Here is a 54735-nt window from a genome sequence, read left to right as displayed (position 1 = left end):
GCCGGGCTTTTTTTTGCTCAAAATTTTATGCGCGGAAATGGAATGCAGGCGACGAAAGACCGTGTGTAGAATCGATTGTTGATGAGGCCAATAGTTCCTGCCTCCCCTTTGCGCCAATCGACATGGCGACCAATATCGATTGGCACACTTTGCCCATGACAGACTACCGCGACAACCGGGTCCCCGGCGGGACCTTTTTCTTCACGGTTCGCCTGCTGGACCGTGGCAGTTCCCTGTTAACGGACCACATCGCCGCCTTTGGCGACGCCATCCGCCAGGCACGCGTCCGTAAACCCTTCCATGTCGACGGCTGGGTGGTCTTGCCGGATCACGCCCATGCGATGTGGACCCTGCCGCCGGGCGATCATGATTGCTCGAGCCGCTGGCGCGCCGTGAAAATCGCCTTTTCCAAGGCCCTCCGTAAATCGCTCGCGGCGGCGCAGGCCGACGGCGCGATCTGGACCCGCCAGTACCAGGAATTCCGGGTCGCGGACGATGTGGAATATGCCTCGCTGATCGACTACATGCATACCAATCCCGTGCGCCATGGCCTGTGCGCCTGCGCCCACGACTGGCCCTGGTCCTCGGTCCACCGTTTTATCTCCGAAGGCCTGGCGGCACCACAGCTGGAGGCAGCACCTGTATTGCCGCCCTGGGCCATGCGCCGCGGCGGCGGCATAAGTGCGGTACCGGTCTGATGACTCGTGGGGTGGGGTATGCCAACACGATGCACGCGTCACGCGCGGGCATGCCCGCCCTACATCAGCAAAAGAAAAAGGGCCCGCAGGCCCTTTTTTCTTGTTACTTCAGCGCAGCAATTAGAACTGGTACTTGGCGCCGACGGTGAAGACGTCCGGCTTCGGACCGAAATCCTGCTTCTTGCCATAGCGCTCGTACTCGGTGAACACCGCGACTTGCGGGGTCACGTTGTACTGCATGCCGAGGGCACCGTAGCCGCCGTTGTCGCTGACCTTGCGGCTCACGCCGGGCGTGGCCGAATTCAACTCGTTACTGGTGTGAGCCACACCCAACTTGGCGTAGACCGAGGCCTTGTCGTTGAACGCATATTTTGCCTTGCCGGCGATATAGGCGCCGTAGCCTTCGGTCTCGGTGTTGACGTTGGCACCGTTCAGGACATAGTTGCCGCCGGCCTTGCGGAAGTCGGTATAGCCGGCTTCGACGCCGAAGGTGTCGTTGAGTTCCGCACCGCCGAAGATCTTGCCCGAGAACTTGTAGCCATCGTTATCGACCATGGTCGCGCCGTTGACGTTGTATTCGCGGTCGGCACCCGAGGCACCGATACCGACGTAAGGACGTGGGGTGATGGTGGTTTGGGCCTGAGCGGCGGTCATGGCGGCAGTACCTGCGAGCAGTGCAAAGATAAGCTTTTTCATACGTAAATCCTTTTCTTGAGTCTGTCTGGCTCGCCATTCATCGTGAATCGCGATGTGTCCAAGATAGCATCATGAAAAGCGAACGTGCATGCGAATCTGGTAAGAACTGTAAGCAAATGTAAGATAAATGACCTATAGTTCAGTTATTTTTACGTCGAAATGCCGCGTAAAGCGAGCAAATTAAACGATGTACCTGAAGGTTAGATTCACCCGTTCTCCGAGGGGGCGAGCCGACTTGTTGATGCCGTGAACCCAGTGCCTCTGCAGTGGACCACTCATCAATAACAGGCTGCCATCGTCCAGATCGAGTTTTATCGTCTGTTTGTTGCGTTTATGCCGCAAAATAAAGCTGCGCGTGCTGCCGAGACTGAGCGAGGCGATGGCCGGCTCGGGTCCCAGTTCCGGCTCGTCGTCGCTGTGCATGCCCATGCTGTCGCGCCCATTGCGGTAGCGGTTCAGCAGTACGCTGTTGAAGCGCCGTCTGCAGGCCGACTCGACCGCTGAGCGGATCGCAAGCAGCAGTTCCGTCCACGGCAAGGGTTCGAGGCGCAGGCCGGAATAGGTATAGCTGGCGTCTCCGTACCAGGCCGTCAGGCGCGGCTGCAGATGGCGCTTGCCGTAGACGACGATGCTTTCCTCGCGCCAGGGTGTCTCTTGCAGCAGGCGTGCGAAGACCTCGGCATTCGGCCAGGGCAGCGGCAATTGTTTCATCAGCGCCAGCGCGCCGTCTTCGATCGGAATCGGCACCAGGGTGGCGGGATTGTCGAACAGATCCATGGGACGTTTACGATGGCGGGATAACAAGAAGGAGAATTGTCGCATGAACAAACGTGAGTTCCTCGGCGCAGCCCTGGCGAGCGGCGCCCTGCCCAGCATGGCCGAGGCTGCTGCCGCCAAACCCGCCGGACCGGTCCTGCTGACCATCAGCGGCAACGTCAAGCGTCCGAACCGCGGTCCGCTCGACCCGGCGCTGGACCAGATGATGGCCAAACATAAGCTCGCGTTCACGCAGGCGCACGTGCTCGACTTCGCGGCGCTGGCACGCTTGCCCGTCCGTATCATCCGGCCCACGCTGGAATACGACGGCAAGCCGCACGCCTTACGCGGTCCGCTGCTGGCCGACGTGCTGGCCCAGGCCGGTGCGCCGGGCGGCATGGACACGCGTATCACCCTGCGCGCGGTCGACGGCTATGCCGCGGCGATCACGCTGCGCCAGGCGCAAGCCCAGGGTTTTATCGTTGCCACCCACCTCGACGGCCAGCCGATGCCCCTCGGGGGACTGGGGCCGCTGTGGGCGGTCTACGACGCGGACAAGATTGCGGAGATGGCTGCACAGCCGCTGGAGGCACGCTTCGGCGCCTGTCCGTGGGCGCTGTACCACATCGAGGTGCGGAGATAGGCGTACGCGCACGAGGCCAGGCAGGCCTCGTGCGTGCAACGCAAGGAATAAGCAAGAAAGCGGAGAAGCGGGGAAACTCAGGCGTAGGCTTCGGCCATGCTCATCACGCGGGTCGTGACGGTGACGCCGTGGCTGCCGAACAGGCTGTCGAGGGCGGCCAGGTTGGCGCTGCACTCTTCGGCCTTCCAGCCTTTGAACAGGTCGGTGCCGTCTTTCTCGAAATGCAGGTCGAGCACGCGGCCGCCGTCGCGGTGCGTGTAGTTCTTCTGGTACGTGCCTTTAAAACCGAGCTCGGCCAGTGCGGCGAGCACGGCTGCGGGCGGATTGTCGGGATCGGTCGCCAGATACACACCAAAGGTTTTACCCGGTGGCTTGGCGGCGACGTCGACTTCATAAATGCCCGGCGCCTTCATTGCCGCGGTGCTTTTCAAAAACAGCATGTTGCCTCCTACGCATCGAATCGGCCGGGCGCGACGCGCACCAGTCACCGACATGACGGATTCAACAGCAAAGCTTATTGCCGTTTGGGAACTTTGTCGATTCCTGAATGCAAAATTTTTGCTCTAGTGCATCATTAAGCCAACGGCCGTGCCGCCAATTAACAACGCACTTGCCACCATGCCAAGTACAAAGCCGATTTCGCGCTTGGCCGGATCACGGTAATAGCCGAGCGCGTAGGCGATGCGGCCGGCGCACCACAGCAAACCGCCGGCGGCAGCCCAAGCGTCGCCCAGGTAGAACGCACACAGCCACAGAGGCACGATCACGATCGGCAGCTGCTCGAGAGTATTCGTCTGCACCCGCTGCGCGCTCTGGAAGGCGGTGGGCCCATCCATCGAGGGCGCGGGCACCTTGTACTTGACGCGCGCATAGCCGGCCATGACGCCGGTCCAGAAGTACACCCCGAGAACGGCCAGCGTGGCCCAGGCGGTCAACAGCATGAATGGTCCTTGTTCGAAAACGAAAAGTCAGGTGGCGCCGCGGCGCTTGCGTTCGGCGAGCGTTTTGGTTGCCTCGACCAGGGCGGCGTACAACTCTCCGGTGGGCGCATCCCAGTCCTGCAGCGCCGCCTGCTGGCGCGCGACAGTCTCCATGTCGCCGCGTGCGACCGGCCCGCTCAGCGCCGCCGGGGCGCCGAGACGGAACACGTTCGCCAGGGTTTCGCTGGCCAGCGGACGCGCCAGCTCGCGCGCCACCTCGGGCGGCACGCCGGCGGCGGCATAGGCGCGCAACGCGGCGTCGAGCACCGTCACCAGGTAGTTGGCGGCGAACACCGAGGCAGCGTGGTACACCGTCTTGGCGGCGGGGTCGATCGTGACCAGGCGCGCCTTGATCCCTTCGAAGGCGGGCACGAGCGACGCCAGCGCCTCCTCGTCACCTTCGACGCCGCACCAGGTGCCCTCAAAAGCGGCAGCGACGGCAACAGGGTCGGCGAAGCTGCGCACCGGGTGCACGCTCGCCACCCGCGCGCCGGCCTGGCGTGCGGCTGCCAGTTCGCCGGACGCCTTGGCGCCGCTGCAATGGAACACGATCGCGCCCTTCAGCAGGCCGGTGGCCGCCAGCGCCGCGCAGGCGGGGCCGATCTGGTCGTCGCCGACGGCCAGCATCCAGACCGCGGCCGGGCGCAGCTCGGACACCTGCGCCAGCGCGCGACCGGCGCCAATGAAGGCGACGGCGTCCTCGGCGCTCACGTGCGAGCGGGTCAGCACATCCTGGATGGCGAACACCGCGTGCGCATGAAACAGGCGTCCGAGCGTGCGCCCGACGTGGCCGGCGCCGACGATGTTCAGCATCAGGGTCATCAGAATCCGGCCATCAGAAGCCGGCGCCGGGCTGGCTCAGGTAGTGCAGTTCGTCGGCGGTGGAGGCGCGGCCGAGGATGGGATTACGGTGCGGGAAGCGGCCGAAACGCGCGATCACGCCACGGTGGCGGTGTGCGTAGTCGAGCATGTCCGTAAAACCTTCGTGCTCGCTCGCCAGGCGCGCGAACAGGTCCACGGCGCATTGCTGCATGCGTGCGTCTTCCGCGTGCTCGTAGGGCATGTAAACAAAAGCGCGCTGGAAGGGCGGCAGTTCACGGTCGGCACCGCTGTCGACCAGGGACTGGGCGGCGCTCAGGGCCAGGATGTCGCCGCTAAAGGATTCCGGCGTGTCGCGGTAGGCGTTGCGGGTGAACTGGTCGAGCACCAGGATGCGCGCCAGCGTGCCTTGCGGCCCCAGCTCCAGGTCCCATTCGCGCAGGCCGCCGGCCACCGCCTGGGCAATCAGGCTGCCGAAGCGGGCGCGGATCTGCGCATCGAACACCGGATCCTTGCGAAACCATTCGGCGCGCGCCTGGCCGTAGCCGGGATCGGTTGGCGGCAGGAACCAGAAATCGAGAACATCTTGAGCATGCATTGAATTAACCCCAGTCTTGTTTTAATTCTCATTTTAATTGCGGGCGTGCGACAGTTGAAAACCTTCGACGCCTTCGGACGCCGCCAGTTCGGCGGCCAGTTCGGTGAGCGTGGCGCGGTTGTGGCGCGAGAGGGCCACGGCGACGAAGCGCCATTCCTGGCGGCCGTTGCTGCTCGAGATCGTCAGCGAGCTGCCGGCGATCTGGTAGCCGCGTTCGAGCGCCGCTTCGCGCAGCGCATCCTCGCGCGGCAGGAAGGCTTCGCGAAAGCGCAGCGTCACCGCCACCGCGCGCCGCGAGGGTAGAAACGCCTCGACGCGGTTCAAGTAAATCATGATCATGGCCGAGAAGAAGGCCAGGCCCATCGCCGCCAGATAAAAGCCGACGCCGACCAGGATGCCGATCACGGACGAGCTCCAGATCGAGGCCGCGGTGGTCAAGCCGCTGATATTAAAGCCTTCGCGCATGATGACGCCGGCACCGAGGAAACCGATGCCGGTCACCACGCCCTGCATCACGCGGGTCGGGTCGACCGTGCCGATGGCGCCGGTCTGGCCGCCGTACCACATTTCCGGATAGCCGCTGACGATGGTCAGCGCGCAAGACGCCATACAGACCAGGCCGTAGGTGCGCATGCCGGCCGCGCGGCCGTGGTAGGAACGTTCGTAGCCGACCAGCAGGCCGAGCAGCAGCGCGCCCGCCAGGTGCAGCAGGATCACCGCATTGGTCGCGATCTCGGTCGGCGACCAATACGGGGACAGGAAATCGACTTGCGTCATGGACGAGTGGCGGCAGCGCCGCTCAGGGCTTCTTGCGGACCAGCTGTTTTTCGAACGCGATGTCGTTCTTGGTCATGCGCTTGACTTCCTGCGGCCCCAGCCCGTTCACGAACTGGACGAAGTCGTCCAGTTCCAGCGGCTCGCACAGCGGCGGCGAACCCGGCATCTCCGACAGGTAGAAGCCGCCGCTGGCGGTACGGGCCATCGAATAGCCGGTATGGCCGGTGCGGCGTTTCAGGCGCTCGACGGCGGCGCTGGCGCGGGTGGAACGGGCGGAAACCATTTACAGGGCCCTCGTGCGCAGTTCCAGCCACTCGCGCGCGGTGCCCGACACATGCGGCGACAGGCGTGCGCGGACCTGGGCGTGGTAATCGTTGAGCCAGGCCTTCTCGTGCGGCTGCAGCAAGTCCAGATCGAGGCAGCGGGTGTCGATCGGGCACAGGGTCAGCGTCTCGAAGCGCAGGAACTCGCCGAACTCTCCCGCCCCGGCCGGCACGTTCAGCACCAGGTTCTCGATGCGAATGCCCCACCGACCCGGTTTATAGATGCCCGGCTCGATCGAGGTGATCATGCCCGGCTCCATCGCCGTATGTGGATCGGGGGCAGCGGACGGCGAAATCACCTGCGGGCCTTCGTGCACGTTCATGAAGTAGCCGACACCGTGTCCGGTGCCATGGCCGTAGTCGACACCGGCGGCCCAGATCGGCGCACGCGCGATCGCGTCCAGCATCGGGCCCTTGGTCCCGCGCGGGAACTGGGTGCTGGACAAGGCCATCATCCCCTTCAGCACCAGCGTGAAATCGCGGCGGTGGTCGGCCGTGATCTGCCCGACCGGGACCACGCGCGTGATGTCGGTGGTGCCGCCCAGGTACTGGCCGCCCGAATCGATCAGCAGCAGGCCGTCGCCTTCGATGACGGCGTGCGAGGCGGGGGTCGCGCGGTAATGCATGATCGCGCCGTTGGCATTGAAACCGGCAATGGTGCCGAAACTCGGGCTGACGAAGCCGGGGCGGCGCGCACGCGCGGCCGTGATCTGCTCGTCGATCGTCAGTTCCGTCAGCGGTGCGCGCTGCGGGTCGGCCAGGGTCGCCTCCAGCCAGGCGAAGAATTCGCACAGGGCCGCGCCATCCTGCTCCATGGTGGCGCGCACGTGCGCGGCCTCCGCGTCCGTCTTGCGCGACTTGGCAAAGGTGGTCGGGTTGATCGCCTCGACCACTTTTACGTTTTCGGCCACGGCCTGGCGCATGCCGGCCGTGACGCGGCGCGGGTCGAGCAGCAGGGTGCTGCCCGCAGGCAGGGCCGCCAGCGCGGCGGCGGCGTCATCGTAGGACGCCAGGCGCACGCCATCCTCGCGCAGGCGCGCCTGCAGTTCAGTAGAGGCCTTGCCTTCGGCGACGAACAGGGTCGCGCCATCCCCCTCCACCAGTGCGTGGGCAACGAACACCGGATTGAAAGGGACGTCGGCGCCGCGCAGGTTGAACAGGTAGGCGATGTCGTCCAGCGTCGAGAGAAAATGGCGTTCGGCGCCCAGCGCCTTCATCGCGGCGCGGGTCGCGGCCAGCTTGCCGGCGCGCGCCATGGTCGCGTGCGGGGCCACGTGTTCATACAAGGCGTCCGTCGGCAGGCCCGGGCGCTCGCTCCAGATCTCGTCCAGCAGGTCGAGGTCGGTACGGAGGGTGACGCCGCGCGCCGTCAAGGCATCGCGCAGGAGGCGCTCGACGGCCAGGCCAAGCACGCGGGCGTCGACCGCCACCGTCTGGCCGGGCCGCATCGTGGCGGCCAGCCAGTCGATGTGCAGCAGGCTGGCGCCCGACGGGATTTTCATCAGCGCGATCTCGCTGCCGGCCAGTTCGGTCTCGGCCTGCGTCCAGTAGCGGCCATCGGTCCAGACGCCGGCGAAATCGGCGGTGGCAATGAAGGTGCCGACCGAGCCGGTGAAACCGGACATCCATTCGCGGCCCTGCCAGCGGCGCGGCAGGTATTCGGACAGGTGGGGATCGCTCGACGGGACGATATAGGCATCGATGCCGTGGCGGGCCATGGCGGCGCGCAGCGCCTGCAGGCGGCCGGCGCGGGGGGAGGTATTGGTTGGAGTAGACATGGTTCCTATCATACCCCCAACGCTAGCGAAATCTAAACATCGAACGCGAGCCGGGAACGGTGACGTAGGGTGGGCATGCCCACGCGTACGTGCGGTTGAATACCTTAACGCTCGAGGAAATCCAACACGTGCACCGTAGTGCTCCGCATGAGGTTTCGATTCGCATGCGTGCGTACGCGTGGGCATGCCCACCCTACGGTACGCCGCCGATAGTAGTTCTGTTCACGCCTGAAATTCGCGTAGTCCCTCGACGTTCAATACCCGGATCCCGCCGTAATCGAGCCTCACCAGCCCCGCCTTCTCGAGCAGCTGCAGGGCGCCGTTCACGCGCTGGCGCGAGGCGCCCGACAAATAGCCGATCTCTTCCTGCGACAGCCCGACCAGCGGCTCCACGCCCGGATACAGGTGGGCATTGAACATCGCCGCAAGGCAGCGCGCGACGCGGGTGTCGACGTCGAGCATGCGGTCGGTCTCGACCTGGCCGATGAATTGCCCCAGACGCTCGTTGAGTTGCATGAGCAGGAAACGATTGAAGGGCAGGCTGCCCTCGAGCAGCCACTCGAAGGTGGCGCGCGGCATGCGGGCCACGCGGGTGTCGCGCAGCGCCATCACGTCGTATTTGCGGACCGCATCTTTTAACAGGGACCCTTCGCCGAACCAGCCGCCGGCGGTCACGCCCGTAAAGGTCACGCTCTTCCCGGACGGGGAGAAGTTGTTGATTTTGACCAGACCCTCGATGATGCCGACCCAGTTTTCCAGCGCTTCTCCCTTGCGGCAGACAAATCCGCCTTTCGGCACGAACTGCTCGAAACAGTCGGCCTCGACCCGCGCCATCTCTTCACGGCTCAGCACGCGTCCCCAGATGGTGGCGCGCAAGTGTTCCAGCAGGGTCTGTGTCGGCATGGTGAATTGTGCAACGCGTCATCGAAAGTCGGCCAATTGTCATTCAGATGACAACTTATTAGGCGAACGCCAAGTACTATCTTCACATAAAACTCGCCGGCAACAAACTTTGACCGAGCAGTACCAAAATCAGGAGACAGCGATGGAGACATCGGAGAGCTTGCCTTTGCAGACTTTTCCGCGGCGCCTGCTCGCCCACGGCCGCGAGCGCGGAGCGCGCCCGGCCTTTCGCGAAAAATACCTCGGCATCTGGCAGACCTGGTCGTGGTCGCAGACGAACGACGAGGTGCGCGCCCTCGCCTGCGGTCTCGCCGCGCTCGGTTTCAAGCGCGGCATGAACCTGGCCATCATCGGCGATAATCGCCCGCGCCTGTACTGGGCCATGCTGGCGGCGCAATGCCTGGGCGGCGTGCCGGTGCCGCTCTACCAGGATGCACCGGCCGCCGACATGGCCCACGTCCTGAACGACGCCGAGATCGAATTCGCCGTGGTCGAAGACCAGGAGCAGGTGGATAAACTGCTGGAACTGCAGGTCCTGTGCCCGCGCGTGCGCCACATCGTTTATGAGGACGAGCGCGGCATGCGCCATTACCGGCATGCCGGCCTGCTCGCCTTCGCTGCCCTGCAGGAGACGGGACGCGCCTGGGACCGCGAGCATCCGGGCGTCTTCGACGAAGCGATCCAGCGCGGCCAGGGCAGCGATACCGCCATCATCCTCTACACCTCCGGCACCACCGGCAAACCGAAAGGCGTGATGCAGTCGCACGCGGCCCTGATCGCCGCCGGCGAAGGCGGCGTCGGCTTCGACAAACTCACCGACCACGACGACGTGCTGTCCTACCTGCCGATGGCCTGGGTCGGCGACTGCCTGTTCTCGCTGGCGCAGGCGATGGTCGCCGGTTTTACCGTGAACTGCCCGGAATCGAGCGACACCGTGCTGACGGATTTACGCGAGATCGGCCCCACCTATTACTTTGCGCCGCCGCGCATCTTCGAGAACATGCTCACCACCGTCATGATCCGGATGGAAGACGCGAGCCGCATCAAGCGCCGCATGTTCGACCATTTCATGGCCGTGGCACGCCGCAGCGGCGCCGATATCCTGGACGGCAAGCCGGTCGGCGCCCTGGAACGCTTTCAATACGCGCTGGGCCGCGTGTTCGTCTACGAACCATTGAAAAACGTGCTCGGCCTGTCGCGCGTGCGCGTGGCCTACACGGCCGGCGCCGCCATCGGCCCGGACCTGTTCCGCTTCTACCGCTCGATCGGGGTCAATTTAAAACAGCTGTATGGCTCGACCGAGACCTGCGCCTACGTCTGCCTGCAGCCGGATGGGAACATCAAGTTCGACAGTGTCGGCGTGCCGGCCCCCGGGGTCGAAGTGCGCCTCGCCGAGAACGGCGAAGTCCTGGTAAAAGGCGTGTCGAACATGGATGGCTATTTCAAGCGCCCTGACGCCACCGCCGAAGTGATCGACAGCGAGGGCTATTTTCACACCGGCGACGCCGGCATGTTCGACAGCGACGGGCATTTGAAGATCATCGACCGCGCGGCGGATGTGGGCAAGATGAACAACGGCGCCATCTTCGCGCCCAACTACATCGAAAACAAGCTGAAGTTCTTCCCCTTCATCAAGGAGGCGGTCGCCTTCGGGAATGGCCGAGACAAGGTCTGCGCCTTCCTGAACATCGACATGGAAGCGGTCGGCAACTGGGCCGAGCGCCGCAATCTCGCCTATTCCGGTTACACGGACCTGGCCGCCAACCCGCAGGTGCTGGAACTGATGCGCGATTGCGTGCAAAAGGTGAATGCCGACCTGGCCAACGAAGCGCTGATGAGCCAGACCCAGATCCACCGCTTCCTCGTGCTGCACAAGGAGCTCGACCCCGACGACGACGAGCTGACCCGCACCCGCAAGGTGCGCCGCAAGTTCGTCGCCGAAAAATATGCGGTGCTGATCGACGCGCTGTATGCGGGTAAAGCCTCGCAGTTCATCAGCACGCAGGTGAAGTTCGAAGATGGCCGCAGCGGTACCGTCAGCGCCGACCTGCGCATCGTCGATGCCGCCACCTACCCCGTGCTGCAGGAGGCCGCGTGATGGAAATGACCCAGCCACCAGGCCAGCCCGAGGCGCAGCGCCGCATCGGCGAGGTGATCCTCGATTTGAAAAACATCTCGCTGTCGTTTGGCGGCGTGAAGGCGCTGACCGACATCTCCTTCAACGTGCGCCAGCACGAGATCCGCGCCATCATCGGCCCGAACGGCGCCGGCAAAAGCTCGATGCTGAACGTAATCAACGGCGTGTACCGCCCGCAGCAGGGAGAGATCGTGCTGCGCGGGCAAAGCCGCACCAACATGGACTGTTACGGCGCGGCGAAAGCCGGCATCGCCCGCACCTTTCAAAATATCGCCTTGTTCAAGGGGATGACGGTCCTGGACAACATCATGACCGGCCGCAATCTCAAGATGAAGACGAATTTCCTGCAGCAGGCTTTTTACCTGGGCGCGGCACGCAGGGAAGAAATCGCGCACCGCGCGAAAGCGGAAGAAATCATCGACTTCCTCGAGATCCAGGCGATCCGCAAGACGCCGGTCGGACGCCTGCCCTACGGCCTGCAGAAGCGGGTCGAGCTGGGCCGCGCGCTGGCGGCCGAACCCGAGATCCTGCTGCTGGACGAACCGATGGCCGGCATGAACGTCGAGGAAAAGCAGGACATGTGCCGCTTCATCCTCGACGTGAACGACCAGTTCGGCACCACCATCGTCCTGATCGAGCATGACATGGGCGTGGTGATGGACATCTCGGACCGCGTCGTCGTGCTCGACTACGGCAAGAAGATCGGCGACGGCACGCCCGACGAGGTACGCAGCAACGAGAACGTGATCAAGGCCTACCTGGGCCAGGCGCATGGGGAGGCGCAAGCATGAGCTTTTTCATCGAAGTGCTGCTCGGCGGCCTGCTGTCGGGCGTGATGTACGCGCTGGTCGCGATCGGGTTCGTGTTGATCTATAAAGCCTCGGGCGTGTTCAATTTTGCGCAAGGAGCGATGGTCTTCTTTGCCGCGCTGACCTGCGTCGGCATCATCGACAAGTTCGGCGTCTCGCTGTGGATCGCCATCCCGCTGACCATCCTGGTGATGATCGCGCTGGCATTCGCCATCGAGCGCGTCGTACTGCGGCCCCTGGTCAACCAGCCGGAGATCACGCTGTTCATGGCCACGATCGGTCTCGCCTTCTTCATCGAGGGCCTGGCGCAGCTGGTCTGGGGTTCGCAGGTCCGCAAGCTCGACCTGCCGATCGAGGACGTGCCCAACGAATACCTGATGGAGCATTTCAATATCCTCGTCTCGCAGTTCGACATGACGGCGGCGATCGTCTGCGCGCTGCTGGTGATCGCGCTGGCCCTGCTGTTCACCAAGACCCGGGTCGGCCGCGCGCTGCGCGCCGTGGCCGACGACCACCAGGCGGCGCTGGCCGTCGGCATCCCGCTGCAGAGAATCTGGGTCGTGGTGTGGTCGGTCGCCGGGCTGGTGGCGCTGGTGGCAGGCCTACTCTGGGGCGCCCGCAATGGCGTGCAGTTCGCGCTGACCTTCATCGCTTTAAAAGCGCTGCCGGTGCTGATCCTGGGCGGATTCACCTCGATCCCGGGCGCGATCGTCGGTGGCCTGATCATCGGCGCGAGCGAAAAGCTGGCCGAGGTCTACATCGGGCCGATGGTCGGCGGCGGCATCGAAGGCTGGTTCCCCTACGTGCTGGCCCTGCTCTTCCTGCTGGTGCGGCCCGAGGGCCTGTTCGGCGAAAAAATCATCCGGAGGATTTAAACCATGCTCTACCGCGAAGCCGGACAATTCAAGACCAGCTATGTGGCCGACGGCCAGATCCTGCCGATCCGCCAGGACCGTATCGCCTTGCTGACCCTGCTGGCCATCGCGCTGGTCGCGGTGCCGCTGCTGGCCTCGCCCTACCTGCTGTCGGCGATCCTGATTCCCTTCCTGATTTTTTCGCTGGCCGCGTTGGGGCTGAACATCCTGACCGGTTACGCCGGCCAGCTGTCATTGGGCACCGCCGCCTTCATGGCGGTCGGCGCATACGCTTCGTTTAATTTTGTCGCCCGTATTCCCGGCATCCCGCTGCTGCTGGCGTTTACTCTGGGCGGCCTGAGTGCGGCGCTTGTCGGTATCGCCTTCGGTTTGCCCTCGCTGCGCATCCGCGGCTTTTACCTGGCGGCGGCGACCTTGGCGACCCAGTTCTTCGTGATCTGGTGTCTTACCAAGATCCCGTATCTGACCAACTACAGCGCCAGCGGCGTGGTCACCGTGCAGACCATGCAGATGTTCGGCTACCAGTTCGTCACGCCGCAAGCCAAATACCTGCTGGTCCTTTGCATCGTGGCCCTGATGGCGCTGCTCGCGAAAAACATGATCCGCTCGAACGTGGGCCGCTCCTGGATGGCGATCCGCGACATGGACATGGCGGCCGAGGTGATCGGTTTCCGGCCGCTGCGCACCAAGCTGCTGGCCTTCGCCGTCAGCTCCTTCTACTGCGGCGTGGCCGGCGCCCTGTATGCCTTTGCCTACCTCGGCACGGTGGAGCCGGAAGCCTACAGCCTCGACCTGTCGTTCCGCATCCTGTTCATGGTGATCATCGGCGGCGTCGGTTCCATACTCGGCTCCTTCCTCGGTGCCGCCTTCATCGTGCTGCTGCCGATCTTCCTGAACATGCTGGCCCACTCGCTGGGACTGGCGACCAACTATGCCTCGAACCTGGAACTGATGGTGTTCGGAGGTTTGATTATCTTCTTCCTGATCGTCGAACCGCACGGGCTGGCGCGCCTGTGGCAAATCGGTAAAGAGAAGCTGCGCCTGTGGCCGTTCCCCCATTGATCCGCTCGTATTCGCTCACATTCAATTAATAACTAAGCGCCGTTAATAACAAGGAGACACCATGAAAGTCATCAAATCCATCGTGCTTGCCGCCGCCCTGATGGGCGCCGGCGGGCAGGTCCTCGCCGCCGACCAGTTCGTCGCCCTGCCCTCCTACCGTGTCGGTCCCTATGGCGCCGGCGGTTCCGGCTTCTACGGCGGCATGATCGACTACTTCAACCTGGTCAACGCGAATGGCGGCATCAACGGCGTCAAGATGACCTGGGAAGAGTGCGAGACCGAATACAACGCTTCGCGCGGCGTCGAGTGCTACGAGCGCATGAAGACGAAAAACGGCGGCGCCACCCTGGTCGACCCGCTCTCGACCGGCATCGCCTACGGCATCGTCGACCGTGTCGCCACCGATAAAATCCCGATGACCATGCTCGGCTACGGCCGTTCGGACGCCGCCAACGGCAAGGTCTTCCCGTATGTCTTCCCCCTGATTACCAGCTACTGGAACCAGGCCGCAGCGATGATCAAGTACCTGGCCGACAAGAACGGCGGCTACCCGAAGCTGAAGGGTAAAAAAATCGTCTACCTGTACCACGACTCGGCCTTCGGCAAGGAAGCGATGCCGGTGCTGGATGCGCAGGCCCAGCAATATGGTTTCGAGCTGGTCAAGATCGCCGTGGCGCCGCCGGGCAGCGAGCAGCAGTCGCAATGGCTGCAAATCCGCCAGGCGCGCCCGGACCACGTGATCCTGTGGGGCTGGGGTGTGATGAACTCGGTGGCCATCAAGACCGCGCAACGTAACGGCTTCCCGCGCGAGAAAATCCTCGGCGTCTGGTGGGCCGGTTCGGAAGAAGACACGATCCCGTCGGGCGAAGCGGCCAAGGGCTATACCTCGATGACGTTTAACACCCCGGGCAACTATCCGCTGATCGACGAGATCAAAAAGAAGGTGTATGCAGCCGGCAAGGGCAACCTGGCCGACCAGAGCCGCATCGGCTCCGTGTATCACATGCGCGGCGTGACCCTGGGCGTGCTGTGGGTCGAGGCGATCCGCACGGCGCAGGAAAAGTTCGGCAAGGGGAAGACCATGACCGGCGAGCAGGTGCGCTGGGGCCTGGAAAACCTGAACGTCGACGCGGCGCGCCAAAAGGCGATCGGCGCCTTCGGCATGTTCCCGACCGTCAAAACGAGCTGCGAGGACCACGAGGGCTCCGGCGCGGTAAAAGTGCAGCAGTGGGACGGCAAGAAGTGGGTTGCGATCACGCCGAACTGGGTGGTCGGCGACAAGGCGCTGACGCGCAGGCTGCTGGAAGAGTCTTCGCTGGCCTATGCCAAGGAAAAGAACATCACGCCTGCCTGCATGCAGTAATCACTCGCTATGAACCGCCCCTGCCGCCTGGTGGGGGCGTTTTCGGAAGAATAAAACCATGACCAGCGCGCCCTACCTGTCCGTCAACAACATCGAAGTCATCTACGACCACGTGATCCTGGTTTTAAAGGGCGTGTCGCTGCAGGTCCCGAAAGGAAAGATCGTGGCCCTGCTGGGCGCGAACGGCGCCGGCAAGTCGACGACATTAAAAACGATCTCGACCCTGCTGCGCGGCGAACGCGGCGACGTGACCAAGGGAGAAGTGCGCTTCCAGGGCGAGCGCATCGACCAGCTGACGCCGAACGAACTGGTGCGGCGCGGCCTGTCGCAGGTGATGGAGGGACGCCACTGCTTCGGCCACCTGACCATCGAAGAGAATTTGCTGACCGGCGCCTACACCCGCAACATCGGGCGCGGCGAACTCAAAACGGCGCTGGAATCGGTGTACCACTACTTCCCGCGTTTGAAAGAGCGTAGAAACAGCCAGGCCGGCTACACCTCGGGCGGCGAGCAGCAGATGTGCGCGATCGGGCGCGCGCTGATGGCGAACCCGTCGATGATCCTGCTCGACGAACCCTCGATGGGCATCGCGCCGCAGATCGTCGACGAGATCTTCGGCATCGTGAAGGACTTGAATGACAAGGAAGGTGTCTCCTTCCTGCTGGCCGAGCAGAACACCAACGTCGCCCTGCGCTATGCCGACTTCGGCTACATCCTCGAGAACGGCCGCGTCGTGATGGAAGGGGCAGCGAACGACCTGGCCAACAACGAGGACGTCAAGGAGTTTTATCTGGGCGTCTCGGGCGCGGGCCGTAAATCGTTCAGGGACATGAAGTTTTATCGGCGCCGCAAACGCTGGCTCGCGTAACTCACTCTGGAGAAGCAGCATGACAAGCATCCCTTTCGATGCGCTGGAAACCCGTGCGCCCGAAGAACGCGAACGTGACCTGCTGGCGCGCCTGCCCGGCCTGATCGCACGGGCCAAAGCGGCGCCGGGCTGGGCGCGCATCCTGGACGGCGTCGACCCGGCCACCATTACCAGCCGCGCGGCGCTGGCGGCGCTGCCGGTGACGCGCAAATCGGATCTGAAAGCCCTGCAGGCCGAGCTGCCACCCTTCGGCGGCCTGAATGCGACGCCGGTCAAGGCACTGGCCCACGTCTTCATGTCGCCCGGCCCGATCTTCGATCCGGAAGGGCGCGGCGCGGACTGGTGGCGCTTCGCACGCCCCCTGTATGCGGCCGGCGTGCGCGCCGGCGGCCTACTGCAGAACTGCTTCAGTTATCACTTCACGCCGGCCGCCTTCATGGTCGAAAGCGGGGCTTCTCGCATCGGCTGCGGCGTGATCCCGGCCGGGACCGGGCAAACGGAGATGCAGGTCGAGGCGATGGCGGCATTGAGGCCGGACACCTATGTCGGCACGCCCTCCTTCCTGCGCATCATCATCGACAAGGCGAAAGAGACGGGCGCCGACATCTCGAGCCTGCGCAACGCCATGCTCGGCGCCGAGGCGCTGCCGGAATCGCTGCGTACTTGGTTTCGCCAGAACGGCGTAGCGAACGTGATCCAGACCTATGCCTCGGCCGACATCGGCAGCATTGCCTACGAGACGGCCAACAATGGCGTGCTCGATCCGGGCATGGTGCTCGACGAGGAGGTGTTATTGGAGATCGTGCGGCCCGGCAGTGGCGAGCCAGTAGCGCCGGGCGATATCGGCGAAGTCGTCGTCACCCTGTTCAATGCCGACTATCCGCTGATCCGTTTTGCGACAGGCGACTTGTCGGCGCTGCTGCTCGATCCCGTGTCCGGTCCGCGCACCAACAGCCGCATCAAAGGCTGGCTGGGGCGCGCCGACCAGACGACTAAAGTGCGCGCCATGTTCGTGCATCCGTCGCAGGTGCAGAACATCGTGCGCCGGCATCCGGAAATCGGTAAAGCGCGCCTGGTCGTGTCGGGGCAGATGGCGAACGACCTGATGACGCTGCACTGCGAAGTGCAGGATACGCCGGACCCGGCGCTGGCCGCGGCGATCGGCGCGTCGATCCGCGAGGTGACCAAGCTGCGCGGCGAAGTGGCCTTCGTTGCGCCAGGAACCCTGCTTGATGACGGCAAGCTGATCGAGGATGCGCGTGACTACAGCTGAGGGAGCGAACATGCTGGATCCCGATACCGCGGACCGGGTGCGCGCCAGCTTCGCGCGCCAGAACGCCATGCGCCTGATCGGCGCGAGCCTGGAGCGGGTGGCACACGGCCGCACCGAAATCCATCTGCCGCATGCGTCCGCGCTCGAACAGCAGCACGGTTTCATTCACGGCGGCGTGGTCGGCATGATCGCCGACTCGGCCGCCGGCTACGCAGCCATGAGCGTGGCGCCGCCGGGCTCGTCCGTGCTGACCGTCGAATACAAGATGAATTTGCTGGCGCCGGCCGATGGGGAACGCCTGATTGCGCGCGGGCGCGTGGTGCGGCCCGGGCGTACGCTGATCGTCACCCAGGCCGAGGTGTTCGCGCTCGAGGGTGATAAGGAAACGCTGTGTGCGCTGATGCAGCAGACCATCATGGTCATGCATGGCAAGGAAGAAAAATAGCGCCGGCACGGCCCGGTGCCAAATGTCCGCCCGTCATTGGAAATATTCGCGATAATTGGCGCATTGCTCTTTCACGTCAATACCCATGCAAGATTTTCATGTTACGCGCGCCCAGGCTTTGCTGGAACATGCGCACGAGATCGTTACTCCGGAACAGGTGCAGGATGCGGTGCGCAAGGTTGCCGATGTCCTGAACGAACGTTTCCAGGCGCCGGGCGCCGGCTTTCCGCTGGTACTGGGCGTGATGGGCGGCGCCGTCGTCTTCACCGGCACCCTGCTGCCCCAGCTCGCCTTCCCTCTCGAATTCGACTACATCCACGTCAGCCGTTATGGCGACGATGACCGCGGCGGCCAGGTCGTGTGGAAAGTCATTCCCCGTCAGAACGTAGCCGGCCGCACGATCGTCGTGCTCGACGACATCCTCGACGAGGGAGAAACCCTGGCCCACGTGAAGCAGCGCCTGCTCGACATGGGTGCGGCCGAGGTGATTATCGCCGTGTTCGCGGACAAGGATATCGGGCGCAGCAAGCCGATCGTGGCCGACATCACGGGCCTGACGCTGCCGAACGCCTTCGTGGTCGGCTTCGGCATGGACGTGTACGGCTACTGGCGCAACCTGCCGGGTCTGTGGTCGATCAGTCCGCAAGACCTGACGCCAATGGATGCGGAACCGGAGTATCCGATTCCGGATGCAAAACCCTCCTGAAACGGAGTGCACTACGAATAAGAAAGGCCTCCAACAGGAGGCCTTTTTGGTTTTGTAGGATGGGCACTCCGTGCCCACGCGGTCGAACCGTTGAATGCCATTAGCTCTGGCGAACAATCCTTTACATAAGCCAACTGGCTATACGACGCATTTCGAAATGCATACGTTGTACCGCGTGGGCACGGAGTGCCCACCCTACGAAAATCGCAACTCAGCGCAGGGAAAGGCGAGCCCGCGCCGCCTCGTATTCGCGCTTCAGGCGCTCGACCATCTCGGCGGTCGTCGGCACGTCGTCCATCAGGCCCACGCCCTGGCCGGCGCCCCAGATGTCGCGCCAGGCCTTGGCTTTCGAGCTGCCGTCGCCAAAGCTCATCTTGCTCTTGTCCGATTCCGGCAGCGCGTCCGGATCGAGGCCGGCATTCACGATCGACTTTTTCAGGTAGTTGCCGTGCACGCCCGTAAACAGGTTCGTGTAGACCACGTCGGCCGCGCTCGACTCGACGATGGCGTCGCGGTAATCGTCGCTGACGTTCGACTCTTTCGTCGCCAGCCAGCGCGAGCCGATGTAGGCGAAGTCTGCGCCCATCGCCTGCGCCGCCAGGATGGCGTCGCCGGTAGCGATCGAGCCGGACAGGGCGATCGGGCCGCTGAAGAATTTGCGCACTTCGCCGACCAGCGCAAATGGCGACAGCGCACCGGCATGGCCGCCGGCGCCGGCCGCGACCAGGATCAGGCCGTCGACGCCGGCTTCCAGCGCCTTCTGCGCGTGGCGGATCGAGACCACGTCGTGCAGCACAATGCCGCCATAGCTATGCACGGCGTCCAGCATCTCCTTCGGCGGCGCGCGCAGCGAGGAGATGATGATCGGCACCTGGTGCTTGACGCAGACTTCGACGTCGTGCTCGAGACGCGCATTCGAGGCGTGCACGATCTGGTTGACGGCGATCGGGCCGACCTTGGCATCCGGGTTGGCGGCCTGGTAGTCGGCCAGCTCCTTTTGCAGATCGGTCAGCCAGGTGTCGAGCAGCTCGGCCGGACGGGCATTCAGGGCCGGGAAGGATCCGACAATCCCCGCCTTGCACTGCGCCGCAACCAGGGCCGGACCGCTGGCGATGAACATCGGCGAAGCGATGACGGGTAAGTAAAGGTTTTGCAGTACGGTAGGCAGCGTCATGGGCAGCTTTCGAGCTTGGAGGTTAGTCGGACTGGCTGTCAGATTATAGAGTCAAAAAAGCACGATCGTGCTAGATCTGCGGCTCTAATTCATTGGTCGAGCAGGAAATTGCCGTCGAGGCGGGCGGCCTGGGCGCGGATCAGGGAGGCGATGGCCCAGTTGGCCACAGTCGTGTAGGCGGTGTCGATGGGTAGCGCGGCGACATCCATCTGCCCCATCGCACTGCGCACGACCGGAATCCCCGCAAGCAGTCCCGGCAGCTCCACCAGCGCAATCCGCTGCCGCTCGAGCAGCAGGAATTTCACCAGCACCTTGATCGCATTCTCCGCATTGCGCTGCGGCGCGGCCGACAGGTAGTCGAGCCGCGAATACGCGCGCTGCAGGGCGCCCGCGACGTCCGTGAACAGGCGGCCATGGCCGGGAATCACGACGCGCGCATCGAGCATACCGATCAAATCGAGCGTGGCGCGGGTTTCATCGAAACCGGACTCGCCCTCCAATTCCGGAAAAATCACGCCAAACCCGTTTTCCCATAGCGCGTCGCCCGCAATCAGGATGCCCTCGCCCGGACAGAACAACAGCACCGCATGCGGATCATGGCCGGGCGCGCCCAGCACTTCCCAGGGAATGCCGCCCAGCTCGATTTGCTGTCCCGGCGCCAGCAACGCGTTAAACCTGAACCGCGCGCATTGCTGCCCGGTGGCCCGATAGCTCAGGGCTGCTTCGTCCCAGGCGGCGACCTTGGCCGCTTCGGCTTGCGGAATGGCCGTGTGGCAGCTGTAGGTCGCCTGCAGTGCGGCATTGCCGCCGCAATGGTCCGAGTGCAAATGGGTGTTCAGCAGGCGCTGCAAGGGGCGCCCGTCGAGCGCGTGGCGTACCAGCGCCAGCGTTTGCGGCGCGTGGGTGAGATAGCCGCTGTCGACCAGGGCCGTTTCCTCTCCCGTGAACAAGACATTGTTCGCTGACAGCCAGCCGCGCTCGAAAAAGCGCATCGATGGCGGCAGGAGGGATGTCATCTCAGCCAAAATCCAGATCCGCTTCGCGCCGGCGGATTTCCGCCCAGACTGCGCGTTTGGTGGCGTCGCTGGCACTGCCCCAGGCAATGATCTCGTCGATCGTGCGCAGGCAGCCGCGGCACAGACCAGTTTTCTGGTCCATCTCGCACAGGCTGATGCAGGGAGATGGGACCGGCGTCTGCAGTTCGGGGGCCGATAGCGCGCTCATGCGGATGCCTCGCCATGCGCAGCAAGCTTTTTTGCCACACGTGCATTGAACCTGACCGGATCGATGACGCAACGCTCGTGCGTGCCCTCGCAGATGCGCTCCTGCTCGTCCCAGGCTTGCACCTTGAAACGCACGCGCTGGCCGTCGATTTCCAGCACTTCACCCTCGATGCGCAGGGTCATGCCGGGCGGCGTCGGCGCCACATGCTGAAAGCTGACCATGGTGCCGAGGCTTTGTTCACGCGGCCAATCGAGGAAAGGCATCATCCCGTGCACGCAGGCCAGCTCCATCATGCCGACCATGTAGCCGGTGGCGAGCACGTCGGGCATGTCGAGGCAGAACGGGGTGTCGTGGTAGAGCTGCGGCACGGTTGCGCGTGGCGGTACCGTGTACTGCCATGCGAAGCGCAGGCCGGGTTGTAATTCTGGACTCATGAAGAAAGAGATTACCCGATTCAATCGAATCGCGCTTGACCTCAGGGCTCAGGGGCGTAGACTTGCACCCAGATTTCACCATCCAGATGGATGGTGACAGGATGGTAACAGAACATCGTACATAAGGAAGGTGTAAGAAATGCGGAGCGAAATGATGACGACGAATGAACCGAAACCAAAGGTTGCGGATTCGGAAAAGATCACGATCAACCTCGGCATGATCGACCTGGGCCAGATCGATTTGCTGGTGAGCGAAGGTTTTTATAGCAACCGCACCGACCTGATCCGCACAGCCATCCGTAACCAGTTGAACACGCACGCCGACGTGGTGCGGCAAACGGTGGCGCGCCGCAGCCTGGTGCTCGGCATGCACCATTATTCGCGCGCCGACCTGGAAGCGGCGCAGCAGGCCGGGGTCCGCTTGCAGATCCAGGTGCTCGGCATGGCCAGCATCGCCGCCGACGTCCCGGTCGAACTGGCGCTGGCCACTATCGAATCGATTTCGGTGCTGGGCGCCCTTCATGCCAGCAGCGCCATCAAGGCTGCGCTGGCCGAGCGCATCCAGTAGCGCTCAACGGAAAACGGAAAGAACAACATGAAACTCATGAACAATAAACTCATTGCGCAAATGCGCGCAGCCACCCGCAACCTGCTGCACAAGCCGCACCTGGACACCAATAAAGTGATCCAGGATGCGCTGAAAAACGCCTCGGCCATGACCCAGGCCGCGCAGGCGCAACTGCAGGGCTTGTCTCAGGCGAACGGCAACGCCCACCTGCGCACGCCGGCCGACGTGCCCGACATGCTGGCCGAACTGGGCCGGACCTTCGGCCAGGGCGGCGCCGCCGCCAACGAACCGGCCGAGACTTTACCTGGCACCTTCAGCGAAGGCAGCTATACGAATGCGGCCGGCACCCGCAGTTATAAACTGTACGTGCCCAGCACTTACCAGGCCGCGGACACCGGCAAGGGCGCGGCCCTGGTCGTGATGCTGCACGGCTGCACCCAGGACCCGGACGACTTCGCGCTCGGCACGCAAATGAACGTGCTGGCCGAAGAGACCGGCTGCCTGGTCGTGTATCCGGCCCAATCGCGCCAGGCGAACGCCTCGCGCTGCTGGAACTGGTTCAACGACGTCGACCAGCAGCGCGGCCGCGGCGAGCCCTCGATCATCGCCGGCATCACCCGTAAAATCATGGGCAGCTACCGCATCGACCCCGGCCAGGTGTACGTGGCCGGCCTCTCCGCCGGCGGCGCCATGGCCACCATCATGGGCACCCTGTACCCGGACCTGTATGCGGCCGTCGGCGTGCACTCCGGCCTGCCCTTCGCCGCCGCCAGCGATCTGCCGTCGGCACTGGCCGCCATGAAAGGCCAGCTGCAGCGCCAGCGTGCGGACGAGACCCAACCCGGCCGCGCGATCCCCATCATCGTCTTCCACGGCGACCAGGATCACACCGTGCACCCGACCAATGGGGACGAGCTGATGGTGCACGCGCGCGATGCCGCGCACGCCATGGCGGTCGAACCGGGCCGCGTGCCTAGCGGCCACGCTTTTACGCGTACCCTGCACAAGGGCGCCGACGGCAAGGTGCACGGCGAACACTGGGTGATCCATGGCGCCGGCCACGCCTGGTCGGGCGGCAGTGCGCGCGGCACGTATACGGACGGCAAAGGGCCGGACGCCAGCCGCGAAATGCTGCGCTTTTTTGCTACCCACCGTTGAATGATCCCGCGTGCCCACCGCGTCCTGCGGCCCGACAATGGCGTCTCACGTCAACGGCGCGACAGGTCAATCATGCGCGCTCATGCGCCGCTGCCTACCGCAACGGCTCAATCGTCGCGTCGGAACCTTTTCTCGAGCGCCGCATCGGAGGCAGCCGAGGCAATGTGCGCACGCAGGCAGGCCGGGCACCAGCAGCCGGCCTCCACGCCGGGTACCGGCACCACCGGCGGCAGTTCGGTACACCAGCAAGGGGCGTCGCCGCCGTCGGCCATGGCACAGCCGAACGGGACGCCGCAGCGGGTACATAGACTCATGGCGCAGCCTCGCGCCAGCAATTATTCGTCATGTGTAATATCGTAGAAGCATTCATCGGCAGCGATCCTCACCCGGTCACACGATAAAATACAACAATCACGCCATAGAATGCCCACAAGGGCGCCCGTGTTGCCTGTAAAATCTCCGCCACATTTATTTCGGACTCCCCATGAACGCTCAGCTGACCAGCCTGAAGACCGAGGAACAATCGAGTGACCTGACCGCGGTCTCCCCGCAGATCAAGGCACAGATCCTGGCCGAGGCGCTTCCCTACATCCGCAACTTCCATGGCAAGACCATTGTCATCAAGTACGGCGGCAATGCCATGACCGACGAACGCCTGAAGCACGGCTTCGCGCGCGACGTCATCCTGCTGAAACTGGTGGGCATGAACCCGGTCGTGGTGCACGGCGGCGGTCCGCAGATCGACAACGCCCTCAAGAAAATCGGCAAGCAAGGCACCTTCGTGCAAGGCATGCGCATCACCGACGAAGAAACCATGGAAGTGGTCGAGTGGGTGCTGGGCGGCGAAGTGCAGCAGGACATCGTCATGCTGATCAACCACTACGGCGGCCAGGCAGTGGGCCTGACCGGCAAGGATGGCGGACTCATCCGCGCACGCAAGATGGCGATGCCCGACCGCGACAAGCCGGGCGAGTTCCTCGACATCGGTTTTGTCGGCGAAATCGAGGCGATCAATCCGGCCGTCGTGAAGGCGCTGCAGGACGACGCTTTCATTCCGATCATCTCGCCGATCGGTTTCGGCCAGGACGGCCAGGCCTATAACATCAATGCCGATGTCGTCGCCGGCAAGATCGCGGAAATTTTAAAGGCCGAAAAGCTGATCATGATGACCAACATCGCGGGCGTGCAGGATAAGGCCGGCAAGCTGGTGACCGACCTGTCGGCACGCGAGATCGACGAGATGTTCGCGGACGGCACGATCTCGGGCGGCATGCTGCCGAAGATCTCGTCGGCGCTGGACGCGGCCAAGTCGGGCGTGAACACCGTACACATCATCGATGGCCGCATCGAGCACTCTTTGTTGCTGGAAGTCTTGACCGAACAGGCTTTTGGCACTATGATCCGGTCGCACTAAAAAAATCTGATGGCGGCGTCCATGCCGCCATTTGACTATCTGCCCGCCCTTGTAGCTCAGTGGTAGAGCACTCCCTTGGTAAGGGAGAGGCCACGTGTTCAATCCACGTCAAGGGCACCACTCCCCCTCAGTACACCCGTTCCACCTGCAAGCCACGCTGGCGCAGCAGTTCCGGTACACCCTGTTTTCCCAGCAAGTGCATGAGCCCGACCGCGGCCACCGCGTTGTTTTCGCGCGCCAGCAGCGCCGCCAGCTTGTCGGCCATCGGGCCGTTGCGTTCGAATAGCACCACCTCGCGCATGAACTTGCCGCTCACGCTGTCGTCGGCCTCGACGCGGCGGGCGATGGCGTCGAAGGCCTTGCGGTCGGCCCGCTCGTAGGCGTCGAACAGCTCACGCCCCTCGCGCAACTGGCGCCCCGAAGCCATGTTGTCCAGCGTTTCTTCCAGCAATCTCCACTGGATGTCGATCGGCAGCCGGTTCATCAGCGCCGCCTGGTACTGCACCGACTCCAGCTCGACGATGCGCGATTTGCCGCGCGCGAGGCTGGCAAGGTGGAGGTCGACGCCCAGCGCCGGATCGACACCGAGTTTGACCATGTCCCCGACCGCGAGCATCGTTGCCAGTACCCAGGGTTTGAGTTGCGCCACGCCGGCCGGATCGATGCCCTGGCGCTTCATGGCGGCCTCCAGGCGCTTGCGGCGCTCGGCCGGCAGGCCGGCATAGCCCGGTCTGCCGGCCGGGAACAGGCCGTGCTCGCGGAAGGCCGCCGCTACGGCATCCGGATTGCTTGCCGTGTCGACTTCCAGCACCAGCGTGGGCGCGGCTGCGACCGCCTGGCCGATGCGCGGCTCGAGCGGATAGTAATCCGGCTTGCCCGCATGGATGGTGCCGTACAGGTACAGCGTGTGCTGGGCGTTCGTCACCTTGAACAGCGCGCCGCGTTCGGCAGCCAGGGCCTGATACGCCATCAGGAACAGGCTGAGGAAGACCACTATAATCGAACGTCGCATTCACCACTCCTGTCATCGCTAAAGTGCCGAATCATACCCCCGCCGCTCCCGTCTGGTTATTCGACCTGGACAATACTTTGCACGACGCCTCGCACGCGATCTTCCCGGCGATCAGCGCCAACATGAACACCTATATCGCGCGCGTGCTGCACGACGGCGTCACGCCGGTGACCCAGGCCCGCGTCGATGCCGCGCGCCTGGGCTACTGGAAGCGCTATGGCGCCACCCTGCTCGGCATGATGCGACACCACGGCGTCAGCGCCGCCCATTTTCTGAGCGAGACCCACGATTTACACGACTTGCGCGCCATGATGCGCTCGGAGACGGGCCTCGGGCGCCTGCTGCAAAAACTCCCGGGCCGCAAGATCCTGCTGACGAACGCGCCGCTCGATTATTCGACGCAGGTCATGCGCCACCTGAAACTGGGACGCCACTTCGCCCACCACATCGCGATCGAGCAGATGCACGTGCACGGCCAACTGCGCCCCAAGCCCTCGAAGCTGATGCTGGCGCGCCTGTTACGAAAACATGGCGTGGCGGCGCGCGACTGCATCCTGGTCGAAGACACGCTGGCGAACCTGAAAAGCGCGCGCCAGCTTGGCCTGGGCACGGTCTGGGTCACCCAGTACCTGCGCGCCAACGAACGCAGCACACTTGCGCAAATGCGTCCGCGGCGCTTGATTCGCCCAAATTATGTCGATGTCAAAGTAAAATCCGTGCGGCAGCTGCCGAAGCAGTTGCGGCGGCTCCGTCCTTTTACTTAACCTCTCTTTCGGAATCCCATGGCAAGTACCAAGCCAGGCCAGCGTAAACTGCAAATCCTCCAGGCCCTGGCGGCCATGCTCGAACAGCCCAAGGGAGAAAAAATCACCACCGCGGCCCTGGCGGCGCGCCTGGACGTGTCGGAAGCGGCGCTATACCGCCATTTCGCCAGCAAGGCGCAGATGTTCGAGGGTTTGATCGACTTCATCGAATCGAGCGTCTTCGGCGTCATCAACCAGATCACCGAGAAGGAAGAACGCGGCGTCGACCAGGCCTATGCGATCCTCACCATGCTATTGTCCTTCGCCGCCAACAATCCGGGCATGACGCGGGTGCTGATCGGCGACGCGCTGGTGAACGAGGACGAGCGCCTGCAACTGCGCATGAACCAGTTTTACGACCGCGTCGAGCTGGCCTGCAAGGGCGCGCTGCGCCTGGCGGCGAGCCAGGGCCATGGCGTCGAGGACGACGTCGCCGCGCGCGCCAGCCTGCTGGTCAGCTATGTCACCGGACGCTGGCACCGCTACGCCAAGAGCGGCTTCCGCCAGAATCCGGCCGAGGGGACGAGCGTACAATTATCGCTCCTGCTGGCAGCCTGACGACCTTGACCATGGACACGGTCTTTGCACTGCTCGACGATGCGAGCGCGGAGGGGCATGCACAGGCACGCTCGCGCCTGTACACGGGCCACGTCGGCACCCTGGCCTGTGCGGACGCCACCGGCTGGAACGAGGTGCTCGACGAGCTGCAGGCGGCGTTACAACGCGGCCTGTACGCCGTGCCCCTGCTCAGCTACGAGCTGGGCGCGCACCTGCTCGGTATCCCTTGCAAACCGCTCTCTGGGCCGCTGGCCCAGGTGCTGCTGTTCGAACGCTGCGACCACTTGAGCGCGACTGAAGCGCAAGCCTGGATCACCACCCGCGCGCATACCGAGACGCCTGCCGGCGTGGCCGGCATCGAGGCGAACGTCGACGAGGCGCAGTTCACCCAGGCGATCGACGCGATCCGCGCCTACATCGCCGCCGGCGACACCTACCAGGTGAACTACACCTACCGCCTGCGCTTCGACGCCTTCGGCTCCATCTACGCGTTGTACCAGCGCCTGCGCGCGCGCCAGCCGGTGCCCTATGGCGCCCTGGTCGGCCTGCCCGACGGCGGCGCCCTGCTGTCCTTCTCGCCCGAGCTGTTCGTGCGCTGCCTGGATGGCACCCTGCTTGCGCGGCCGATGAAGGGCACGGCGCCGGCCAGCGACGACGCGGCCGTCGATGCCGAGCGCGCCGCCGCGCTTGCATTGGATCCGAAGAACCGCGCCGAAAACCTGATGATCGTCGACCTGCTGCGCAACGACCTGGGACGCGTGGCGCAGACCGGCAGCGTGGCGGTCCCCAAACTGTTCGAGGTGACGCGCTTCGGCGCCGTACTGCAGATGACCTCCACCGTGCAGGCGAGATTGCGCCCTGACGTGCGGCTGGCCGAGGTGTTCGCGGCTTTGTACCCCTGTGGCTCGATCACGGGCGCGCCCAAGCGGCGCACGATGGAGATCATCGACGAACTCGAACCCGACCCGCGCGGCATTTATACGGGCGCGATCGGCTGGTTCGACCCGCCCGGCGACGGCCGCGCATTCGGCGATTTTTGTTTATCGGTGCCGATCCGCACGCTGGCCTTGGGGGCGGGCGAGGGTCTGCGGCGCGGAGAACTGGGCGTCGGCGCCGGCATCGTGCACGACAGCGACCCGCAAGCGGAGTTTGCCGAATGCCGGCTCAAGGCGCGCTTTTTGACCGGGCTGCCGAACGAATTCGAGCTGTTCGAGACCATCAAAGCCTCGTGGCAGGACGGACCGCGTCACCTCGACCTGCACCTGGCCAGGATCGGCGCATCGAGCGCCTATTTCGGCCTGCCTTTCGATGCCGTCGCGGCCGATACGCTGGTGCGCGACGCCTGCCTCGGCCTGCCGCCCGAAGGCGGCCTATACCGCCTGCGCCTGGCGCTGGCGGCGAACGGAGAGCTGACGGTGACGTCGGCGCCGCTGGCGCCGCTGGCGGAGCCGGTGCGCGTCGTGCTGGCCGACACGCCGACCCACTCGGGCGACGTCTTCCTGCGCCACAAAACCTCGGTACGCAACCGCTACGATGCCGCCTGGCGCGCCGCCGAGGCGCACGGCGCCTTCGACGCCCTGTTCTTCAACGAGCGTGGAGAGTTGACGGAAGGAGGACGCAGCAATGTGTTCGTGCGCCTGGACGGCCACTGGTGGACGCCGCCGCTGTCTTGCGGCCTGCTGCCCGGCGTGATGCGCCAGGTGGTGCTGGGTGCGCCCGCATGGGATGCGCGCGAGCGCGTGATCACGCGCGCCATGTTCGACAAGGCGGACGGCATCATGGTCTGCAATGCCTTGCGCGGCCCCATGCTGGCCGCGCTGGTCGACGCCTGATTACAACGCCGCTTCGATCCGCTTGAGCAGCTCCGGGTCTTCCGGCGTCACCTTGCTCGGGTAATACTCGATGACGTTACCGTCACGCCCGATCAGGTATTTCGTGAAATTCCATTTCGGCTCTTTTCCCGTCTGCTTGGCCAGCGCCGCATGCAGCGGATTGGCGTTGGCGCCGGTCACCACGGTCGGGGCGAACATCGGGAATTTCACGCCATAGGTGTTGTAGCAGAGGTCGGCGATTTCCTTGGTGCTGGCCGCTTCCTGTTTGAAATCGTTGGAAGGGAAGCCGAGGACCACCAGGCCGCGCGGGCTGTACTTGGCATACAGCTTTTCCAGGCCCTCGTACTGCTTGGTGTAGCCGCAATAGCTGGCCGTGTTCACGACCAGCACGACTTTGCCGGCGTACTGGCACAGGTCCTGCGGCGCTTCGTCCTGCAGGCGTTTAAAGCTTTGCTTCAGCAAAGCCGGGCAGCTGGCTGGCGCCGGCGTGGCGGCGACCAGTGGGCGCGGATTGACGACGCCGGTGGTCTGGGCGCTGCTCGATGCCGCTGCGGCCAGTAGTGCGAGGGAGAGGAGAAGTTTGGACATGGTCGTTCAGGCGTTGAGCTTGCGGTGTTCGATTTTCAGGCAGTGGTTCATGACCACGTCGAGGCCGGCGGCGCGCGCCAGGTCGGCGGCGGCCTGGTTCTCGATCTCGAGCTGCATCCACAGGCAGCCGGCGCGGATCGCGATCGCGTCGCGCGCCAGCGGCGGGATATCTTCCGACTTGCGGAAGCAGTCGACGATGTCGATCCGGGTGCCGTTGGGGGCCATCGCGTCGGCCGCTTCCTGCAGGCTGGCATACACCTTCTCGCCGAGGATCTCGTCGCCCACATACGCGGGATTTACAGGCAGGATGCGGTAGCCCTGCTCCTGCAGGTATTCGGCGACGCCGAAGCTGGCGCGGTCGGGTTTATTCGACAGGCCGACGATGGCGATGGTCTTGCTGTCCTTGAGGATTTGGGGGATCGTGCGCATGGTCATGATGAATAGTCGGGAGTCGCTGCTAGCTTAACAGGTTTGCATCGTTTACTCCGTGTTTGCACGCGCCTGGCGGCTGTGGAAAGATGGCGGCTTCCCGTTTCCGGACTCATCCATGAAAACCCGTCCCATCCTTGCCACCCTCCTCCTTGCGCTGGCCGTATCCGGCTGTGCCGTGAAACCGCCTGTCCAGGATCCGGCCGTCGTCGCCGTGGCCGACTGGGGCGGCACGCCGGCCGATCCATCAAAAGCACGCCGCCACACCATCACCCACATCACCCTGCACCACCAAGGCGAGCCTTTTAAAGCCGGCACCGATCCGCGCCAATACCTGCGCAACCTGCAGACCTGGTCGAGGAATACGAAAGGTTGGCTCGACATTCCCTACCACTACATCATCGACCTCGACGGCCGCGTGTATGAAGGACGGGATATTGCGTATGCGGGCGACACCAATACGGAATACGACCCGAGCGGGCATGCGCTGATCGAGGTCGTCGGCAATTTCGAAGAGGTAGAACCGAACCAGGCTCAGCTGGATGCGGTAGTAAAAGTGATGGCGATGCTGGCGAAAAAATACCAGGTGCCGGTCGAGCACATCGCCAGCCACCGCGACTATTCGAACAACACGGTGTGTCCGGGGGCGAACCTGTACCGCTACGTGCAGAGCGGCTATTTCAAGGAACAGGTGGCGCTGCGGCTGAAAGCGCAATAAAAAAAGGCAGCCCTGAGGCTGCCTTTCTTGTTACGGCTTGAAGAATCAACGACCGCGCGAACGCAGGCGCTGGATCGCTGCCAGCTGGGCGATAGCCGACGCCAGTTCGGCTTGCGCTTTCGCGTAGTCGATCTGCGCGTCCTGCGACTGCATCAGCTCTTCGGCCGCCTGCTTGGCCTGCTGCGCCTTTGCTTCGTCCAGGTCGGCACCGCGGATCGCGGTGTCGGCCAGCACGGTCACGCCGTTCGGCTGCACTTCAAGGATGCCGCCGGCGACGAAGACGAACTCTTCGCCACCACCGGCCACCTCGATGCGCACCGCGCCCGGGCGGATCCGCGTGATCAGCGGGGTGTGCTTCGGGTAGATACCCAGCTCGCCCGCTTCACCCGGCAACGCGACGAAGGTCGCCTCGCCGCTGAAGATCTGCGCTTCGGCCGAGACCACGTCAACGTGAATTGTGTTTGCCATGTGTGTCCTTCAGTTGAAGAGCCGACTTAGGCAGCCAGTTTCTTGGCTTTTTCGATCGCTTCTTCGATGGTGCCGACCATGTAGAACGCCTGTTCCGGCAGGTGGTCCAGTTCGCCCGATGCGATCATCTTGAAGCCCTTGATCGTGTCTTTCAGCGAAACGTACTTGCCTGGCGAACCGGTGAACACTTCAGCGACGTGGAACGGCTGCGACAGGAAACGCTGCATTTTACGAGCGCGTGCCACGACCAGCTTGTCTTCCGGTGCCAGTTCGTCCATGCCCAGAATCGCGATGATGTCGCGCAGTTCCTTGTAGCGCTGCAGGGTACCCTGGACCGCGCGGGCCGTCTCGTAGTGTTCCTGGCCGACGACCAGCGGGTCCAGCTGGCGCGAGGTCGAGTCGAGCGGGTCGACTGCAGGGTAGATACCCAGCGAGGCGATGTCACGCGACAGAACGACGGTCGAGTCCAGGTGGGCGAAGGTGGTAGCAGGCGACGGGTCGGTCAAGTCATCCGCAGGGACGTAGACGGCCTGGATCGAGGTGATCGAACCGGTCTTGGTCGAGGTGATGCGCTCTTGCAGACGGCCCATTTCTTCGGCCAGGGTCGGCTGGTAGCCCACCGCCGATGGCATACGGCCCAGCAGTGCCGAGACTTCGGTACCGGCCAGGGTGTAGCGGTAGATGTTGTCAACGAAGAACAGAACGTCTTTACCCTCGTCACGGAAGGCTTCGGCCATGGTCAGGCCGGTCAGCGCGACGCGCAGACGGTTGCCTGGTGGTTCGTTCATCTGGCCATAGACCATCGCGACCTTCGAGTTGGTCGGGTTTTCCAGGTCGACGACCTTGGCATCCGCCATCTCGTGGTAGAAGTCGTTACCTTCACGGGTACGCTCACCGACGCCGGCGAACACGGACAGACCCGAGTGCGCTTTTGCGATGTTGTTGATCAGTTCCATCATGTTGACGGTCTTGCCCACGCCGGCGCCGCCGAACAGGCCGACTTTACCGCCCTTGGCGAACGGGCACACCAGGTCGATGACCTTGATGCCGGTTTCCAGCAGGTCTTGCGATGGCGACAGTTCGTCGTAGACAGGTGCCGAGCGGTGGATCGATGCCATGCGCTCGTTGCTGACCGGACCGCATTCGTCGATCGGGTTACCCAGCACGTCCATGATGCGACCCAGGGTGGCGACGCCAACCGGGACCATGATCGGGTTGCCGGTGTTCTGGATGGTCATGCCGCGACGCAGGCCTTCCGAGCTGCCCAGTGCAATGGTACGGACGATGCCGTCACCCAGCTGCTGCTGCACTTCCAGGGTCAGTGCGGAGCCTTCCATTTTCAGTGCGTCGAAAACTTTCGGCATGGCGTTACGTGGGAATTCCACGTCGACCACTGCGCCGATACACTGAACGATTTTGCCATCAGCCATGTTCGTTCCTTCAGATATAGTTAAATTCTTGTCGTTTAGACCGCTGCCGCACCGGCGACGATCTCGGAGAGTTCTTTGGTAATCGCTGCCTGGCGGGTCTTGTTGTAGACCAGCTTCAGTTCACCGATGACGCTGCCTGCGTTGTCGCTTGCCGCTTTCATTGCCACCATGCGTGCCGACTGCTCGGACGCCAGGTTTTCAGCGACGGCCTGGTACACCAGGGCCTCGACGTAGCGCACCAGCAGTTCGTCGATGACGACTTGCGCTTCCGGCTCGTAGATGTAATCCCACGAGATCGCGCCCTTGTCCGCTTCCAGGTGTTTTGCCGGCAGCGGGAGCAGCTGCTCGACGACCGGTTCCTGCTTCATCGTGTTGACGAACTTGGTGTAGCACAGGTAAACCGCGTCCAGCTGGCCGTCCTGGTATGCGTCGAGCATGACCTTGATCGGGCCGATCAGCTTTTCCAGGTGCGGGGTGTCGCCGATCTGCGTCACGTGCGACACGATCGGCACGCCGACACGGTTCAGGAAGCCCAGGCCCTTGTTGCCGATGGCAACCGCCTCGACGCGGTTGCCCGCCGCTTCCAGTTCCTTCGACTTCAGCGTCACCTGGCGCAGGATGTTGGTGTTCATGCCGCCGCACAGACCCTTGTCGGTCGTGACGACGATGAAGCCGACAGCTTTTGCCTGCACGTGCTTGGCTTGCGCCATGAAGACGTGCGTGTACTCCGGGTTTGCGCCGGCAAGATTGGCGGTGATGTTACGAACCTTCTCACTGTAGGGACGGGCGGCGCGCATGCGATCCTGCGCCTTGCGCATTTTCGATGCGGCGACCATTTCCATCGCCTTGGTGATCTTCTTCGTATTTTCTACGCTCTTGATCTTGCCACGAATCTCTTTGCCTACTGCCATGAGTCCTTACTCCTTCCGGTCACCGGCGCCGCTCGCAAGCGACGCCGGACCATCCATTAAAATGCGCCGGATTTTTTGAAATCAGCAATGGCGGCCGCGAGTGCTGCTTCGGCATCTTTATCCAGTTGCTTGGTTTCTTCGATCTTCGACAGGAGCGCAGCCTGCTTGGTCTTCAGGTAGCCGTGCAGGCCGTTCTCGAAGGCCAGCACTTGCTTGACTTCGATGTCGTCGAAGTAGCCCTTGTTGACGGCGAACAGCGATGCGGCCATCAGCGAGATCGGCAGCGGCGAGTACTGCGGCTGCTTCAGCAGCTCGGTCACGCGCGCGCCACGGTCCAGCTGCTTGCGGGTCGATTCGTCCAGGTCCGATGCGAACTGCGCGAACGCAGCCAGTTCACGGTACTGCGCCAGGTCGGTACGGATACCGCCCGACAGGCCCTTGATGACCTTGGTCTGGGCAGCGCCACCAACGCGCGAGACCGAGATACCGGCGTTAATCGCAGGACGGATACCGGCGTTGAACAGCGAGGTCTCCAGGAAGATCTGGCCGTCGGTAATCGAAATCACGTTGGTCGGAACGAAGGCCGAGACGTCGCCTGCCTGGGTTTCGATGATCGGCAGTGCGGTCAGCGAACCGGTTTTACCGGTGACTTCGCCGTTGGTGAAAGCGGACACGTAGTCGGCGTTCACGCGGGCTGCGCGCTCGAGCAGACGGCTGTGCAGGTAGAACACGTCGCCTGGGTAGGCTTCGCGGCCTGGTGGGCGGCGCAGCAGCAGCGAAATTTGACGATAAGCCACGGCCTGCTTCGACAGGTCATCATAGACGATCAGCGCATCTTGACCGCGGTCGCGGAAGTATTCGCCCATCGCGCAGCCGGAGTAGGCCGAGATGTACTGCATGGCGGCCGATTCCGACGCCGATGCTGCCACGACAATGGTGTACTCCATCGCGCCGTGCTGCTCGAGCGAGCGCACGATGTTCTTGATGGTCGATGCTTTCTGGCCGATCGCAACGTACACGCAGGTCATGTTCTGACCCTTCTGGTTGATGATCGCGTCGACTGCGACAGCCGATTTACCGGTCTGGCGGTCGCCAATGATCAGCTCACGCTGGCCACGGCCGATCGGCACCATCGCGTCGATCGATTTAATACCAGTCTGCATCGGCTGCGAGACCGATTCACGGGCGATGACGCCTGGGGCGATCTTTTCGATCGGGGCGGTCAGCGCGGTGTTGATCGGACCCTTGCCGTCGATCGGCTGGCCCAGGGCGTTGACGACGCGGCCACGCAGTTCAGGACCGATCGGCACTTCCAGGATGCGGCCGGTGGTCTTGACGGTGTCGCCTTCGGAGATGTGCTCGTAAGCACCCAGGATGACGGCGCCGACCGAGTCGCGCTCGAGGTTCATCGCCAGACCGAAGGTGTTGCCAGGGAATTCCAGCATCTCGCCCTGCATCACGTCCGACAGACCGTGAATACGGCAGATACCGTCGGCGACGGAGATCACCGTGCCTTGATTGCGAACGTCAGCGGACGCTTCCAGGCCCTGGATCCGGCTCTTGATCAGTTCGCTGATTTCAGATGAATTAAGTTGCATGAGTGCTAACTCCTAATAGTTTCTTGATGCGTAGGGCAAGGACGTGAGATGCGGTGATGTGTGCGAAGTTCCGCTTACGCGACCAGCGCAGCATGCATCTGCTGCAGCTTGGCGCGTACCGAGGTATCGAGCACTTCATCACCGACCAGCACGCGCACACCACCGATCAGCGACGGGTCCACCGTAACGGTTGGGTTGAGCTTGCGGCCAAATTTCTTTTCCAGCACGATGACCAGTTCTGCCACTTGGGCGTCGCTCAGCGCGAAGGCGCTGGCAATGTCCGCGTCGGCAGCGCCGGCCTGGGCATTCTTGAGCACCTGGAACTGCGCACCGATTTCCGGCAGCAGCACGATGCGGCCGTTTTCGGCCAGCATCGTCAGGAAGTTCTGGGCTTCCGGGGTGACCGGCGCCTTGACCAGCGAGGTCAGGGTGGCGACCAGGTCCGCGGTGCTCAGTTTCGGGTTGGCGGCAAACGCCTGCACATCAGGGTTGGCGCCGACTTGTGCCAGTTGCGACACCAGTTCGGACCAGGCTGCCATGTCGCCGGTTTGGGCGACACGGAACAGCGCTTCGGCGTAGGGACGGGCGACGGTTGCGAGTTCGGCCATGATTACAGCTCGGTCGACAGTTGCGACAGCAGGGCGGCGTGCGCTTCTGCGTTCACTTCACGCTTGAGGATCTGCTCGGCGCCTTGCACCGCCAGGGCAGCGACCTGGCCACGCAGTTCTTCGCGCACGCGGGTCACTTGCTGCTCGGCTTCGGCGCGGGCGGTAGCGACGATACGGGCGGCTTCTTCAGCGGCGGTCTTCTTGGCGTCTTCGATGATCATCGCGGCGCGCTTTTCGGCGTCGGCGATGCGCGACTGGCCTTCGTCACGGGCGCTGGCCAGTTCGGCCTGCACGCGCTTTTCGGCGGCAGCCAGGTCAGCCTTGCCACGGTCAGCAGCGGCCAGCCCATTGGCGATGCGCTCGGCGCGCTCGTCGAGTGCCTTCATCAGCGGCGGCCACACGAATTTCATCGTGAAGAGCGCCAGGACGAGGAAGACGGCGAGCTGTGCAAACAGAGTTGCGTTGAGGTTCACGGTTTTTCCCTTCTCACAAAAACGGATGCCGAACCGCGATGGTTCGGCCCTTCAAAACCAAACTTCCCGGTGATTTAGGTCGGGGTGAACGGATTTGCGAAAGCGAACAGCATGGCGATACCAACGCCGATCAGGAATGCCGCGTCGATCAGACCAGCCAGCAGGAACATCTTGGTCTGCAGGGTGTTCATCAGTTCAGGCTGACGTGCCGAAGCTTCGAGGTATTTACCGCCCATGATAGCGATACCGATACATGCGCCGATAGCGCCGAGGCCGATGATCAAACCGCAAGCCAGTGCAACAAAAGAAACGTCAGTCATGATTACTCCAAAAAGTTAATTTAAAAACTAGATTAAAAACTACAACTTCGTTACAACCACTATCTTGTTCGATGCTTGCGGCGCCGATCAGTGGCCTTCGTGGGCCTGACCGAGATACACCAGCGTCAGCATCATGAAGATGAATGCTTGCAGGAACACGATCAGGATGTGGAAGATCGCCCAGATCGAGCCGGCAATCACCTGGCCTGCGAAACCAAACACGGTTGCGGTCGAGCCAAGCAAAGCGATCAAGAGGAACAGCAGCTCACCGGCAAACATGTTGCCGAACAGTCGCATACCGAGCGACACCATTTTTGCTGCGTATTCGATGATGTTCAGCAGCAGGTTGAACGGCGCCATGTAGATGCCGAACGGTGCTGCGAACAATTCGTGGAGCCAGCCGCCCAGGCCCTTGATCTTGATGCCGTAGTACAGCATCAGGATCAGCACGCCCAGCGAAATGCCGATGGTGCCGTTCAGGTCGGCGGTCGGGACGACGCGGTGGTGCGGTTCGCCCAGGCCGAGTGCGCGGAAGGTTGCCGCGAACAGGTCGACCGGCAGGAAGTCCAGCGAGTTCATCAGGGCGACCCAGACGAACACGGTCAGTGCGGCAGGGGCGATGAAGCTGCGGTCGCCGTGGACGATGGTCTTCGACTGGTTCTCGACCATTTCGACCAGCATCTCGACGGCAGCCTGGAAGCGGCCCGGCACGCCGGCGGTCGCCTTGCGCGCGGCCATCCACATGATCAGGCAGCCGATCACGCCCATGGTGATCGACCAGAACAGGGTGTCGTAGTGGATGACGTTGAAGTCAACCGGACCGTGCTGGTGCACGTTCGAGAGGTGGCCGAGGTGGTGCCGGATGTACTCTGATGCGGTGGGCGCGTGGGTCGCTGCGCCTTCTACAGTTGTCGTCGCCATTTTCAGTGCCTAAATAATAAGAATATGTAACTTTTCAGTGCCACGATGAACCCGGCGAGAAGCGCCAGCCAGTTCAGGTCACGGTACAAGTACGCAGTTGCACCCAGCAGCGCAAGCGTTAAACCGATCTTTATAAATTCCCAGAAGAAGAACGTGAGGGGGTTGGCCCCACCCGTCTTCGTTGATGCGAACAAGCGTAGTGCCATGATTCCGTTGGGCACGACGCAGCAGAGTCCGCCAAGCACCGCCGAAAACATCGCAGGCCATCCCCCCAACAGTGCAGCGAGGACGCCGGCGACCATTGTTGCGATCAATTGCAGGGAGACCAGGCGTAACATTTTTATTCTTTGCCTTGGCCGTTTGAACCGAGTTACGGTGTGGTAATTACATGAATCAGCGGGATTATATGATCGTTAGTGCATCTGAGTCAAACGATTCCCGTTGTGCTCGTTCCTGTTAAACGGAGCGAAAATGTCACACAAATATTGCTTGATTCAGGGGTTTTCGCAGCAGTTAGGCGCGGGAAATACAGATGTGTAGGCAGATTTTAGGCGGAGGGATAGCTGGCTTACCGTAGTTTTGCGGTAGCGCGAGGTGTTGTCATGTGGTAACGATAAGCCGCTGTATTGACGACCACGTGACGGGATATCGAGGTGCACTGTGCTGGTGCGCGCGCTGTGCGGCGACGGGTCTGCAAATTGTTCAATGGCTGTGCACAAGCTGCAAACACACTTGTGTACAGGCTTATCCACAACCCGGCTTTGGTTGTCGTAGGGTGGGCATTCCATGCCCACGCGGTCGGACGCGTTCATACCGCAACGCCGGAGCTGGTACGAGCAGCTGCGAGTTTATCCCCTCGCTATCCACCGGTTCCTCACCATGTTTCCACACCCCTGTACACCCTTGTTCACGCGCTTGTCGACAGGCTTATCCACAAGCGCGTTTGACTGACTCAGGCACGCAAGCGCGCCAGCACCCCTTCCAGAATGTCGAGGTCGGCGAAATCGATGATCATCTGCCCCCTGCCCTTCGGCCCCATCTTGAACACGACCGGGGTCGCCAGCTTGTCCGACAGCTCTTCTTCCAGGCGCACGATATCTCCCGACTTTTCCTTCTGGCGCGGCGCCGGATTGTCATTGGCCTGCTCTTCCAGTGCGCGCGCGACCAGCTTTTCGGTTTCGCGCACCGACAGGCGTTTCGCCACCACGTGGCTCGCCAGTGCGATCTGGCTGGCATTGTCCACCGACAGCAGGGCGCGTGCGTGACCCATGTCGATGTCTCCCGCCATCAGCATGGTCTGCACCGGTTGTGCCAGGTTCACCAGGCGCAGCAGGTTCGACACCGCGCTGCGCGAACGGCCGACGGCGCTTGCCGCCTGCTCGTGCGTGAAATCGAAGTCCGAGATCAGGCGCGCGATGCCCTGCGCTTCTTCCAGCGGGTTCAGGTCCTCGCGCTGGATGTTCTCGATCAGGGCCATCGCCGCCGCCGCCTGGTCGTCGACCTCGCGCACCAGCACCGGGATGTCCTCGAGTCCGGCCAGCTGGGCCGCGCGGAAGCGGCGCTCGCCGGCGATGATCTCGTAGCGTCCGCCATCGACAGGACGCACCAGCACCGGCTGCATGATCCCCTGGGTTTTGATCGACGCTGCCAGCTCGTTCAGCGCGCCCTCGTCCATCCGGGTGCGTGGCTGATATTTGCCGGCCTGCAGCTGGGAGACCGGAAGCGAAGACGGCGCGCCGGCGGGTGCGGGCGTCGCATCCATGTCTCCGCCCAGCAGCGCATCCAGACCGCGGCCGAGGCCCTTGAGTTTTTTGGTTGCCATTGTGGATAACTCTCTTCTTTACATTGTCTTGATGCGCTCGACCATTTCGGCCCCGAACGCGATATAGGCCTGGGCCCCCTTCGAGGACGGATCGAAGACGACGCCGGGCACGCCATACGAGGGCGCCTCGGCCAGGCGCACGTTGCGCGGGATGATGGTTTTAAAGACCTTGCCGCCGAAGTGCTGCTCGAGCTGGGCCGAGACTTGCTGCGACAAGGTCATGCGCGGATCGAACATCACACGCAGCAGCCCGATGATTTTCAAATCCGTGTTCAGGTTCGCATGCACCTTCTTGATGGTGTTCACCAGATCCGACAATCCCTCCAGCGCGTAGTACTCGCACTGCATCGGGATGATCACGCCATGTGCGGCGCACAGGCCGTTCAGGGTCAGCATCGACAGTGCGGGCGGGCAGTCGACCAGAATAAAATCGTAGTCGGCGTCGACTTTCGCCAGTGCGTGCTTTAAACGCCGCTCGCGGTTGTCGAGCTCCACCATCTCGACTTCGGCGCCGGCCAGCTCGCGGTTCGCGGGCAGGACGTCGAAGCGCCCTGCTTCCGAGCGCTGGCGCGCATCATTCACCTCGGCTTCGCCCAGCAGCACCTGGTAAGTCGAGGCGTTCAGGCTGGCCTTGTTGATGCCGGCGCCCATGGTCGCATTGCCCTGCGGGTCGAGGTCGACCAGCAGCACGCGCTGCTCGAGCTTGGCGAGGCCTGCCGCCAGGTTGACGCTGGTGGTCGTCTTGCCGACGCCGCCCTTTTGGTTTGCAACACAAAATATCTTTGCCATCTGTTCTTTCGGACGAGATACTCCAGTTCATACCGTTCATACTCAATAAACCGTTCATTCGGTTTATACGATATAAACGGTATAAACGATTTATATTGTTAGCTGGTGTGCGTTGCTTTTTCGATGAAAACCAGGTGCCGCTCCGCTTCCAGTTTCGCCACCTTGATCGGCCGCAGTTCTTTCACTTTCCATTCGTCTGGCAGCCTTTCCTGCTCCTCCGGTGGCGCCGTGCCTTTCAAGGCGATGAATTGGCCGCCCTCGGCCAGCAAGTGTCCCGACCAGTTGACGAAATCCGAGAGGTCGGCAAAAGCACGTGAGGTGATCGTGTCGAAGGGTCCGGCCTTCAAATCCTGCACCTTCATCGTGTACACGGTCACGTTGCCCAGGCCCAGTTCCGCCTTCACTTGCGTCAGGAATGCCGTTTTCTTGTGGACCGTGTCGATCAGGGATACCTTGATGTCCGGCCGCGCGATCGCGAGCACGATGCCGGGCAATCCTCCCCCTGCCCCGACGTCGAGGACGTTTTTTGCGTCCGCAAACGCCGGTACGGCAGCCAGCGAATCGAGCAAGTGGTGGGTCACCATCTGCAGCGGATCGCGCAGCGAGGTCAGGTTGTAGACGCCATTCCACTTGGCCATCAGCGCCAGGTAATCCATCAGCTGTTCGCGCTGGGCCGCCCACAGCGGCAAGTCCATCTCATCGATGCCGTCGCTTAGGATTTGGAACAATTTTTCGCGGTCAAAACCCCTCACTGTGCGGCCTCCTCGTTCGTTGCCGGGACGCTAGTAAAGCCCTTGGCACCGCGCTTTTTCAGATGTACCAGCAGCAGCGAGATCGCCGCCGGCGTCACGCCGGAAATGCGCGAGGCCTGGCCCAGGGTTTCCGGACGCTGTTTATCGAGCTTCTGGCGTACCTCGATCGACAGCGCCGCGATCTCCAGGTAGTCCAGGTTCTCCGGCAGTTTCAGGTTTTCGTAGTGGTCGTGACGCTCGACCTCTCTCGCCTGGCGGTCGATGTAACCGGCGTATTTCAGCTGGATTTCGACCTGCTCCTTGACCGCCGGATCTTCGACGCCCGGGCCTGCCAGCGGCTGGCCTTCAACGCCGGTCATCGTCATCAGGGTCTCATACTCGACGCCCGGACGGCGCAGCAGGTCGGCCAGGTTGTATTCGCGTTCCAGTGCCTGGCCCACGACGCGTTCCGATTCGGCCGCTGCGAGGATGCGCGGGTTGACCCAGGTCGAACGCAGGCGCTCCAGTTCGCGTGCGACGGATTCGCGTTTGGTTTCGAACGCAGCCCACTGCGCGTCGCCGACGACGCCGAGTTTGCGGCCGATTTCGGTCAATCGCATGTCGGCGTTATCTTCGCGCAGCGACAGGCGATACTCGGCGCGGCTGGTGAACATGCGATAGGGTTCGGCCACGCCCTGAGTGGTCAAATCGTCGACCAGCACGCCGAGATAGGCTTCGGAACGGCCCGGCGTCCAGGCCTCTTGCCCCTTGGTTTGCAGGGCTGCGTTCAGGCCAGCCAATAGACCTTGCGCCGCTGCTTCCTCGTAGCCGGTGGTGCCATTGATCTGGCCGGCGAAGAACAGGCCGCGGATGGCCTTGGTTTCCAGCGAGGATTTCAAGCCGCGCGGATCGTAATAGTCGTATTCGATGGCGTAGCCGGGACGCAAAATAAAGGCGTTTTCCATGCCTTTCATCGAGCGCACCAGGTTCAGCTGCACGTCGAACGGCAGGCTAGTCGAGATCCCGTTCGGGTAGATCTCGTGTGTGGTGAGGCCTTCCGGCTCGAGGAAGATCTGGTGCGATTCCTTCGATGCGAAGCGGTGGATCTTGTCTTCGATCGACGGGCAGTAGCGGGGACCGACGCCTTCGATCACGCCTGTGTACATGGGGCTGCGATCAAGACCGGCGCGGATGATGTCGTGCGTTTGCGCATTCGTATGCGTGACCCAGCACGGCACCTGCTTCGGGTGCATGGCGGCATTGCCCATGTACGAGAATACGGGGACCGGATCGAGATCGCCCGGCTGTTCGGCGAGCACCGAGTAGTCGATGCTGCGGCCGTCGATGCGTGGCGGCGTGCCCGTTTTCAGGCGCCCTTGCGGCAACTGCAGCTCCTTCAAACGGCTCGACAGCGAGACGGCCGCCGGGTCGCCGGCGCGGCCGGCCGTGTAGTTTTGCAGGCCGACGTGGATTTTGCCGTCCAGGAAAGTGCCGGCGGTCAGCACCACGGCGCGGGCGCGGAACTGCAGGCCGATCTGGGTGACGGCGCCAACGACGCGGTCACCTTCGACCATCAGGTCGTCGACGGCTTGCTGGAACAGCCACAGGTTCGGCTGGTTTTCCAGGCGCGAGCGGATCGCCGCTTTATACAGGATGCGGTCGGCCTGGGCGCGGGTAGCGCGCACGGCCGGGCCTTTTGAGGAGTTCAGGATGCGGAACTGGATACCGGCTTCGTCGGTGGCGATTGCCATCGCGCCGCCCAGGGCGTCCACTTCCTTGACCAGGTGCCCCTTGCCGATGCCGCCGATCGACGGATTGCAGGACATCTGGCCCAGGGTTTCGATGTTGTGGGTGAGGAGCAGGGTCTTCTGCCCCATGCGTGCAGACGCGAGCGCGGCCTCGGTACCGGCATGGCCGCCGCCGACGACGATCACGTCGAATTCAGTTGGAAATAGCATGATGGAGGTGTGAGGCGAGGAATCTAATAGGCGATTATAGAAGCATTTGCGTCCGCAAACTCAGCGCCGCGGGAAAACGGCGACGATTTTGTTTCACGTGGAACACAGCAGATAGCGTTTTTCGCGCTGTTTCACGTGAAACAATGGGGACGAAAAGGCGAAAAAAAAGCCGGGTCAGCGTACGCTGCCCGGCTTTGTTCCACGTGAAACAGTCAACTCGCCAACCTCACCACCGCATCGAATGCCGTTTTCACGATCAAGGTCGACACCACGACCAGGAACAACTTACGCACGAATGCACTGCCGTGCTTGATCGCCAGCCGGGTGCCGACCAGCGAACCGCCGATCTGGCAGACCGCCATCAATAGGCCTAGCTGCCACAGCAGGTGGCCGCTGTAGCCGAACCACAGCAGGGCCGACAGGTTGCAGGCGACGTTCACGATCTTGGCGGCAGTCGAGGCGCTGAGGAAATCGAAACCGAAAAAGCGCACGAACAGGAAGATCAGGAAGCTGCCCGTGCCGGGACCGAAGAAGCCGTCATAGAAGCCGATGGCAGCGCCAATGCCGACCGCCCACCAGCGCTCGGCGACACCGCTGTGCACCGGCGCATGCACGGCGCCCAGGTCCTTCTTGCGGAAGGTGTAGATTGCCACCGCGAGCAAGATGAAGGGCAGCAGGCTGCGCACGAAGTCGCCCGGCACCCGGGTGACGGTCCAGGCGCCGACAAACGATAGCGCGAATGCGGCCAGCGCCGCCGGCGCCGCCGCGCTCCATGCCACCTTCACGCGGCGCGCATAGTTGACCGCCGCCGCGCTGGTGCCGCAGATGCTGGCCAGTTTATTGGTACCGAGGAGGGTTGCCGGCGCTTCTTTCGGCAGGAAGGAAAAAATGGCGGGCACCTGGATCAGGCCGCCCCCACCGACGACGGCATCCACCAGCCCGGCGAGAAAGGCGGCGCCGCCGAGCCATACGAAGTCAATCATGACCTGCTTTCGCTTGCAAAATTCAAAGGGGGAAATTGTACGGCAACTGGGGCAGGCCCTGCCCTTCTACCGTTCAGTTTCTGGTGTAAGCTAATCGGATAACAACCACAGGGGACCGACCATGACCGCCTTCGCTTTCCACACCGTTGCCAGCATCGTTTCGGAACCAGGCGCCGCCGCCCGCCTCGGCCAGCTCGCCGCCGAACGTTTTACGAGCGTGCGCCGCGCGCTGATCGTGACCGACGCCGGCTTTTTGCGCACCGGCCTGCTCGAGCCGGCCCGCGCCAGCCTGGTGGAGCAAGGCGTGGCGGTACAGGTGTTCTCGAACGTGGTCGCCGACCCGCCCGAACAGATCGTCCACGAAGCCGTCGATGTCGCACGCGCGCACGAGACCGACCTGGTGATCGGCTTCGGCGGCGGCAGCTCGATGGACGTGGCGAAACTGGTGGCGGTGCTCGCCGGCAGCGACCAGCCGCTGAGCCAGATCTACGGCATCGGCAACGTCAAGGGCCAACGTTTGCCCCTGATTCAGGTGCCGACCACGGCCGGCACCGGCTCGGAGGTCACGAACATCGCCATCGTCACCACCGGAGAGACGACCAAGATGGGCGTCGTCTCACCCCAGCTGTATGCCGACGTCGCCCTGTTGGATGCCGAACTGACCCTGGGCTTGCCGCCCCTCGTCACCGCCGCGACCGGCATCGATGCGATGGTGCATGCGATCGAAGCGTATACGAGCAAGCACAAGAAGAACCCGCTGTCCGACAACCTGGCGCGCCAGGCGCTCGCCCTGCTGTCTCAAAACATCCTGACTGCCGTCGAGAACGGCAGCAACCTGGAAGCGCGCCAGGCCATGCTGCTCGGCGCCTGCCTCGCCGGCCAGGCCTTTTCGAATGCACCGGTGGCCGCCGTGCACGCCCTTGCGTATCCAATCGGCGGCATTTTTCATGTACCGCACGGACTGTCGAATTCGCTTGTTTTGCCCCACGTGTTGCGCTTCAATGCCTCGCACGCGGCGCCCTTGTACGCCGAATTGGCGGACATCGTCGTGCCCGGGACGAGCGGCAGTGCCGAGGAAAAGACCGAAGCTTTGATTGCTGCGATGCAGCAGATCGCCCAGCGCAGCGGGATCCAGACCGGGCTGATCGAGATGGGCATCGGCGAAACCGACCTCGACCGGCTGGCGGACGATGCCATGCTGCAGACGCGCCTGCTCGGCAACAACCCGCGCGAGCTCACCCGTGCGGACGCACGTGCGATCTACGCCGCGGCTTTATAGGATCAGAGGGAAGACGCAGCGCCGCGTGGCGCTGCAAAGAAATCGAGCAGCAAGGCATTCACGCGCTCGCTGGCCGTGACCTGCAGCCAGTGATCGGCACCATCGATGCGCTCGTAGCGGAAGTAGTCGGCGACATACGCCGTCGAGTCGCGCATTTGCGCTTCACCCAGCGCCGGATCCGCGCTGCTCCAGACGCCCATCACCGGCACCCGCACCGGTTCGGTCTTGTTGCCGAAGACGAAGCCGCGCGGCACATTCGCGCGGTAATAGTTCAGGGCCGCCGTCAGGCGGCCTGGTTCCCGTAGATTTTTCTTCCAGTGCCCGACCTGGGCGCGGTCGGACGTAAAACGGTTCAGCACATAAAAATCGCCGGCCTTGAGCGTGTTCTCAGCCAGGCCCGGCACCATGAACCACATCATGTAGCTCATGCGCAGGGTCTGCATCAGGCCGGCGCGCGCGACGGCGGCCGGGTGGCCGGCCGACAGCGCCACATATTGTTCGATGCGCTCCGGCGCTCCCATGCACAGCAGCCAGCCGACCAGGGCGCCCCAATCGTGGCCGACGACGCGGGCGCGCGCAATGCCGAGCTGGTCGAGCATGGCGAGCACGTCGGCGGCGATCTCTTCGACCCGGTAGGCGGAGACGGTGTGGGGCGCATCGCTGCCCCCATAGCCGCGCAGGTCAGGCGCCAGCACCCGGTAGCCGGCCTTCATCAAGGGAGCGATCTGCTTGCGCCAGACGACGTGGGTGTCCGGGAAGCCGTGCAGCAGCACGACGACAGGACCCTCCCCCGCGCTCTGGACCTGCATGCGCAGGCCGTTCACGGTAAGGAAGAGGGTCTCCTGTTTCATGCGGTCTCCTAGACGGTTTCGCGGTCGGTGGCGGGAGCAACGCGGCTGGCCGGCGCCTGGGGCTTGCGTCCCATGCGCTCGAGCAGCGCGCCGATTTCCCCGACAATACCACGGCGGAACAGCAGGACGCACACGATGAAGATCAGGCCGGTCACCATGCCGACCGACTCGCCCAGGCTCGAGAACCAGCTGATGCCCGTGCTCTCGGCCAGGAAATTGCCCAGTTCTCCCAGCTTGTTTTCCAGGGCGACAATGATGAAGGCGCCGATGATCGGACCGGCCATCGTGCCCATGCCGCCGACCAGGGTCATCAGCACAACCAAGCCCGACATGGTCCAGTGCACATCGGTCAGGGTCTCGAAGCCCAGCACCAGCGTTTTAGTCGCCCCTGCAAGGCCTGTAAGGGCCGCTGAGAGCACGAACGCGAGCAGCTTGTACTTGTCCGCGTCATAGCCCAAAGAAACGGCCCTGGGCTCGTTTTCCTTGATCGCCTTCAACACCTGGCCGAAGGGCGAGTGCACGGTGCGCACGATCAGGGCAAACCCGGCCACGGCGATGGCCAGCACGACGTAGTACAGGGTCAGGTCGTTGCCGAGGTCGATCACGCCGAACAGTTTCCCGCGCGGCACGCCCTGCAGGCCATCCTCGCCGTGGGTGAATGGGCTGCGCAGGGCGGCAAAATAGACCATCTGCGCCAGTGCCAGAGTGATCATCGAAAAATAGATGCCCTGGCGGCGGATCGCCAGCGAACCGATGACCAGGCCGAGCACGGCGCTGGCGGCGACGCCGGCCAGGATGCCGAGCTCGGTCGGCAGCCCGACGCTGGCCAGCAGGTAACCCGTCACGTAGCCCGCGCTGCCGAAGAAGGCGGCGTGGCCAAAGGAGAGCAAGCCCGTAAAGCCGATCAAGAGATTGAAGGCGCAGGCGAACAGCGCGAAGCACAGCAGCTTCATCAGGAACACGGGGTAGCCGACAAAGGGCGCGGCCAGGGCGACGACCAGCGCCAGAGAATAGGCAATTTTCTTGTTCATGGTTTATTTCTCCTTACCAAACAGACCGGCCGGGCGCAGCAGCAGCACGATGACCATGACCACGAACACGACGACTTCCGAACCTTCCGGATAGAAGACCCGGGTCAGGCCCTCGATCACCCCCAGCAGCAGGCCGGTGATGATGGAGCCGAGAATCGAACCCATGCCGCCGATGACGACGACGGCGAACACGACGATGATGAGGTTGGAACCCATCAGCGGGGTGACGTTGATCACCGGGGCCGCCAGCACCCCGGCCAGGCCGGCCAGGGCGACGCCGAAACCATAGGTGAGCGTCACCATGCGCGGCACGTTGATGCCGAAGGCTTCGACCAGCTTCGGGTTTTCAGTACCGGCGCGCAGGTAGGCGCCGAGCCTCGTCTTTTCGATCACGAACCAGGTGCCGAGGCAGACGACCAATGAGGAGACGACCACCCAGGCGCGGTAGTTCGGCAGCATCATGAAGCCGAGGTCGGTGGCGCCCTGCAGCTGCTCCGGCACGTCCAGGGTCTGGCCGGACACGCCGAAGAAGGAGCGGAACACGCCCTCCAACAGCAGCGTGATGCCGAAGGTCAGCAGCAGACCATATAAATGATCGAGCTTGTAGAGCCAGCGCAGCATCGACTTCTCGACGGCGATACCGAAGGCGCCCACGATCAGCGGCGCCAGCACCAGCATCATCCAGTAGTTCAGCTCATACGTGGTGACGCCGATGTAGGCCAGGAAGGCGCCCATCATGTACAGCGCACCGTGGGAAAAATTGATGACGTTCAGAAGGCCGAAAATCACGGCCAGGCCGAGCGAGAGCATCGCGTAGAAGGAACCATTCACTAAGCCCAGCAGCAGCTGGCTCATCATGGCTTGCAGGGGGACGCCGAAGATTTCCATAGATACCCAAAGCAAAAAGTCGGAATGGCGGTCAGTCAGAGCGGCGGGACCAGCCAAGGGGGAGCAGCATCAAAAACGTAGGGCGACGCGGTAATGCCGACGGTCGTTGAACGCGTGGGCGGGGAACCCGCCCACCCTACGCAGGCTCGCGGAACACCTGCTGGAACCGGAGGGATGTAGGGTGGGCGGGTTCTCCCGCCCACGCGTTCAAATCACGTCTGCGTTGCCGCAGAGCGCACTTACTTCAAATTACTTCCAGGCGGCGCACTTCGTTTCGGACTTCTTGGTGTACGCCTGGTCGCCCGGGATGGTGGCGACGACCTTGTAGTAATCCCATGGATACTTCGACTCGGCCTTCGTCTTCACCTGCATCAGGTACATGTCGTGCACCATGCGGCCGTCTTCGCGGATCACGCCGTTCTTGGCGAACATGTCGTTGATCTTGGTCGCCTTCAGCTGGGCCATGACCTTGGTCGAGTCGTCGGTGCCGATCTTTTTCACGGCGTTCAGGTAGTTCACCGTCGCCGAGTAGTCGGCCGCCTGCAGCATCGACGGCTCTTTCTTCATCTTGGCAAAATATCGCTTCGACCAGGCGCGGGTGTCGGCGTTCATGTCCCAGTACCAGCCGTCGGTCAGGTACATGCCCTGGGTCGCATCCAGGCCGAGGGTGTGGACGTCGTTGATGAACACCAGCAGGCCGGCGATCTTCATGTTCTTGGTGATGCCGAATTCCTTGGCCGCCTTGATCGAGTTGATCGTGTCGCCGCCGGCGTTGGCCAGGCCCAGCACCTGCGCCTTCGACGATTGCGCCTGCAGCAGGAAGGACGAGAAGTCCGAGGCCGACAGCGGATGCTTGACGCTGCCCAGCACCTGGCCGCCATTCGCCTTCAGGACATCGGTCGTGTCCTTTTCCAGCGACTGGCCGAAGGCATAGTCGGCGGTCAGGAAGTACCAGCTCTTGCCGCCCTGCTTGAGCATGGCCGAACCGGTGCCGCGCGCCAGCGCCACGGTGTCGTAGGCGTAGTGCACGGTGTACGGCGAGCACTGTTCGTTGGTCAGCTGCGCGGTGCCGGCGCCGATCGAAATGAAGACTTTCTTTTTCTCGCCCGCGACTTTCGCCATGGCGAGGTTGGCGCCCGAGTTGGTGCCGCCGATCAGCATGTCGACGCCCTGCTGGTCGAACCATTCGCGCGCCTTGGAGGCGGCGATGTCCGGCTTGTTCTGGTGGTCGGCGACCATGAACTGGATCTTCTTGCCGTTCACGGCGCCGCCCATGTCGGCGATCGCCATGCGCACGGCTTCGGCGCCGCCGTTGCCGTCGACGTCGGAATAGACGCCGGACAGGTCGGTGATGAGGCCGATCTTGATGGTGTCGTCGCTGATTTGGGCGTGAGCAGGTGCCATGAAGCCGGTGAGAGCTGCGCTGGCGGCGAGGGCGAGGGCGGTGCGTTTCATCTTGTCTCCGTTCTTGGTTGATGGTGCTTATTAAACGCCGAGTAGCTCGGTGAGGACGGGCATGCGCGCCTCGAGGTCTTGCGCCTCGATGGTTTCGACGATCTGCCCATGTTCGACAACGTGGAAGCGGTCCGCGAGCGGGGCCGCGAAGCGGAAGTTCTGCTCGACCATGACGATCGTGTAGCCCTTCGCTTTCAGCATGGTGATCATGCGGGCCAGGCCCTGCACGATGACCGGCGCGAGACCCTCCGAGATCTCGTCCAGCAGCAATAATCTTGCGCCGGTGCGCAGGATGCGCGCCACCGCCAGCATCTGCTGCTCGCCGCCCGACAGGCGCGTGCCCTGGCTGTGACGGCGCTCCTTCAGATTCGGGAACATCTCGTAGATCTCGTCGATCGACATCGCATGGCTGCCCGACTGCAAGGCGGGCGGCAGCAGCAGGTTTTCCTCGGTCGAGAGCGAGGAGAAAATGCCGCGCTCTTCCGGGCAATAGCCGACGCCGAGGTGGGCGATGCGGTGGGTCGGCAAGCCGACGGACTCGACGCCGTTGATGCGGATCGAGCCGGTACGCTTGCCGGTCAGGCCCATGATCGCGCGCAGGGTCGTCGTGCGGCCGGCGCCGTTCCGGCCGAGCAGCGTCACCACTTCGCCGGGGGCGACCGAGAGGCTGATGCCGTGCAGGATGTGCGATTCGCCGTACCAGGCTTGCAGGTCCTTGATTTCGAGCGCGGCCGTCATGCGTGCCCCGCTTCGAGTTCGCCGTCCGCGGTACCCATGTAGGCCTGCATCACTTGCGGGTTCTTCGAGACCTCGGCATAGCTGCCTTCGGCCAGCATGGCGCCGCGCTGGAGCACGGAAATCCGGTCGCAGATGCCGGACACCACGTTCATATTGTGTTCGACCATCAGGATCGTTCGTCCTTCCGACACTTTTTTGATCAGTGCCGTCACCCGGTGCACGTCTTCATGACCCATCCCCTGGGTCGGTTCGTCGAGCAGCATCAGTTCCGGCTCCATCGCCAGCGTCGTAGCGATTTCCAGGGCGCGCTTGCGGCCGTAGGGCAGGTCCGCCGTGACGGTATCGGCAAAGCTGCCCAGGTCGACCTGATCGAGCAACGCCATGGCGCGCTCGTCCAGCGACTTCAGGGAAGATTCGCTGAGCCAGAAATGGAAACTGGTGCCCAGTTCGCGCTGCAGGCCGATGCGCACATTCTGCAAGACCGTCAGATGGGGGAACACGGCGGAAATCTGGAAGGAGCGGATGATGCCCTGGCGCGCGATCTGCGCCGGCTTGTCGCCCGTGATGTCGCGGCCGTTGAACAGGATCTGGCCCGAAGTCGGGACCAGGAACTTGGTCAGCAAATTAAAACAGGTGGTCTTGCCGGCGCCGTTCGGGCCGATCAAGGCGTGGATGTGTCCGCGCTGGACGCGCAGATCGACATCATTAACTGCAGTAAAACCCTTGAACTCTTTGGTGAGTTTCTTCGTTTCGAGAATGACGTCTGCCATCGTGTCTCCAGTGCTTGTATTACGTACATCCTTACGTACAGCGTCGAGAACTACTTGGCAAATATTACACAGATCAGTTCTTTACACAATACAAGGCAGCCCTGTGCAGCCACGCACAATAGCCGTGTCTGTGCAGACCGATTGTGCAGAAATGAACAGCCGAGTTCTCAGGCGTGTGCAGCCTTGAGCAGCTCCGCCGCTTTCTCGGCAATCATCAGGGTCGGCGAATTCGTATTGCCGGAGGTAATAAACGGCATGATCGAGGCATCGACCACGCGCAGGCGCCCTACCCCGCGCACGCGCAGCTGGCTGTCGACCACGGCGAGCGGATCGTCCCGTTTCCCCATCTTGCAGGTGCCCACAGGATGAAAAATCGTCGTGCCGATCAGGCCGGCCGCTTCGGCCAGCTCTTCCTCGGTGCGGTAATGCGGGCCCGGCTTGAATTCCTGGGGTTGATAGCGCGCCAGGGCGGGGGCCGCGACGATGCGGCGCGTCAGGGACAGGGCGGCGGCCGCCGTCTGCCGGTCCTCGATCGTGCTGAGGTAGTTCGGCGTGATTTTCGGCGGCGCATAACTGTCGTGCGTGCTCAGGCGCACATGGCCGCGTGCCGTCGGACGCAGGTTGCAGACGCTGGCGGTAAACGCGGGAAAGCCGTGCAGCGGGTCGCCGAATTTTTCCAGAGACAGGGGTTGGACGTGGTATTGCAGGTCCGGCGTCGCCTGCTGCGGACTGGATTTCGCGAACGCGCCCAGCTGAGAAGGCGCCATCGACATCGGGCCGCTGCGCGTCAAGGCATACTCGATGCCGATCTTCATCTTGCCGAACCAGGATGCGGCGCTCGTGTTCAAGGTTTTCACGCCCTGCACCTTATAGACCATGCGCAGCTGCAGGTGATCCTGCAAATTCTCTCCGACGCCGGGCAGCTCGACCAGCGGCTGCACACCGTGGCGCTGCAGGTGGCCGCCCTCGCCGATGCCGGACAATTGCAGGATGTGCGGCGAGCCGATTGCACCGGCCGCGAGCAGGGTTTCGCGGCGCGCGCTGGCCGTATAGGCCTTGCCGCCGCCGGTAAATTGCACGCCGCGGCAAACGGGACCCTTGTCCGACTGCTCGATCAGCAGGCGCTCGACGTGGCAGCCCGTCATGATGGTCAGATTCTGGCGCTGGGCCGCCGGTTTCAAAAAAGCTTTTGAGGTATTCAGGCGGATGCCGCGCCGCTGGTTGACCTCGAAATACGAGGAGCCGGCATTGTCTCCGGTATTGAAATCGTCGACCTTATGAATGCCGACCTCGGCCGCGGCGTCGCGGAAGGCATCCAGGATTTTCCACGATAACCTCTGCTTTTCGACGCGCCATTCGCCGCCGGCCCCGTGCAATTCGCTGGCGCCGCGATAATGGTCTTCGCTCTTCTTGAACAGCGGCAGTACCTGCTCCCAGCGCCAGGAATCGTCGCCGCAGGCCTCGGCCCAGCGATCGTAATCCTGCTTCTGGCCGCGCATGTAGATCATGCCGTTGATCGAGGAACTGCCGCCCAGGACTTTACCGCGCGGATAGATCAGGGCACGGCCGCCGAGGCCGGGATCCGGCTCGGTATTGAACAGCCAGTCGGTGCGTGGATTGCCGATGCAGTGCAGGTAACCGACGGGAATGTGGATCCACAGGTAATCGTCGCGTGCGCCCGCTTCGATCAGCAGCACCTCGACGTTCTTGTTTTGCGTCAGCCGGTTCGCCAGCACGCAGCCCGCGGTACCGGCCCCAACGATGATGTAGTCGTATTCTCCAGCCGATTCCACGTGCGACGTCTCCTCAGGTCTGCTATTTGGATGCGATCTCGGTTGCCAATACCTCGACCAGGCGCCCTGCCGGCATCGGCCGCGCCCGGGCAAATCCGGTGCCGGCCCACATCGACATGTTGTCCGTATCTCCGCTTTTCGCGGCGGCGGCGCGGATGCTGCCGGTCAGCGCGTTCTGGATCGGATAAGGCGGCACCTGCGCCTCCACCGCCGCCATCCGGCGCATGAAACCGTTCTCGATACCGCGCGCGTAACGTCCGGAAAAACTGCGCGTCAGCCTGGTCACGCCCTCCCCGCTCAGCAGCCGCGCCTTATAGGCAGGATGGATCGACGCCTCGTCGGTCACCAGGAAGGCGGTGCCCATCTGTACTGCGCGGGCACCGAGCTGCAGCGCACCTTGGATGTCCGCGCCGTTCATGATGCCGCCGGCAGCGATCACCGGAATCTGCACGGCCGCCACGACCGCCGGCCAGAGTTCTTGCGCCGACAGGGTCGCGTCTTCCTGGCGGCCGATAAAGGTGCCGCGGTGGCCGCCCGCCTCGACGCCGGACGCGACCACGGCATCGGCGCCGATCGCCTGCCAGGCCAGCGCTTCCTCGACGGTCGTGACGGTCCCGATCACCAGGATGCCGGCCGCATGCAGGCGTTTGACCTGGCTTTGCTCGAGGATGCCGAAGGTAAAACTGACGCCCGCGGGACGCAGGCGGACCAAGGTCTCGAACTGGGCCTCGAAGTCTTCGTTCCATTGTTTCGGCAACGGCAACTCGCTCCAGCCCAGGTTTTCCCATACCGGGCGCAGCAATTCGACGGCGCTGCTGACCTCGTCGCTACTCGGGGCCGGCTTGCCCTGTACAAAAAAATTCAGCAGGAAAGGACGTTCGGTCAGCGTGCGGATGCGCGCCACCTGCTCTTCGATCGTCGCCGGAGAGAGCAGCGAACACGGCAAGGCGCCGAGTGCGCCCGCATTCGACACCGCGGCAACCAATTCGGGCGTGCAGGAGCCGCCCGCCATCGGGCCTTGGATCACCGGTACCTGGAACAAATCGTCGATGCGCATGTCCGCCTCCGTTTGCTGGATTCGATTTTCAATACACCAAGGCAAGCTTACCAGATCGTCAAAGGAATGAAAGAGGGCCCTCTGTGGATAAGGTTCTGCATATCCACAGGAACCGATTGTGCAAAAACGCAGCTTTTATTGGACGCCAAAATCTTGTCCAGATTTGTGCCGGCAGCGATACAGCGCGCCGTCACAGGCTTATACCGCGCGTAAACCAATGATTTCTCATCCGTTAACAGGCTTATCCACAGAAAATGCCAGTTGTTAACACTACTACTATCCTTGTATACCTGTTTTGGTTGTAAACCTGGGGACGCATCCGCCGCGTGGCCGCAAAAATTTTTTTTCGATGCCCTGCGATCTGTTGGCTGCCTGCGTCGGATTCGGATCCACCCCGTCACACAGCTGCAATCCTTTTCGTCCTGGAAGCCCAGAGCCTGACTAGCGACGCCTGCAAGCAGAGCAAGGCCACCGTTCTGGTCGGCAGGGTGTGGACAAACCCATGCATATCCACAGGAACGAATGTGCAGAAACGGCGCCGTCGGTGGACGCACAAAATCTGTACACCTTTCGTGCAAACGCGATACAGGGCTTGTTCAGCACATCGGCACACGCGTAAACCCTTGAGCCTGTGAAGAAAATCGGCCTTATCCACAGTTGGCGGCAGCGTTTACTATCACTACCAACTTTATATATACCTCTCTTAATTAAATAGACAACGCGGTTTTTCCTGTGAACAGCGGGACGCGCCCGCTCCTGGCCAAAGGACAGACAGCTCTGGTCGAGCACTGAGCGGTTTGGCAAAAAAAAAAGAAAAGGCACCCTTCGCCGACTGACGACCACACTGCAGACAGGCATGCAAAAAAAAAACGGCACGCATGCGCTCGCACTGACGCATCACGCTGCGCGCTTTCATCTGTCTAAAAGTTTGGCAGGAAGAGAAACGCGAACGCCGGCGACGAACGCTGCCTGCTTGGCTTGCTTGCCTTCGATCTGGAAACTTGATGCTTGCCAACAGCGCCGAAGGACGCCTAGCAGCTCTGCTGCAGGCAAAAAAAGCGTCTCGGCTGTGGACAAGCCGCTGCATATCCACAGGATGCGATGTGCAGAACGGCGTCTTGTTGGCACGCGCCGTTTTTTTTCCAACATCGATGCAGGCTCGATACAATCCTTGTCCAGCTTCTTGCGCTACACGTAAACTGCTGATCTTGTGGAGTAAACCGTTCTTATCCACAGTTGAATGCACGTTTACTATCACTACCAGACTGTATACATACCTTTATTACTGTAAACAGCAGACAGCGTGAACAGCGGGGACAAAGCCGTTTTGCACCCCAAAACCGTCTTCAAAGCGCTGTCGGCACCGATCACTTACCTGGAAAACACTGTAAAACATGCGTCTCGGGATCATCAGCGCGCTGTCCGAAGAACAGCAGGGGC

General features: G+C 62.9%; 61 protein-coding genes and 1 tRNA gene (1 of these 62 only partly in view). 22 read left to right on the top strand and 40 right to left on the bottom strand.

All coding sequences use genetic code 11. The annotated features are described in order from the left end of the window. Nucleotides 1-155 precede the first annotated feature (155 nt). Entirely contained in the window at nucleotides 156-698 is a 543-nt protein-coding gene (locus C2862_RS19150; protein WP_136221735.1) for a transposase, read from the top strand. A 120-nt stretch (nucleotides 699-818) separates the two neighbouring features. On the opposite strand, the gene C2862_RS19145 is transcribed toward C2862_RS19150, so the two are convergent. Then, nucleotides 819-1394: an outer membrane beta-barrel protein gene (locus tag C2862_RS19145; RefSeq protein WP_136221734.1), complete on the bottom strand. Its 576-nt coding sequence runs from the start codon at nucleotides 1392-1394 to the stop codon at nucleotides 819-821. Nucleotides 1395-1574: 180 nt separating this feature from the next. Continuing rightward, on the bottom strand, nucleotides 1575-2216 hold the full coding sequence (locus tag C2862_RS19140) for an alpha-ketoglutarate-dependent dioxygenase AlkB (RefSeq protein ID WP_307723559.1): 642 nt from the start codon (nucleotides 2214-2216) through the stop codon (nucleotides 1575-1577). Between C2862_RS19140 and C2862_RS19135 the strand changes: the two genes are divergently transcribed. Continuing rightward, complete coding sequence (locus tag C2862_RS19135; RefSeq protein WP_136221733.1) at nucleotides 2215-2793, top strand: molybdopterin-dependent oxidoreductase; 579 nt, start codon at nucleotides 2215-2217, stop codon at nucleotides 2791-2793. The two genes, C2862_RS19140 and C2862_RS19135, sit on opposite strands and share 2 nt — an antisense overlap. A gap of 77 nt (nucleotides 2794-2870) precedes the next feature. Here C2862_RS19135 and C2862_RS19130 read toward each other — a convergent pair whose 3' ends face one another. The 8 genes from C2862_RS19130 to C2862_RS19095 form a co-directional block, all read right to left on the bottom strand. Next, complete coding sequence (locus C2862_RS19130) at nucleotides 2871-3233, bottom strand: hypothetical protein (protein WP_136221732.1); 363 nt, start codon at nucleotides 3231-3233, stop codon at nucleotides 2871-2873. A gap of 123 nt (nucleotides 3234-3356) precedes the next feature. Beyond that, nucleotides 3357-3734 carry an MAPEG family protein gene (locus C2862_RS19125; protein ID WP_136221731.1) on the bottom strand — a complete coding sequence of 126 codons (378 nt, stop codon included), beginning with the start codon at nucleotides 3732-3734 and terminating at the stop codon, nucleotides 3357-3359. 27 nt (nucleotides 3735-3761) lie between these two features. Beyond that, nucleotides 3762-4595, bottom strand: coding sequence for a Rossmann-like and DUF2520 domain-containing protein (locus C2862_RS19120; protein ID WP_136221730.1), 834 nt, complete (start codon nucleotides 4593-4595; stop codon nucleotides 3762-3764). A 13-nt stretch (nucleotides 4596-4608) separates the two neighbouring features. Next, nucleotides 4609-5190 carry a DUF924 family protein gene (locus C2862_RS19115; protein WP_136221729.1) on the bottom strand — a complete coding sequence of 194 codons (582 nt, stop codon included), beginning with the start codon at nucleotides 5188-5190 and terminating at the stop codon, nucleotides 4609-4611. A gap of 33 nt (nucleotides 5191-5223) precedes the next feature. Then, the gene (locus tag C2862_RS19110) at nucleotides 5224-5967 is read right to left on the bottom strand and encodes an MgtC/SapB family protein (RefSeq protein WP_136221728.1); all 744 of its coding nucleotides are present in this window, start codon (nucleotides 5965-5967) and stop codon (nucleotides 5224-5226) included. Between the two features lie 22 nt (nucleotides 5968-5989). Then, on the bottom strand, nucleotides 5990-6250 hold the full coding sequence (locus C2862_RS19105; RefSeq protein ID WP_136221727.1) for a hypothetical protein: 261 nt from the start codon (nucleotides 6248-6250) through the stop codon (nucleotides 5990-5992). After that, complete coding sequence (locus tag C2862_RS19100) at nucleotides 6251-8068, bottom strand: aminopeptidase P family protein (protein ID WP_210736064.1); 1818 nt, start codon at nucleotides 8066-8068, stop codon at nucleotides 6251-6253. A gap of 222 nt (nucleotides 8069-8290) precedes the next feature. Continuing rightward, on the bottom strand, nucleotides 8291-8971 hold the full coding sequence (locus C2862_RS19095) for a Crp/Fnr family transcriptional regulator (protein ID WP_136221725.1): 681 nt from the start codon (nucleotides 8969-8971) through the stop codon (nucleotides 8291-8293). Nucleotides 8972-9113: 142 nt separating this feature from the next. Between C2862_RS19095 and C2862_RS19090 the strand changes: the two genes are divergently transcribed. From C2862_RS19090 to C2862_RS19050, 9 genes are all read left to right on the top strand, one after another. Continuing rightward, nucleotides 9114-11069 (top strand): long-chain fatty acid--CoA ligase, encoded by a 1956-nt coding sequence (locus C2862_RS19090; protein ID WP_136221724.1) that lies wholly within the window; start codon nucleotides 9114-9116, stop codon nucleotides 11067-11069. A 5-nt stretch (nucleotides 11070-11074) separates the two neighbouring features. Continuing rightward, nucleotides 11075-11899 carry an ABC transporter ATP-binding protein gene (locus C2862_RS19085; RefSeq protein WP_229467515.1) on the top strand — a complete coding sequence of 275 codons (825 nt, stop codon included), beginning with the start codon at nucleotides 11075-11077 and terminating at the stop codon, nucleotides 11897-11899. Continuing rightward, nucleotides 11896-12792: a branched-chain amino acid ABC transporter permease gene (locus C2862_RS19080; protein WP_136221723.1), complete on the top strand. Its 897-nt coding sequence runs from the start codon at nucleotides 11896-11898 to the stop codon at nucleotides 12790-12792. Before C2862_RS19085 ends, C2862_RS19080 begins: the two co-directional genes overlap by 4 nt. 3 nt (nucleotides 12793-12795) lie before the next feature. Then, complete coding sequence (locus C2862_RS19075) at nucleotides 12796-13854, top strand: branched-chain amino acid ABC transporter permease (protein WP_136221722.1); 1059 nt, start codon at nucleotides 12796-12798, stop codon at nucleotides 13852-13854. A 61-nt stretch (nucleotides 13855-13915) separates the two neighbouring features. Continuing rightward, nucleotides 13916-15217: an ABC transporter substrate-binding protein gene (locus tag C2862_RS19070; RefSeq protein ID WP_136221721.1), complete on the top strand. Its 1302-nt coding sequence runs from the start codon at nucleotides 13916-13918 to the stop codon at nucleotides 15215-15217. Between the two features lie 58 nt (nucleotides 15218-15275). Beyond that, on the top strand, nucleotides 15276-16085 hold the full coding sequence (locus tag C2862_RS19065; protein WP_136221720.1) for an ABC transporter ATP-binding protein: 810 nt from the start codon (nucleotides 15276-15278) through the stop codon (nucleotides 16083-16085). 19 nt (nucleotides 16086-16104) lie between these two features. Further along, a complete protein-coding gene (locus C2862_RS19060; protein ID WP_136221719.1) occupies nucleotides 16105-17358 on the top strand; it encodes a phenylacetate--CoA ligase family protein in 1254 nt (417 codons plus the stop codon). 10 nt (nucleotides 17359-17368) lie between these two features. Continuing rightward, on the top strand, nucleotides 17369-17803 hold the full coding sequence (locus C2862_RS19055; protein ID WP_136221718.1) for a PaaI family thioesterase: 435 nt from the start codon (nucleotides 17369-17371) through the stop codon (nucleotides 17801-17803). An 85-nt stretch (nucleotides 17804-17888) separates the two neighbouring features. Beyond that, nucleotides 17889-18509 carry a hypoxanthine-guanine phosphoribosyltransferase gene (locus tag C2862_RS19050; RefSeq protein ID WP_136221717.1) on the top strand — a complete coding sequence of 207 codons (621 nt, stop codon included), beginning with the start codon at nucleotides 17889-17891 and terminating at the stop codon, nucleotides 18507-18509. Between the two features lie 211 nt (nucleotides 18510-18720). On the opposite strand, the gene C2862_RS19045 is transcribed toward C2862_RS19050, so the two are convergent. The 4 genes from C2862_RS19045 to C2862_RS19030 all read right to left on the bottom strand — a co-directional run bounded on the left by C2862_RS19045 (nucleotide 18721) and on the right by C2862_RS19030 (nucleotide 21341). Then, on the bottom strand, nucleotides 18721-19683 hold the full coding sequence (locus tag C2862_RS19045; RefSeq protein ID WP_136221716.1) for a nitronate monooxygenase family protein: 963 nt from the start codon (nucleotides 19681-19683) through the stop codon (nucleotides 18721-18723). 89 nt (nucleotides 19684-19772) lie between these two features. Further along, entirely contained in the window at nucleotides 19773-20699 is a 927-nt protein-coding gene (locus tag C2862_RS19040; protein ID WP_136221715.1) for an MBL fold metallo-hydrolase, read from the bottom strand. Nucleotide 20700: 1 nt separating this feature from the next. Next, nucleotides 20701-20907, bottom strand: a complete 207-nt coding sequence (locus C2862_RS19035; RefSeq protein WP_136221714.1) for a DUF1289 domain-containing protein — start codon at nucleotides 20905-20907, stop codon at nucleotides 20701-20703. Beyond that, on the bottom strand, nucleotides 20904-21341 hold the full coding sequence (locus C2862_RS19030) for a thioesterase family protein (protein WP_136221713.1): 438 nt from the start codon (nucleotides 21339-21341) through the stop codon (nucleotides 20904-20906). Before C2862_RS19030 ends, C2862_RS19035 begins: the two co-directional genes overlap by 4 nt. Before the next feature lie 154 nt (nucleotides 21342-21495). Between C2862_RS19030 and C2862_RS19025 the strand changes: the two genes are divergently transcribed. Together C2862_RS19025 and C2862_RS19020 are read left to right on the top strand one after the other, a co-directional pair. Continuing rightward, a complete protein-coding gene (locus C2862_RS19025) occupies nucleotides 21496-21909 on the top strand; it encodes a CopG family transcriptional regulator (protein ID WP_136221765.1) in 414 nt (137 codons plus the stop codon). A gap of 27 nt (nucleotides 21910-21936) precedes the next feature. Continuing rightward, complete coding sequence (locus tag C2862_RS19020; protein WP_136221712.1) at nucleotides 21937-23067, top strand: PHB depolymerase family esterase; 1131 nt, start codon at nucleotides 21937-21939, stop codon at nucleotides 23065-23067. A 107-nt stretch (nucleotides 23068-23174) separates the two neighbouring features. Here C2862_RS19020 and C2862_RS19015 read toward each other — a convergent pair whose 3' ends face one another. Continuing rightward, nucleotides 23175-23381 (bottom strand): cysteine-rich CWC family protein, encoded by a 207-nt coding sequence (locus C2862_RS19015; RefSeq protein WP_136221711.1) that lies wholly within the window; start codon nucleotides 23379-23381, stop codon nucleotides 23175-23177. A gap of 170 nt (nucleotides 23382-23551) precedes the next feature. Here C2862_RS19015 and argB point away from each other — a divergent pair, with 170 nt between their 5' ends. Further along, complete coding sequence (gene argB, locus C2862_RS19010) at nucleotides 23552-24481, top strand: acetylglutamate kinase (protein WP_136221710.1); 930 nt, start codon at nucleotides 23552-23554, stop codon at nucleotides 24479-24481. A gap of 45 nt (nucleotides 24482-24526) precedes the next feature. Then, a tRNA-Thr gene (locus C2862_RS19005) sits at nucleotides 24527-24601 on the top strand. A gap of 7 nt (nucleotides 24602-24608) precedes the next feature. Here C2862_RS19005 and C2862_RS19000 read toward each other — a convergent pair. Then, nucleotides 24609-25493, bottom strand: coding sequence for a TraB/GumN family protein (locus tag C2862_RS19000; protein WP_136221709.1), 885 nt, complete (start codon nucleotides 25491-25493; stop codon nucleotides 24609-24611). A gap of 23 nt (nucleotides 25494-25516) precedes the next feature. On the opposite strand from C2862_RS19000, the gene C2862_RS18995 reads away from it, so the two are divergent. From C2862_RS18995 to pabB, 3 genes are read left to right on the top strand one after another with little or no spacing between them, the layout of a single operon-like run. Next, a complete protein-coding gene (locus C2862_RS18995) occupies nucleotides 25517-26257 on the top strand; it encodes an HAD-IA family hydrolase (protein WP_136221708.1) in 741 nt (246 codons plus the stop codon). Nucleotides 26258-26275: 18 nt separating this feature from the next. Continuing rightward, on the top strand, nucleotides 26276-26854 hold the full coding sequence (gene slmA / locus C2862_RS18990) for a nucleoid occlusion factor SlmA (protein ID WP_136221707.1): 579 nt from the start codon (nucleotides 26276-26278) through the stop codon (nucleotides 26852-26854). A gap of 11 nt (nucleotides 26855-26865) precedes the next feature. Further along, nucleotides 26866-28686: an aminodeoxychorismate synthase component I gene (gene pabB, locus C2862_RS18985; protein WP_136221706.1), complete on the top strand. Its 1821-nt coding sequence runs from the start codon at nucleotides 26866-26868 to the stop codon at nucleotides 28684-28686. Here pabB and C2862_RS18980 read toward each other — a convergent pair whose 3' ends face one another. Together C2862_RS18980 and C2862_RS18975 are read right to left on the bottom strand one after the other, a co-directional pair. Continuing rightward, nucleotides 28687-29274 carry a glutathione peroxidase gene (locus C2862_RS18980; protein ID WP_136221705.1) on the bottom strand — a complete coding sequence of 196 codons (588 nt, stop codon included), beginning with the start codon at nucleotides 29272-29274 and terminating at the stop codon, nucleotides 28687-28689. 6 nt (nucleotides 29275-29280) lie between these two features. After that, nucleotides 29281-29703 carry a CoA-binding protein gene (locus tag C2862_RS18975; RefSeq protein ID WP_136221764.1) on the bottom strand — a complete coding sequence of 141 codons (423 nt, stop codon included), beginning with the start codon at nucleotides 29701-29703 and terminating at the stop codon, nucleotides 29281-29283. 118 nt (nucleotides 29704-29821) lie between these two features. On the opposite strand from C2862_RS18975, the gene C2862_RS18970 reads away from it, so the two are divergent. Continuing rightward, a complete protein-coding gene (locus tag C2862_RS18970; protein WP_136221704.1) occupies nucleotides 29822-30421 on the top strand; it encodes a peptidoglycan recognition family protein in 600 nt (199 codons plus the stop codon). Between the two features lie 45 nt (nucleotides 30422-30466). Here the strand turns inward: C2862_RS18970 and C2862_RS18965 are convergent, their stop codons facing one another. The 14 genes from C2862_RS18965 to C2862_RS18900 form a co-directional block, all read right to left on the bottom strand. Next, the gene (locus C2862_RS18965) at nucleotides 30467-30889 is read right to left on the bottom strand and encodes a F0F1 ATP synthase subunit epsilon (RefSeq protein ID WP_136221703.1); all 423 of its coding nucleotides are present in this window, start codon (nucleotides 30887-30889) and stop codon (nucleotides 30467-30469) included. Nucleotides 30890-30915: 26 nt separating this feature from the next. Continuing rightward, the gene (atpD, locus tag C2862_RS18960; protein ID WP_136221702.1) at nucleotides 30916-32319 is read right to left on the bottom strand and encodes a F0F1 ATP synthase subunit beta; all 1404 of its coding nucleotides are present in this window, start codon (nucleotides 32317-32319) and stop codon (nucleotides 30916-30918) included. A gap of 35 nt (nucleotides 32320-32354) precedes the next feature. Then, nucleotides 32355-33230, bottom strand: coding sequence for a F0F1 ATP synthase subunit gamma (atpG, locus tag C2862_RS18955; RefSeq protein ID WP_136221701.1), 876 nt, complete (start codon nucleotides 33228-33230; stop codon nucleotides 32355-32357). Nucleotides 33231-33286: 56 nt separating this feature from the next. Continuing rightward, entirely contained in the window at nucleotides 33287-34828 is a 1542-nt protein-coding gene (gene atpA / locus C2862_RS18950) for a F0F1 ATP synthase subunit alpha (protein ID WP_136221700.1), read from the bottom strand. A 74-nt stretch (nucleotides 34829-34902) separates the two neighbouring features. Continuing rightward, nucleotides 34903-35436, bottom strand: a complete 534-nt coding sequence (locus C2862_RS18945) for a F0F1 ATP synthase subunit delta (protein ID WP_136221699.1) — start codon at nucleotides 35434-35436, stop codon at nucleotides 34903-34905. Between the two features lie 2 nt (nucleotides 35437-35438). Then, on the bottom strand, nucleotides 35439-35909 hold the full coding sequence (locus C2862_RS18940) for a F0F1 ATP synthase subunit B (protein WP_136221698.1): 471 nt from the start codon (nucleotides 35907-35909) through the stop codon (nucleotides 35439-35441). Nucleotides 35910-35983: 74 nt separating this feature from the next. Further along, on the bottom strand, nucleotides 35984-36229 hold the full coding sequence (atpE, locus tag C2862_RS18935; protein ID WP_036253157.1) for a F0F1 ATP synthase subunit C: 246 nt from the start codon (nucleotides 36227-36229) through the stop codon (nucleotides 35984-35986). 87 nt (nucleotides 36230-36316) lie between these two features. Further along, complete coding sequence (atpB, locus tag C2862_RS18930; protein WP_136221697.1) at nucleotides 36317-37150, bottom strand: F0F1 ATP synthase subunit A; 834 nt, start codon at nucleotides 37148-37150, stop codon at nucleotides 36317-36319. A gap of 2 nt (nucleotides 37151-37152) precedes the next feature. Further along, nucleotides 37153-37488 (bottom strand): ATP synthase subunit I, encoded by a 336-nt coding sequence (locus C2862_RS18925; RefSeq protein ID WP_136221696.1) that lies wholly within the window; start codon nucleotides 37486-37488, stop codon nucleotides 37153-37155. A gap of 614 nt (nucleotides 37489-38102) precedes the next feature. After that, nucleotides 38103-38972 carry a ParB/RepB/Spo0J family partition protein gene (locus C2862_RS18920; RefSeq protein ID WP_136221695.1) on the bottom strand — a complete coding sequence of 290 codons (870 nt, stop codon included), beginning with the start codon at nucleotides 38970-38972 and terminating at the stop codon, nucleotides 38103-38105. 18 nt (nucleotides 38973-38990) lie between these two features. Further along, nucleotides 38991-39761 (bottom strand): ParA family protein, encoded by a 771-nt coding sequence (locus C2862_RS18915; protein WP_136221694.1) that lies wholly within the window; start codon nucleotides 39759-39761, stop codon nucleotides 38991-38993. Between the two features lie 98 nt (nucleotides 39762-39859). Continuing rightward, nucleotides 39860-40513, bottom strand: coding sequence for a 16S rRNA (guanine(527)-N(7))-methyltransferase RsmG (gene rsmG / locus C2862_RS18910; RefSeq protein WP_136221693.1), 654 nt, complete (start codon nucleotides 40511-40513; stop codon nucleotides 39860-39862). Continuing rightward, nucleotides 40510-42450 carry a tRNA uridine-5-carboxymethylaminomethyl(34) synthesis enzyme MnmG gene (gene mnmG / locus C2862_RS18905; RefSeq protein WP_136221692.1) on the bottom strand — a complete coding sequence of 647 codons (1941 nt, stop codon included), beginning with the start codon at nucleotides 42448-42450 and terminating at the stop codon, nucleotides 40510-40512. The genes rsmG and mnmG overlap by 4 nt, the downstream gene beginning before the upstream one ends. Nucleotides 42451-42662: 212 nt before the next feature. Continuing rightward, nucleotides 42663-43433 carry a TSUP family transporter gene (locus C2862_RS18900; RefSeq protein WP_136221691.1) on the bottom strand — a complete coding sequence of 257 codons (771 nt, stop codon included), beginning with the start codon at nucleotides 43431-43433 and terminating at the stop codon, nucleotides 42663-42665. A 121-nt stretch (nucleotides 43434-43554) separates the two neighbouring features. Here C2862_RS18900 and C2862_RS18895 point away from each other — a divergent pair, with 121 nt between their 5' ends. Next, nucleotides 43555-44712: an iron-containing alcohol dehydrogenase gene (locus C2862_RS18895; protein ID WP_136221690.1), complete on the top strand. Its 1158-nt coding sequence runs from the start codon at nucleotides 43555-43557 to the stop codon at nucleotides 44710-44712. Between the two features lie 2 nt (nucleotides 44713-44714). Here C2862_RS18895 and C2862_RS18890 read toward each other — a convergent pair whose 3' ends face one another. From C2862_RS18890 to C2862_RS18855, 8 genes are all read right to left on the bottom strand, one after another. Next, nucleotides 44715-45563, bottom strand: a complete 849-nt coding sequence (locus C2862_RS18890) for an alpha/beta fold hydrolase (RefSeq protein WP_136221689.1) — start codon at nucleotides 45561-45563, stop codon at nucleotides 44715-44717. 8 nt (nucleotides 45564-45571) lie between these two features. Beyond that, the gene (locus tag C2862_RS18885) at nucleotides 45572-46594 is read right to left on the bottom strand and encodes a branched-chain amino acid ABC transporter permease (protein ID WP_136221688.1); all 1023 of its coding nucleotides are present in this window, start codon (nucleotides 46592-46594) and stop codon (nucleotides 45572-45574) included. Nucleotides 46595-46597: 3 nt separating this feature from the next. Continuing rightward, nucleotides 46598-47482, bottom strand: a complete 885-nt coding sequence (locus tag C2862_RS18880; RefSeq protein ID WP_136221687.1) for a branched-chain amino acid ABC transporter permease — start codon at nucleotides 47480-47482, stop codon at nucleotides 46598-46600. 249 nt (nucleotides 47483-47731) lie between these two features. After that, the gene (locus C2862_RS18875; protein WP_136221686.1) at nucleotides 47732-48937 is read right to left on the bottom strand and encodes an ABC transporter substrate-binding protein; all 1206 of its coding nucleotides are present in this window, start codon (nucleotides 48935-48937) and stop codon (nucleotides 47732-47734) included. Between the two features lie 30 nt (nucleotides 48938-48967). Next, nucleotides 48968-49675: an ABC transporter ATP-binding protein gene (locus C2862_RS18870; RefSeq protein ID WP_136221685.1), complete on the bottom strand. Its 708-nt coding sequence runs from the start codon at nucleotides 49673-49675 to the stop codon at nucleotides 48968-48970. Beyond that, on the bottom strand, nucleotides 49672-50445 hold the full coding sequence (locus tag C2862_RS18865) for an ABC transporter ATP-binding protein (RefSeq protein ID WP_136221684.1): 774 nt from the start codon (nucleotides 50443-50445) through the stop codon (nucleotides 49672-49674). Before C2862_RS18865 ends, C2862_RS18870 begins: the two co-directional genes overlap by 4 nt. 167 nt (nucleotides 50446-50612) lie before the next feature. Continuing rightward, complete coding sequence (locus C2862_RS18860; protein WP_136221683.1) at nucleotides 50613-52238, bottom strand: GMC family oxidoreductase; 1626 nt, start codon at nucleotides 52236-52238, stop codon at nucleotides 50613-50615. Between the two features lie 22 nt (nucleotides 52239-52260). After that, nucleotides 52261-53295 (bottom strand): nitronate monooxygenase family protein, encoded by a 1035-nt coding sequence (locus tag C2862_RS18855; RefSeq protein WP_136221682.1) that lies wholly within the window; start codon nucleotides 53293-53295, stop codon nucleotides 52261-52263. An 856-nt stretch (nucleotides 53296-54151) separates the two neighbouring features. Between C2862_RS18855 and C2862_RS18850 the strand changes: the two genes are divergently transcribed. Both C2862_RS18850 and C2862_RS18845 read left to right on the top strand, forming a co-directional pair. Further along, nucleotides 54152-54493 (top strand): hypothetical protein, encoded by a 342-nt coding sequence (locus tag C2862_RS18850; RefSeq protein ID WP_136221681.1) that lies wholly within the window; start codon nucleotides 54152-54154, stop codon nucleotides 54491-54493. 196 nt (nucleotides 54494-54689) lie between these two features. Then, nucleotides 54690-54735, top strand: partial view of a 5'-methylthioadenosine/adenosylhomocysteine nucleosidase gene (locus C2862_RS18845; RefSeq protein WP_136221680.1) — the 5' portion only. It continues 752 nt past the right edge of the window; the window shows 46 of its 798 coding nt (coding positions 1-46); the start codon lies at nucleotides 54690-54692; its stop codon lies off the right edge, out of view.

It is taken from the genome of Massilia sp. Mn16-1_5 (assembly GCF_004798585.1).
Taxonomy (GTDB): domain Bacteria; phylum Pseudomonadota; class Gammaproteobacteria; order Burkholderiales; family Burkholderiaceae_D; genus Telluria.
The sequence above is the reverse complement of the archived record's forward strand: the minus strand, read 5'-3'. Positions and strand labels throughout refer to the sequence as shown.

Bases quoted from the DNA above. Each gene is read 5' to 3' on its own strand.
- C2862_RS19140 (WP_307723559.1), bottom strand. From the start codon at position 2,216: ATGCGACAATTCTCCTTCTTGTTATCCCGCCATCGTAAACGTCCCATG.
- C2862_RS19060 (WP_136221719.1), top strand. From the start codon at position 16,105: ATGACAAGCATCCCTTTCGATGCGCTGGAAACCCGTGCGCCCGAAGAA.
- argB (WP_136221710.1), top strand. From the start codon at position 23,552: ATGAACGCTCAGCTGACCAGCCTGAAGACCGAGGAACAATCGAGTGAC.
- C2862_RS18880 (WP_136221687.1), bottom strand. From the start codon at position 47,482: ATGGAAATCTTCGGCGTCCCCCTGCAAGCCATGATGAGCCAGCTGCTG.
- pabB (WP_136221706.1), top strand. From the start codon at position 26,866: ATGGACACGGTCTTTGCACTGCTCGACGATGCGAGCGCGGAGGGGCAT.
- C2862_RS18970 (WP_136221704.1), top strand. From the start codon at position 29,822: ATGAAAACCCGTCCCATCCTTGCCACCCTCCTCCTTGCGCTGGCCGTA.
- C2862_RS19040 (WP_136221715.1), bottom strand. From the start codon at position 20,699: ATGACATCCCTCCTGCCGCCATCGATGCGCTTTTTCGAGCGCGGCTGG.
- C2862_RS19030 (WP_136221713.1), bottom strand. From the start codon at position 21,341: ATGAGTCCAGAATTACAACCCGGCCTGCGCTTCGCATGGCAGTACACG.
- C2862_RS19080 (WP_136221723.1), top strand. From the start codon at position 11,896: ATGAGCTTTTTCATCGAAGTGCTGCTCGGCGGCCTGCTGTCGGGCGTG.
- atpB (WP_136221697.1), bottom strand. From the start codon at position 37,150: ATGGCGACGACAACTGTAGAAGGCGCAGCGACCCACGCGCCCACCGCA.
- C2862_RS18875 (WP_136221686.1), bottom strand. From the start codon at position 48,937: ATGAAACGCACCGCCCTCGCCCTCGCCGCCAGCGCAGCTCTCACCGGC.
- C2862_RS19105 (WP_136221727.1), bottom strand. From the start codon at position 6,250: ATGGTTTCCGCCCGTTCCACCCGCGCCAGCGCCGCCGTCGAGCGCCTG.
- C2862_RS18925 (WP_136221696.1), bottom strand. From the start codon at position 37,488: ATGTTACGCCTGGTCTCCCTGCAATTGATCGCAACAATGGTCGCCGGC.
- C2862_RS19135 (WP_136221733.1), top strand. From the start codon at position 2,215: ATGAACAAACGTGAGTTCCTCGGCGCAGCCCTGGCGAGCGGCGCCCTG.
- C2862_RS18945 (WP_136221699.1), bottom strand. From the start codon at position 35,436: ATGGCCGAACTCGCAACCGTCGCCCGTCCCTACGCCGAAGCGCTGTTC.
- atpG (WP_136221701.1), bottom strand. From the start codon at position 33,230: ATGGCAGTAGGCAAAGAGATTCGTGGCAAGATCAAGAGCGTAGAAAAT.
- C2862_RS18890 (WP_136221689.1), bottom strand. From the start codon at position 45,563: ATGAAACAGGAGACCCTCTTCCTTACCGTGAACGGCCTGCGCATGCAG.
- C2862_RS19085 (WP_229467515.1), top strand. From the start codon at position 11,075: ATGACCCAGCCACCAGGCCAGCCCGAGGCGCAGCGCCGCATCGGCGAG.
- C2862_RS19095 (WP_136221725.1), bottom strand. From the start codon at position 8,971: ATGCCGACACAGACCCTGCTGGAACACTTGCGCGCCACCATCTGGGGA.
- C2862_RS19145 (WP_136221734.1), bottom strand. From the start codon at position 1,394: ATGAAAAAGCTTATCTTTGCACTGCTCGCAGGTACTGCCGCCATGACC.
- C2862_RS19025 (WP_136221765.1), top strand. From the start codon at position 21,496: ATGACGACGAATGAACCGAAACCAAAGGTTGCGGATTCGGAAAAGATC.
- C2862_RS19045 (WP_136221716.1), bottom strand. From the start codon at position 19,683: ATGACGCTGCCTACCGTACTGCAAAACCTTTACTTACCCGTCATCGCT.
- C2862_RS18850 (WP_136221681.1), top strand. From the start codon at position 54,152: ATGCAAAAAAAAAACGGCACGCATGCGCTCGCACTGACGCATCACGCT.
- C2862_RS18885 (WP_136221688.1), bottom strand. From the start codon at position 46,594: ATGAACAAGAAAATTGCCTATTCTCTGGCGCTGGTCGTCGCCCTGGCC.
- slmA (WP_136221707.1), top strand. From the start codon at position 26,276: ATGGCAAGTACCAAGCCAGGCCAGCGTAAACTGCAAATCCTCCAGGCC.
- C2862_RS19000 (WP_136221709.1), bottom strand. From the start codon at position 25,493: ATGCGACGTTCGATTATAGTGGTCTTCCTCAGCCTGTTCCTGATGGCG.
- C2862_RS19015 (WP_136221711.1), bottom strand. From the start codon at position 23,381: ATGAGTCTATGTACCCGCTGCGGCGTCCCGTTCGGCTGTGCCATGGCC.
- C2862_RS19150 (WP_136221735.1), top strand. From the start codon at position 156: ATGACAGACTACCGCGACAACCGGGTCCCCGGCGGGACCTTTTTCTTC.
- C2862_RS19050 (WP_136221717.1), top strand. From the start codon at position 17,889: ATGCAAGATTTTCATGTTACGCGCGCCCAGGCTTTGCTGGAACATGCG.
- C2862_RS18895 (WP_136221690.1), top strand. From the start codon at position 43,555: ATGACCGCCTTCGCTTTCCACACCGTTGCCAGCATCGTTTCGGAACCA.
- C2862_RS18900 (WP_136221691.1), bottom strand. From the start codon at position 43,433: ATGATTGACTTCGTATGGCTCGGCGGCGCCGCCTTTCTCGCCGGGCTG.
- C2862_RS19070 (WP_136221721.1), top strand. From the start codon at position 13,916: ATGAAAGTCATCAAATCCATCGTGCTTGCCGCCGCCCTGATGGGCGCC.
- C2862_RS19120 (WP_136221730.1), bottom strand. From the start codon at position 4,595: ATGACCCTGATGCTGAACATCGTCGGCGCCGGCCACGTCGGGCGCACG.
- C2862_RS18855 (WP_136221682.1), bottom strand. From the start codon at position 53,295: ATGCGCATCGACGATTTGTTCCAGGTACCGGTGATCCAAGGCCCGATG.
- C2862_RS19100 (WP_210736064.1), bottom strand. From the start codon at position 8,068: ATGTCTACTCCAACCAATACCTCCCCCCGCGCCGGCCGCCTGCAGGCG.
- atpE (WP_036253157.1), bottom strand. From the start codon at position 36,229: ATGACTGACGTTTCTTTTGTTGCACTGGCTTGCGGTTTGATCATCGGC.
- C2862_RS18870 (WP_136221685.1), bottom strand. From the start codon at position 49,675: ATGACGGCCGCGCTCGAAATCAAGGACCTGCAAGCCTGGTACGGCGAA.
- C2862_RS18980 (WP_136221705.1), bottom strand. From the start codon at position 29,274: ATGTCCAAACTTCTCCTCTCCCTCGCACTACTGGCCGCAGCGGCATCG.
- atpD (WP_136221702.1), bottom strand. From the start codon at position 32,319: ATGGCTGATGGCAAAATCGTTCAGTGTATCGGCGCAGTGGTCGACGTG.
- C2862_RS19115 (WP_136221729.1), bottom strand. From the start codon at position 5,190: ATGCATGCTCAAGATGTTCTCGATTTCTGGTTCCTGCCGCCAACCGAT.
- C2862_RS19020 (WP_136221712.1), top strand. From the start codon at position 21,937: ATGAAACTCATGAACAATAAACTCATTGCGCAAATGCGCGCAGCCACC.
- C2862_RS19075 (WP_136221722.1), top strand. From the start codon at position 12,796: ATGCTCTACCGCGAAGCCGGACAATTCAAGACCAGCTATGTGGCCGAC.
- C2862_RS18865 (WP_136221684.1), bottom strand. From the start codon at position 50,445: ATGGCAGACGTCATTCTCGAAACGAAGAAACTCACCAAAGAGTTCAAG.
- C2862_RS19110 (WP_136221728.1), bottom strand. From the start codon at position 5,967: ATGACGCAAGTCGATTTCCTGTCCCCGTATTGGTCGCCGACCGAGATC.
- C2862_RS18965 (WP_136221703.1), bottom strand. From the start codon at position 30,889: ATGGCAAACACAATTCACGTTGACGTGGTCTCGGCCGAAGCGCAGATC.
- C2862_RS19130 (WP_136221732.1), bottom strand. From the start codon at position 3,233: ATGCTGTTTTTGAAAAGCACCGCGGCAATGAAGGCGCCGGGCATTTAT.
- C2862_RS19065 (WP_136221720.1), top strand. From the start codon at position 15,276: ATGACCAGCGCGCCCTACCTGTCCGTCAACAACATCGAAGTCATCTAC.
- C2862_RS18975 (WP_136221764.1), bottom strand. From the start codon at position 29,703: ATGCGCACGATCCCCCAAATCCTCAAGGACAGCAAGACCATCGCCATC.
- mnmG (WP_136221692.1), bottom strand. From the start codon at position 42,450: ATGCTATTTCCAACTGAATTCGACGTGATCGTCGTCGGCGGCGGCCAT.
- C2862_RS19035 (WP_136221714.1), bottom strand. From the start codon at position 20,907: ATGAGCGCGCTATCGGCCCCCGAACTGCAGACGCCGGTCCCATCTCCC.
- C2862_RS19125 (WP_136221731.1), bottom strand. From the start codon at position 3,734: ATGCTGTTGACCGCCTGGGCCACGCTGGCCGTTCTCGGGGTGTACTTC.
- C2862_RS18920 (WP_136221695.1), bottom strand. From the start codon at position 38,972: ATGGCAACCAAAAAACTCAAGGGCCTCGGCCGCGGTCTGGATGCGCTG.
- C2862_RS18915 (WP_136221694.1), bottom strand. From the start codon at position 39,761: ATGGCAAAGATATTTTGTGTTGCAAACCAAAAGGGCGGCGTCGGCAAG.
- C2862_RS19055 (WP_136221718.1), top strand. From the start codon at position 17,369: ATGCTGGATCCCGATACCGCGGACCGGGTGCGCGCCAGCTTCGCGCGC.
- C2862_RS19090 (WP_136221724.1), top strand. From the start codon at position 9,114: ATGGAGACATCGGAGAGCTTGCCTTTGCAGACTTTTCCGCGGCGCCTG.
- atpA (WP_136221700.1), bottom strand. From the start codon at position 34,828: ATGCAACTTAATTCATCTGAAATCAGCGAACTGATCAAGAGCCGGATC.